The organism is Parapedobacter defluvii (assembly GCF_014642075.1).
Taxonomy (GTDB): Bacteria; Bacteroidota; Bacteroidia; order Sphingobacteriales; family Sphingobacteriaceae; genus Parapedobacter; species Parapedobacter defluvii.
On record NZ_BMIK01000014.1, the window covers coordinates 57,672 to 115,342 of the forward strand.

Genomic DNA, 57,671 nt, shown 5'->3' on the forward strand with positions numbered 1-57,671 from the left:
AGTTGCCATCTCCCACCTGCGTGGCCGTGATGTTCACCGTTCCCAGGCGGTGAATGTGAAGGGTGTAATCACTCAATGTGGCTACCTGGTCATCATCGAGGCTCAGCATCACCGGAAGGCCGCTGCCCGCCGAAACAGCCAACTGGATGCTTCCTACATTGCGGTTCACCTCCGAAGGTGTACTGAACGTGATGGCCTGCTGCGCCTTAGTTACCGTCAGTGTAGCCTCTTGATAGGTAAAGGCATAGTTGGCCGCCTTCCCTCCCGACACCGCAATGGCATAGCTACCTGGTACGCTACCTTCGGTTGCCTCCGTGGATGCCTGCGGCTGCGTTTCCAGGGAAGAAGGATTATCCCCATTCACAAAGCCATTGTACGAGATTACAAATGCTGGATTGCTTTCGCCGTACGCACGTGTGGCATCCGGTATACCGACCGTAAGCGGTGTTTTTGCAATGCGCAGTACCCTAATTACAGGTACTGCTGCCGCGTATTCCAGATCACCCGATTGCGTCGCGATGACCTGGATGTCCCCCGCCCCGTGAATGCGCAAGCGGTTATCGCTCTCTATTTCGGCAATGTCTGTCAGATCACCCTTCATGTCGGTGATCACATAGCGCACCGGCAATCCACTGCTCGCAGTCGCGTCCAGTGTCACTGGTTTATCGCCATAAGTCCGATCAGCAAGCATACCGAAATTAATCCGCTGCGGTTTGTTGTCGACCAATAGCAACCCTACCGACACCGAACGTTCACCTTTACCACCTGCCACAATTCCATTTGCCTGTAAGGTATGACGACCGGGTTCCAAATGCATCGGAACCGTAAGGGTACCCGCAAAACGCCCATCTGTTCCCACTGGAATATGGCCAACCAGCTCAGGTACCGAGAACAGGTAAACCGTTACCACCGTTCCAGGCTCGAAACCACTGCCACTCACGTAAACTGCGGCATCCACACCGCGTATCAGCCGAATCACTGCATCGATTGCTGAAATCGGAATCCGTTCGCCGTCCATGCCGAGTGAAGCCAACTCTATCGCATATCCCTCGCCGTGCAGCCGCAGGTATTCCCCTTCAATCACCTCCAGCGTGATGGCTTCAACGCCTCCCTCTGTAATCACTACCGTCTCACCGGGTTCCGGTTCGGGGAATTCTCCATCTGCATTGGGTACCGGCTTTGTGGGGATAATGCCCGCTAGTTCTGCACTGAACGCGCCCATTCCGGCTACGTTTTCTGCGGCAATGCGGAACCGGTAGGACCGGTTGTTGTCCAAGCCGATTACTACCGCTTGTGTGTCTACCAAAGGAGCGTGTTCGGCAGTCGTCCAAGTTTGCCCATCGTCATATGAATACTGAATGACGTAATTGACAATCGGCTGCACACTACCCTGCGGAGATTGCCACCTCAGCTTTACCTGTCTGTCTCCAGCAATGGCCGAAAGTCCTGTTGGCACGCCCGGAACCTTGACCGGCTCTTCCGGGTATACTGAAATCTTGAATTTTACTACCGTCTCATTTCCTGCTTCGTCAGTTACAACCAAGGTATATTCACCCTCCTCCGTGACGGCTGTACCCGAAGTGAACGGCTGACCATTTAAGGTAGCGGTGCCCTCATTGAAAGCCGGGGTCACCGCCTGGTTGTATACCTCGCCGTCCGATACGCCTGTGACCACAGGAGGGGTCGTATCCGGCGCCAATCTGTCTATCGTGAAACGGACTACCGTCTCGTTTCCTGCTTCGTCCGTTACAACCAGCGTGTACTCACCATCCTCCGTGACAACTGTACCCGAAGTGAACGGCTGACCATTTAAGGTAGCGGTGCCCTCATTGAAAGCCGGGGTCACCGCCTGGTTGTATACCTCGCCGTCCGATACGCCTGTGACCACAGGGGGCACTTTGTAAAAAGTCACGCTACTCTCATCCGTTGTCATCACTACATTTGAGCCGGTATTTCCCACGAAATCCACCAATCCATTCACCATAAAATCGATTGTTCCTGCTTCGTCTCCTTCCGTAAGTTCATATTCCGCTTGCCATTGTAGACCATCGGCACCCAAAGCATTGACAACAGCCGGATTACCTGCTATTTTAACAACAGGCTCTGCAAGGGGTTTACTAGCGGTAAATGTCAGGACAATCTTGTTCCCTATCTTGGCCACAGACGACATCGCATTATCCGATGCGATCGATACAATTTCTAATTTTGGCCGAACGCCGTCGATGTGAATACCCACCGTTGAAACAGGACAATAGGATAAATCTGCATCGACCCCAAGGTCAATACCATCGGCATCTTCGTCACCTTCAGCCACCGTATACCCGAAGCTTATCTCATGACCGTTATCGGACGTTCCTACAACGGATGCAGTTCTGGACTGGCCCCCTACAGTAAGTGGAAGGGCCAACACATCGCTTGCCACCATCGGTTGGTGGAAATTAATAGTAAAAATAAGTTCATCACCTATTTTGTACATACTATCCGCCGGAACAACCAGCCGGGGCGTCGGTACCTCCCCATATTCAAAGGCACCCATATCCACCGTGTCCCAGGCAAGCCTTGGATTGCCTGCCACGTCGCTATGGGTTGTCAACGAATCCAGTCCACCCGGATACCGCGCATTGTCACCCCCATTTATTGCAGGACTGCATCCCACAAGGTGGTAGTTGCCGGCTACAGTAGGAATATCTGCCATAGCAGGCTGATAGTCCACAAAAAGATCTGCAGGGGTACCCGCATACACCTCGCCGTTAAGCAAGTTATGACCTTCCAACCCTCCGATCAAGTTTTTTCCGGATGAAGCCGATATTTCCCCTTTATAGTCAGTTGGTCCGTTGCCCCAAACCAAATTGTTCTGCAACGTAGCGGTACTAGTGCCACTAACCACGATACCCGCATCCCCGGCTACATTACCGCTTATGGTGGTGTTGATAATGTTTAACTCGGAATTATGCACATAGATGGCTCCTCCTCCTCTTGCAACGTTGCCCGTAATTACGGTATTGATTAGTGTAATCGATGCGTTGTCCGTCGCGGTCAATCCGCCACCACCGCCGTCGGAAAAATTGCCCTTGATAATCACGTTGATCAGTAGGGGATGCGAATCTACATCACTGCTTAATCCACCGCCATAACTTCCTGCGCGATTGTTCTGCAAAACGACATTAATCAATGTTGGTGAAGAAGCATGGACATTTGCAATTCCACCTCCTTTATAGGCTCCTTCATTTTTACTGATAATAAGATTTCGCAGCATAGGTGAGGCATAACTGTTCGCGATTCCCGATCCGAATGCCATACTGGTGACGCCATTGGTAAGGGTAAAGCCATCCAAGATCGCCGTTGCGGTCAACGGATTCTCCGCTGTATAGGTATTGTCCATGACCCTCCTTGAACCGCTGCCCGATAATATGGTTGTGTTTGCTGCCCAATCGCGTTCGTCAAGGGAAGCTTCATTCCCTGAAAATCCGCCGTAAATCGCAACCCCGTTTTTCATGCGGAAACTGGTGTCCGGTGCGAAATAAGTACCTGCTGCCACCCACACTTCACCGCCGCCTTTCGCGGCAAGTACGTCAATCATCGCCTGTAGGTCACTGCATGCCGTACCCCAATCTAAGCCCGTTCCGGTGGGTATTCCCCCGCTGTTTTGGGCTTTTACAAAACGGATGTTACTGCCGGTTACCACTGGCCCGACACGGGGACTTTCCACGGCTGTTCCTTCGTCTTCGCCATCACTGGGTAGGACCTCCACACTGATCCATTTATTGAGGTCGGTGGTAGACAATACATATGTCGCCGAAGTAGCCCCTTCAATTCGCGTTTTACCCACATCGCCCGCCGCTGCATCATAACGGTACCACGCAAAGATCGAGGCCTCGGGATCTTCATCGGCATCCGAATACGTATAATTGGCAGATAATCTGTCACCTACTTCCAGCAGCCCATCGACCGTCAGATCGGAAATCACCGGCGGTGTATTGGGTACGGTAGGCGGTGTGCCCGATGTCATCACACTGGGAGCACTCCGGGAGACCGCGACAAACAATCCATTTGAGTTGGTGATCCCCGCCCATATACTTGTCACCGCAGGCGTTTGGACAGTCCAATCGGTTCCATCCGGACTGGTCATCACCTGGTTATCGCCACCCCTGGATACCGCTACGAATTGTCCATCGCCATAGGTAATATCCATCCAGATGCCTGCATGTGCGGTTTGCCCGCTCCAGTTGACGCCATCCGTACTGATCATCACATTGCCGTCACTAGATACTGCCACGAACCGGTCCGCACCGTAGGTTACCGCTGCCCACTGGCCCATGGCCCCCGGATTTTGCACCGTCCAGTTCTCTCCATCGGCACTGGTCATGATGTAATTGGACCCGAAAGTAGATAACGCAACGAACTGACCCGCACCGTACGTAACGGACAGCCAATAGCCTTTATGCCCCAGCACCGAGGTCCAGTCCGTTCCGTTCTCACTGATCATCACGTGATTGCCCTCGCCTCCCTCAAAGGCAACAGCCACAAACTTGCCGTTGCCATAGGTTACCGATCGCCAGCTTCTATCTTCGGCTGCAGCATGAGCCTCCCAATGGATACCATCTGTACTGGTCATCACGCGGTTTGTTCCATCCTGTGCAACCGCAACAAACTTCCCATCCGCAAACGTGATATCTTGCCAAGCGTTGTTCTCCGGAACGACCTGTGCCGTCCAGTTCACCCCATCCGGACTGGTCATGATCCGGTTTGTACCTCCATAAGATGCAGCCACGAACAAACCATTTCCATAAGCTACCGAATTCCATAGGCCTTCCGGGGCCGGTGTTCGCAATGCCCATTCACTGCCGGGAATGGGGCCTGCCTCTCCGATCGGTCCTTGGATATCGCTCTCCACCGAAGGTCCATCAACCGATCCATCGTTCGGGGTTACTTCAAAGCTGATGTATTTACCTTTGTCTTCCGCCTGTAATGCATAGGTCTTTGCTATGGCGCCATCAATGGCAGTTTTATTGGTTCCCGCCGCGTCATCCGAACGGTACCATTTAAATGTCGATTTATCTTCGTCCCCATCGGGGTCATCGAAGGTGTAGCTGCCGGTGAGCATCAATCTTACGTTTAAGGTACCCGTAAAGGACACATCGATGGCCTCAGGGGCACGGTTGATTACCCCGAACTCGCTTTCGTACGCACCTAAGTCAATGATGCCTCCTAACGAGTGGTTATACACCCGGGTGTTCCCGTCCAAATCAAGGTCGTCAGCCAGTTTCCCTCCGGCAGTGGTATACGCCACATTGCTCCCGGCATTGACGGCCTTGCTGGTTTCTGTAAGGCGTAGGTTACCATGTATGGTGGGCAGGTCCGTCAAGTCAACATCTTCCTCAAATAGCGGATCTGCATCCATATTGTTGCCATCGTTGACCCCAATAGTTCCAACCCAGTTATCGCTGTCGTCGAAACTGTTGGCAACAGCGCTGTAGGAAATAGACGGATTGTAAGGATAGCTATTGGTATAGTTATAAATGGATGCCGAAGCTGTTTCAGTACCCCCACCTGCACGGTTATTCCAAACAATTGAATTAGCCAACTTAAAATAGGCATTGTGGCTGTATATCCCGCCACCGTTAGCACCCGCTGAATTACCGCTGATGGTCACATTGGTGAAGTTGGAAGTGCCTGCATTAAATACTCCGCCACCCTGGTTTGCTGCAGTATTACCACTGACGACCACATTGGCAAAGGTCGACGTACCTGAATTATAGATGCCGCCCCCCTGATTTGTAGCTGAATTACCGCTGACGATAACATTCGTAAATACAGCGCTCGGACTTATGTTAGCTATTCCACCACCAATCCCCGACACATTGCCTGTGAAGGATACATCGGTAAAGACCGCGGCAACGTTGCCCGAATTATACAGCCCTCCACCTGACGTGACTGAGGAATTACCGCTGATAACCACATTCGTAAAAACCGGCTTTTGCGTGGCATTGCTAACGGCTATTCCACCGGCTTGGCCCGTGGTTGCCGTGTTGTCACGGATCGTCACATTGTTAAATTCCGCATTGGCATCGCCGAGCATAACTCCTCCGGCGTAAGCCGATGAATTATCACTGATTACCACATCTGTCAACTTTGGCGTACCATTCTGGACATATAGTCCCCCACCTGAGTTAACAGCTGTGTTGTTACGGATAGTGACATCTGTCAATGTTGGACGCGAATTGTCCTGACTATTCATTCCACCCCCATTATTTGCCGCCCAGTTGTTCTCGATGACGACGTGTGTCAACACAGGATGGGAACCGTAACTATAAATGCCTCCCCCCTCACCGTTCGTAGCATTAACCGTATGATTATTGCTGATCGTCACATCGGTCAATGTTGGAGATGCAGATGTAGAACTGTACATTCCCGCTCCAAGGTAAGCTCTGTTGCCCGTAATGGCCAGGTTAGTGAGTACGGGGTTACCACCGATGATGCGGACCCCACCGCCCCATAAGTACGCTGTTCCTTGGTTTGCATTGCCTCCGGTGATAATAAAACCATCCAGAACGGCTGTATTGGTTATACCCACACCGATTACTACGTGAAAACTATTGTTTCCCTTTATCTGCACAGTAGGATCGTTGATGATATCTTCGTCATCATTGGCGTCGATGTCTCCGCTGAGGATTGTAGCATTGGCTTTCCAATCGCGGTCATCCATCGTAGGTGTTCCCTGATCGGGGAAGCCACCGTATATTTCCACGCCCCTGACCAATTGAAAGGAAGCCACACGGTCGGAGGTACTATTCGTAGGCAAATATTTTCCTTTTGCTACCCATATTTGCAGCGTTCCATCTGTTGTTGTGTTCCAGTTTTCGTTTGCCCATTGCAAAGCCTCGGACAATTGGGGAATGGCATTTTCCCAGCTATCCCCGGATCTATTGCCGCCTGCGACATTTTTATTAACATACAGAATCCCGGCTGCATCCGGGCTGATTTCCACGGTGGCGGGTTCGTCACGTAAATAGGGATAAGATAATCCTTCATCAACCGCCCAATCGTTGATAAAATCAAATCCACTAAATGATGCGGCAAGCTTAAATTGACTGTCTGAAAGCCCTGTTGCACCAGCTGATGAACCGCTACCGACAGCGTTGACCCGCCCCGAGGTTGTAGTGTTCCAATAACCATGGGTAATCGTCCCCTGAGCGTTGCCTACCAAACCGCCGACTTCGGTGGAGCCCGATAGACTGCCCATGGCATAACTGGATGTAATGGTAGAACCTATATTGTGCAGACCGGCCAAACCGCCAACGACGCTACCGCCTGAAACACTGCCCGTAGCGTAACAGGAGACGAGAGGGCCAGCATTAAATCCCACTAAACCACCTATCGTCGTACCCGTACCCGAGACACTAGCCGTTGCATAACTGTGGATAATAGAGCCACTGCTGGTAAAACCAACTAAACCACCGACATAAGAACTTCCCGATACACTACCCGTGACGTAACATTCTTCAACCGTACTACCCGGTTGAATACTGCCTGCTAAGCCTCCAACATTATTATATCCGTTAACGTTTACCCCTTCCAATGCCACATTGATAATCTCAGCCGGATCACTGATTGTACCGACCACGCCGAACAGACCGGTATATGAAAACGGATCAGCCGTAGGGCGGTTTATTTTCAAACCTGTTATCTTTTTACCATTTCCATCAAACGAGCCAACAAACTGGGTATTCGTACCCAGCTTGCCCACCGGTTCGAAGCCGGCACCGCTGTTCCATCCGGCCGTAGCCGAAGCATCGATGTCGGCGATAAGGATGAAATAGCTATCCAGATAATCCTTCATTGCCTGGAGCTGATCTACGTTTGCGATCTGGTACGGATCATTCTCGGTACCGGTGCCACCTACGAAGGGCAACGGTACGCGGTATGTCCCTGATACCGAATTAACCGCAAATGCGTTTCCCACCAAACTGGTGGTTACCAACCCCATAAATAATGTGCTAAGCAGCACCTGTCCCCATAACCTCGGACGTCCTGAACGGGTAAAAACATGCATAGATATACGTTCTGAATTAAGCGATGAAAATAAGATTGCTTTTAATCGTTGCGACATGGCTACCCATGTCAAGGTAAGTTCTCATAGTAGTGTAGTAGATGTTTGGCTGCGAAAATAGCTATCCGCCGGATAGATTTCCCCACCCAAAAGGGTGGTTTTATTTTTAGTGAGATGGGGTACAGGATTAATCAGGCATAAGTCAACAAAAAAGGGAAGCCAATTACCTTAGCTTCCCCTTTTGGGTCAAAATGATGTTTGACGGTGCGTTATTTCGCGAACTTGAAGTTTTTACCCAAGAACCGTGCACTGCTGCCCAATTCTTCTTCGATACGGAGCAATTGATTGTATTTCGCGATCCGGTCGGAGCGCGATGCCGATCCGGTTTTAATCTGTCCACAGTTAAGCGCTACGGCCAGATCGGCAATGGTATAGTCTTCTGTTTCACCGCTGCGGTGGCTCATTACCGAGGTATATCCGTTGGTTTGTGCCAGAGATACGGCATTGATCGTTTCGGTAAGCGAACCGATTTGGTTTACTTTCACGAGGATGGAGTTTGCCGTATCTTCGTCGATACCCCGTTGCAGGCGTTTTGTATTGGTCACGAACAGGTCGTCTCCCACCAACTGCACGGATGCCCCGATCTTGTCCGTTAAGAGCTTCCATCCCTCCCAATCGTCTTCAGCCATACCGTCTTCGATGGAAATGATGGGGTATTTTTCCGTAAGCTCTGCCAGGTAAGCTGCCTGCTCTTCGCTGGTACGTACGGCCCCTTTATCACCTTCGAATTTCGTATAATCGTACTTGCCATCCTTGTAAAACTCAGATGACGCACAATCCAATGCCAAGTAGATATCGCTACCCGGTTTGTATCCTGCCTTTTCAATGGCTTTTAAAATCGTTTCAACGGCATCTTCCGTGCCATCAAATGCCGGCGCAAATCCGCCCTCATCCCCTACTGCGGTAGACAAGCCACGGTCATGCAGAATCTTTTTCAAGTTGTGGAATACCTCCGCACCCCAACGCAGTGCCTCGGAAAACGAAGGAGCACCCGCAGGCATGATCATAAACTCCTGAAACGCGATGGGTGCATCGGAATGTGACCCGCCGTTGATGATGTTCATCATCGGAATGGGCAGCGTATTGGCATTCACGCCACCTATGTAGCGATACAGCGGTTGACGGCTTTCCTGTGCCGCAGCTTTAGCCACCGCCAAGGAAACACCCAGAATCGCGTTGGCACCCAAGTTTCCCTTATTTTCGGTACCGTCCAGATCAATCATGACCTTATCGATAGCGTTTTGTTCGAAAACATCAATACCCTGCAGGGCATCTGCAATTTTGGTGTTTACATTTTCCACTGCCTTCAACACCCCTTTACCGAGGTACTTGGCTTTATCTCCGTCCCGCAGTTCCACCGCTTCGTGTACACCTGTGGAAGCACCCGATGGAACGGCCGCACGGCCTACAAAACCATTTTCAGTGGTCACGTCTACCTCGATGGTAGGATTACCGCGCGAATCCAATATCTGCCGCGCATGTACGTCGATGATCAAGCTCATGTATTTCTTCTATTTAATGGTTACTATTTGCAAAAACAATTCAATGGTTAGTGTAATTTATACACATTATTTCTTCCGGTCAAAACTAACGAAAAACTTTCAACGTTCCAAGCTAAGTTCGCCTTCTTCCATCAGCTGCACAAAGTCGTCAAACAAGTAGCGTGAATCGTGCGGGCCGGGTGATGATTCGGGGTGATACTGCACCGAAAAGGCTTTCTTTCCTTTCACCCGGATGCCTTCAATGGATTGATCGTTCAGATTCACGTGCGTGATCTCTACCTTATCTGATTGCTTGATGTCTTCGGCCACAACTCCGAAACCATGGTTTTGGCTGGTAATCTCACAGCGGTCGGCTATGATGTTTTTAACGGGATGATTGATGCCTCGGTGACCATTGAACATTTTGCTTGTACGTATTCCATTGGCCAGCGCCAACAGCTGATGGCCTAAACAGATTCCAAAAAAAGGTTTATCAGCCGCCAGTATTTCTTTTACGGTCTGTATGGCATAATCCATGGCTGCCGGATCACCGGGACCGTTTGAGATGAAATAACCATCTGCACCCCAAGCGTCCATCTCAGCAAACGAAGTTTTTGCCGGAAACACCTTAACATATACTTTCCGCGCATCAAAGTTACGCAGAATGTTTTTCTTAATTCCCAGATCCAGTACCGCTACGCGGAATGGTGCATCCTCATTGCCGTAATAATAAGGGGTTTTGGTGGTTACTACCGACGACAGCTCCAAGCCTTCCATGGAAGGTACCTTCGCCAGCTCTTCCTTCAGTGTGTCGACATCCAGTATTTCGGAGGAAATGATGGCGTTCATGGCTCCTTTGTTGCGGATATGACGCACCAGCGAGCGCGTATCTATATCGGAAATACCTACCAGATTTCCGTCTTCGAAGTACGTTTGGATAGACGAATCGGCCATTTTACGGCTGTAGTTGACACTGTAATTTTTGCACACTAGCCCTGCAATCTGAATCTCATTTGACTCAGACTCTTCTCCGCGTATACCATAATTACCAATGTGGGCGTTGGTCGTAACCATGATCTGCCCGTAGTAAGACGGATCTGTGAAAATCTCCTGGTAACCGGTAGTTCCTGTGTTGAAACAGATCTCGCCCGTCGTCGTGCCAATCTTTCCAGCAGCTTTGCCATGGTAGACGGTTCCGTCTTCCAGTAACAGAATCGCAGGAAGTTTACTGTAGTTAGTCATTCTTTATTCCTATTGTTGATGGTTTGCCGTGTTGATGAAATCCGTACGTATGTTCATAAAAAAAGCCCTCTCGGGGCCAAAAACGGTTAAAAACGTAAGAAATGCCGGAAAGATTTCCGGGCTTGGGGCATTTCGTCATGAAGCAATGTACTCCAAATTTCACGAGGGACAAAGATAGAGATTTTTTGCGGGTTTATAAAAATTTTTTACATCAGGCTACACCGGAAACCTACCCGCTTCCAGACTGCTCCTAGACTGCTGCGCTAAACCCCGCTGTCAGCCCACGGTCCGCCTGCGCTCCGATAGGTGTATCAGTGCGGATAGTAGCTCGCCGACCGCACGTTGATAGCAAGATGAGTGCCGGATAGGTACAAGGTAATGCATAGCGGTCTGGCATCAGATAAAACGCAGGAAGGTCTACAACTAAAAGGAATATGAACAAGATGAACGAAGCTCCCGCATAGCCAAGGCGCTACCTTTGTGGTGCAGATACTGAATACATTTACATGAATTGAAAAACACGACTGACCAATATCCCGATTAACACCGATTCTACTTCTTGTTGCACACTTGCCTATGAATTGATATGTACCCTCCCGTCCTATCCATATGTTTTCGTTCGCTCCGACTTTTTGCGGTGATGGTGCTGCTGTTGGGGGTGGTGAATGAGGGGCGGGGGCAGGATAAAGTACGGCGATATGCAACCAGGCAGCACGATTTTTCCATAGCATTATTAGGTTTTGGGGGTAGCATTGATAATGCTTCCAATGCAGTTAATGGGAATCCCCGTGATGCGTCTACTTTGCGATTTTTGCTTGGAGCCGCAGGGCTTACTTATGCCGAGCAAGTAGTTGATTTTAATCCCAACCCCGCAGCAACTAATGCATCCGGTTCTCCCACGTTTCCGGCCGGCACCCCTGTCTTCATAAAGCTATCCTTGCCCGCCAATTTATTGGGTGTGCTAACGGGCATTGTCATACAGCCCATTACAAATCTCCGCAATGCCGGGGGACTTACCGGATGGACCTACACGAATGTCGGCAGTCAGGTTACGAGTGGAGGATTATTGGCGCTGTTAAATGGTGCCGGAGAATCGGAGATAATCATAACGCCAAACGCTTCTTTCCAAGGCGTCCGTATCCGGTTAACATCTGCATTAGGCGTTTCAGCAACTTCGCAATTTTTTCATGCTTATGTAATGGAAGACGCATCGGTCACATTAAACTGCGAAGAACGAAACGCACCGATTGATGTGTTATCCGGTGTGCGGGCCGGCTCCGTTGAAGGTGGAATTGTCAATGCTACAGGAACGGTAACAAATCCGTGGAATGCTAGGGATGATAATACGACCAGCTATGCATTGATCAGCACCGGAGTTCAGTTACTAAGTGAGGTATTCCATACGACGATTTTTGCCAGCCCCTCGACTCCCAATCAGGTAGTTCGTGTGCTGTTGCAAGATCCTGGAGCGAACTTGCTGGATCTGAATTTATTGTCAACGTTCCAAATACAGCCTTATTTGAGAAACACAGTTGCTGGCAGTCCCATTTCAGGAAATGCCAGTACCGTTTCATTAAGACTATTGCCAAGCTCCTCTAATAAGTATGAATTAACTATTCCGGTTACCAGCTCATTTGATCGAATTGAAATCAAAATGGGAGGTGTTGCAGAAGCTCTTACCCAACTGCGCATATACGAAGTAAGCCGTTTACCCCGTGTACTGGTGATTGATGATCCAACTGAATTAGCTACCGCACTTACCCGTTGCGGTTCCGTAGATTTAATCGGTGCAATTGCTAATTACCAACCAGATTACTACAATTACCAATATTATACCGCTTCGACAGGGGGATCTCCCCTACCGTCATCAGTTGTAACCGCAAACGGCAACTATTACATTGAGGCAATAGATAAAATCACGGGCTGCGTGTCTCCGCGTGTGGTTGTTACAGCTACCGTATTACCCACACCGACCATCACAATTCCCCAATTGACAACTGCATGCCAAGAGGATTCACAGATACATATTGTTTACAGCGCTACAACGGCGGCTCCGATTACATACAGTATTGATTGGAATACCGAAGCGGAATCTATGGGATTTGTGGATATCGAAAATTCATCTCACAATTTCTCACCAACCGGTGGGACTATCTTAATTAACAAGCCTTCGGCGGCCATACCCGGCGACTATCAAGGTATCCTTATTGTAAAAAATGCGAGTGGGTGTGCCAGTGAGAACCTAAATCTAACAATAAAAATCCAACCTAAACCGCCACCACCTCTATTGAATATAAACCCTCATTCTCAATATTAAATTAAATGCAATCAAAAATTACACGTATGAAAAAGACCATCAAACACACCATCGCAGCCAGTTCTCTGTTACTCATGTTAAATGTGTTACAGACCAATGCCCAAGTCGTGCCGACAACCTCTGGCGTCAATCTGTTTTGTCAAGGTTCAGATCTTGATCTCGGTACCCCTCCAGCTAATACGGAATGGATTGTCCGCTACAGTTCGACCGAAACAACAACCCCCACTACAACTTTGGTCTTAACGGATAATTCCATCCCGGCTGCGGACTTAGAAACCGGATATTATTATATATCAACCGTGGGAAATGCAGCTAACCCTGAAATCTGCGAATCGGATATGGCTACAGTTCCTGTCTATGTATTCGCCCCACTAACCGTTGACTTTGACGCCGAAGATTACTGTATCGAAGATGCCGGTGATCAAACTTTTACAGCCGATCTGACAACCACAGATGCTTATACGACTTATGCCTATCAGTGGTTTACGGTTAACGGCGGTGTAGAAACAGCAATCGTTGGAGCAACGTCTGCTACCTATACACCGGACCCGGACATAAATCCAAATACAACAACGACCTATCGATTGAAAGCAGGGTATTCAGTTGGTAGTCTGACCTATTGCTCATCTGCTGAAGATCATGAGGTAACTGTGTTACCAAAACCAAGCACGCCAACGATAACAATTGGCGGGGGTGCAACTGGAGAAACATTGTAATTCATTTCAGTACCTTATTTTGCACGCCATAAAATATGGCGTGCAAAATTGATAAATCTATCATGTTGCCGAGGTCATCTCCGTTGCTATTTTGTCTGTTTTTCCTGTCTATACAGGTTATGGCACAGACACAAACTACGCACATTGTACAAGGTAGCTCTGTTGTGCTCACTGCAAACTCAGAAAATGCCCTTTCCTACCTCTGGTTTCACAACGGTGAGCCAATAAACGGTTTCCACGACCAACAGCTTACTGTAACAGACGCGGGTACTTATACCGTGATGGCACTAGGCAATGAATGCAACTCCGACCTCTCAGATCCTGTGGAAGTCATCATCGATCCCGATTCAAACGGAGGCAACGTAAATGTGGATATGCAAATCCGAAACACGCCCGACCGGCCAACCGTATTGATCGGAGGTCTTTTCACTTACCAGCTTTTTATAACAAACAACGGCACGCATACAGCAGAAAGTGTGACTGTTTCGGCCACCATCCCCCAAAATGTCTCCTATGAGGGTATTTTGGGGAACTATGCCGGGCAAGTCTTCTACAACCCCGCCACGAGGGAACTTACTTGGTTGCCGGGCGATATGACCGCCGGCCAATCGCAATCACTCACCATCAGCGTACGCGCAACCAGTGAAGGACATGCTGACAAATTGGCGATTGTAGCTCATAGCCGAACCGACAGCAACTCGGAAGACAATGAATCCATCGCTTCCATAGAAGTGATCGCAATGAAAATTCCGAATACCTTTACACCCAACGGAGACGGCCTTAATGATTACTTCCGGATTCGCGGGCTGGAATTGTTCCCTGAAAACCGCATGGTCATCTTTAACCGTTGGGGCAACGAAGTATACAGGGCCAGTCCCTATAAGGGCGACTGGAATGGCAGCAATCTCAGTGAAGGTACGTATTACTATGTATTTGAAGTCAGGCTTCCCAATAATCATTGGCAGACTTTCAAAGGGTACATCACGTTAATCCGGAATGTGAATAAGTAAAACACAACAAGGAATGGAAGCGAAATCCATGGGTAGAAATCACTCCGTATAAAAATCAATGAGCGATGCGGCGTATACCGTACGCCAGCCATCCACTATGTCATCGTAATCATCATCCGGAATATGGGTATGTCTCACTTCCATAGAGGTTCCCTGCTTATGCGGATGTAGCTTGATGGTCACGATAGAAGGTTCCGGTTGCTCACCGAAGTACCATTGTTGCTCGATTTTCCTACCGGGTTCAAATGAAAGGTTTTTACCTACGATTGCCCCATCCCACAGAGAAAACTCGGTGTCCGGCTCGGCAATCATTACCACCTCGTCCCCGGTCCAAAGCCGGATGGTTTCGGGAGTGGTTAATGCCAAATAAACGAACTCCGGAGCAGCCGGTACGATGAAATAAGCCTTATAGTCTTTCATACATGCTTGTATTATCATGCAAACTTAGCATTTCCCAAGAATTCACCTCTAATTTTTCACAATATATAAATTAATTATATATCTTTGTTACTAAGATACTTTTAAACAAAAATAATTGTATGGTAAAAAAAACAATCCGTATTGAAAAAATCCTGGAAATGCGGGTACTAAGCAGACGCTATTCGGACACTTCCATACGGATGCATGAAGCTATTGCACGGAAAGCGGGCCTCTCAGGTACTGACCATAAATACCTGGGATTATTAATTGAACGGGGTGCGATGACAGCGGGAGAGCTTTCCAAATTGACAGGCCTTACTACAGGTGCTGTCACAGGTTTAGTGGACCGACTGGAGAAAAAAAAGTTAGCCAAGCGGGAATTCGACAGGTACGACCGGCGTAAGGTAATCATTGTTCCCTGTACGGAAAACACCATGAAACTTCTCCAGCCTTTGTTTTCAGAACTGGATAAAAAAACCACAGCCCTGGTTACGTCCTTTTCGGATCAGGAGCTCGAAGTACTTGAGAAATATTTTCGCTCCGCTGTGCAAATTATGGATGACACGATAAAAGAATTAAATCATGACGATTAAGATGGAACAATTAACAACAAACTATTTAACAAGAGCCGAAATGTGGCTACTGATCACCACGCTGGCATATTTCATGATGAATGGCGCACAATTATTTGAAACAGCAGCCGTTGTACCCAAATGGACCGCCTCGCCACCAGCATCCCTTGCGATGTTGGGAGGAAAATACGGGCTTGACTTCAAAGTATTTTGGATTGTTACGCATTCACTGCACGAGCTTACTTTCTTGCTTGCCCTCGTCTTCTGCTGGAAGATAGATCCGGTTAGAAATTGGTTACTACTGCTGTTTTTGCTTCATGTCGCCGTACGGATTTGGACACTAATCTATTTTGCTCCGAATATCATCGATTTTCAAAAAATTGCAGCATCCGGCACAACAGACACAGATTTGCTCAACCGTACTTCTCAATGGCGAATTCTCAACTACTTCCGTGTGGGAATCTTTGTGGCTATCTCATTCGGACTTATCCCGTTATATGTCATGGTCATGAACCTACGTATCAAACTCCTGTAAAGTCAGGAATGCCCCTTGGACACATTACCTACAGACAATAGGAATACGGTACTGACAATCAGCAATGCCCCTACCCAATCCAGTGCCTGGAAGGATACACCCAACCATAACACCGCGATCAGCGTGGCAGACAAGGGTTCAGCCGAGGTAAGGAGACTGGCTGTCTGCCCACCAATCAATTGTACGGCTTTCAGGTATACGTAAAATGGAATCAATGTACCGAACAGTACCACGAAGACGGTATTTGCATACGTGTACCCATCCCATATAATTTCCTCAACATCCCAGGGTGGTCTGATCAGCGAAATTCCAATACCGCCGATAAACAACCCCCAGCCGATGACACTCAACGCGCTATACTTGGCAAGTAGCCTACCCGGCATCAGGGTATATAATGCTAAACTGACTGCCGATGCCATACCCAGGGCAAAAGCCAAGGGCGATATATTCAACGAACGGATATTTCCGTGGGTTACCAAAAGGAAGGTGCCCAGCACGGCGAGAAAAATAGCCAAATATCCCAACGCATTGAGGCGTTTGCCATATCGGACCGCCAGATAAACGGCGATCAATACCGGCGCCGAAAATTGCAGGATAGTCGCCGTAGCTGCATTGGAATGTTTTATGGCTGCGAAATAGGAATATTGCACGGTAAGCATACCAACGATACCGAAAATGAGTAAACCCCGACGATCACGCCTGTCCTGCCAAATCACCCACACATTACTGTCTTTCCGCAGTAGGGCCACAAGCAATAGCAATACACCTGAAGTTAACATGCGTACCGCCATCAACCATTCCACAGGCATCGCCCGCTCTTGAAATAAAAATTGGCCGCAGGTCCCTGATACGCCCCATAATGTGGCCGCTAGTAGGGCCATGAGTACTCCCTTTAGATGACTATCCATGCCTTAAGTAATGTAGGCAAAGATAAATCGAATATCCTGCATTACCGCGCGGTTAGAAAACTATCGTTTGGCACGCTCATACTGCACGGGCCACGCGACATTATCACCCAGTCCAGCGGCAGCTTTCAACGGGAAATAAGGGTTGCGCAGCAGCTCCCGGGCCATCATCACGGCATCGGCATCACCATTAGCTAATATCGTTTCTGCTTGTACAGCATCCGTAATTAAACCCACAGTGGAAGTTAATATGCCGGTCTCCTTTTTGATCTTCGAAGCAAAAGGTAACTGGTAAGCTGGCCCTATGGGAATTTGCTGGTGGCTTACCAATCCTCCTGTTGATACATCAATCAGGTCGACGCCTGCCATTTTCAGGATTTCGGCCAGCCGTACCGAATCGTCGCCGTTCCATCCCCCCTCAGCCCAATCGGTTGCAGAAATGCGGACCAACAGCGGTAAATCAGCCGGCCAAACCGTCTTTACCCCCTCAATAACTTCCAGCAACAGCCGGATGCGGTTGCCAAAACTTCCACCATAATTATCTACCCGCTGATTGCTCAGCGGGGATAGAAACTGATGCAACAGGTAACCGTGTGCTGCATGAATCTCAACCACCTGAAAACCTGCCCGGAATGCCCGCTCCGCAGCCTTCGCAAAGTCGGTGACAACGTTGTGGATACCTGCTGTATCCAGTTCTGCCGGCATTGGGTAATTGTCGGCGAACGCCATTGCCGACGGCGCCACAGGCGCCCACCCTCCCTCCTCCTCGGCCACCTTGCCCCTTCCCTTCCATGGCACGGCCGTACTGGCTTTTCTACCCGCATGCGCGAGCTGAATACCCGGCACGCACTGCTGGTCTTTGATGAACGCGGTAATTTGCATTAACTTTTCGATGTGTTCATCTTTCCAAATACCCAAATCCCGTGGTGATATCCGGCCTTCCGGAGAAACTGCCGTAGCTTCGGAAATGACCATCGACGCCCCACCAACCGCCCGGCTACCCAAATGCACCAAGTGCCAATCGTTCGCGAATCCATCGGTCGATGAGTATTGGCACATGGGCGATACAATGAGCCGGTTTTTCAACGTGATGCCTTTGATGGTTAAGGGATTGAAAAGCGTAGACATATGCAATGCGATTATGTATTGCAAACTACGATAAAATAGCTTTTATATGCAAGTTGAAAGAAAGGGATTAGACCTTCCGACCGGTCACATAATGGTCGATTGCCTGTTTCAGGAACCGGCCAAAAGCTGCACCACCGATTTCAGTGTAGCGGGGATCGGCCACGTAGAGTTCTCCAAGTCCTTTGTACGCTTCCTCCTGATCACCCGGTTTACCCCAAAACCGCAGAATATAATGATAGTGCCTATCGATTTCCTGCTGAACCTGTTCGGAAGCGGGATCCGCACCCCGGCCACAAAGAGAAGCCAACGTTTCCCAATTTTCTTTAAAGCCGGATTTCAGCATTTCAAATTCTTCCTTGCGCATGCCAGTAAGCACGTTTTCCGATTGCTTCACCTGATCCGGCCATTTCTCCAGGGCTTCTTTTCGCCATGCACTGGCCTGCTCCTTCGGGAGACCTTCATACAATTCTTCGTAATTCATCTTGATTTTTCCTTTGATGTGTAAAATCGTTTTATCCAATGTTTCCATGAGTCGGTCGATACGCTTCCTGCGTTCTTTCAACAGCTGCTTTTGATCCATTAACGCACTTATCCGGTCAAAGTCCGGGCGGTTGATCAAAGCTGCAATCTCTTTTAGTCCAAAATCCAGTTCCTTATAGAAAAGGATTTGCTGCAACCGCAGCAGTTCGCCTTCACCGTATAACCGATACCCTACAGCGGTACGGATCGACGGCTTCAGCAGGCCGATCCGATCGTAGTGATGGAGCGTGCGCACACTCACACCAGCGGCCTTTGCAAGCTTCTTTACCGTGTATTGTGTCATGTTTTTATCCATTGTTCCGACAAAGGTAGGCTATGACGTAAGGTAAGAGTCAAGAACTTTTTTCATTTTTTTTTAAGCAGACCTGGAATAGATCCTAAAGGGGTGCCGAATCAGCCCGCACCCAGGACACGGAAAGGCAGGAAATGGACCGCAAAAACCGGTAGCAAAACAGCCGGTAGATCGGGCTAAAACGATCTGAAATTGGGCCGATTGGTAAACGGCGAAAATATCCACGGGATCGATGTCAATATGATGAGCAAGCCAATCGTAAACCAAACGGCCATGGTTCTGTACTTTTCAATATCCGTTGGCCTGCGTTTTGCCTTAGCCGAACCGATCGTAATAACCACAACCGCCAACAACATCATCAAACTATGCTCCATACCGAAAAAACGGGCATCCCGTTGGTGTACCGCCTCCCTGAAATTATGCAGAAAGTAATCAACCAGGGGGCTGATCGCATACAAAGCGATTCCCAAAAGGAACTGAATATGCACAACCGTAGCAGTCCAATGCCGGATGGAATGATCGAAACGAGAGAATTTCCGGTTAGTAAACCATCCCTGGTAGGCACGGAACACTGCAAAAAGCAAACCCGCCAATACCACCCAGCGAATCAGCGAATGCAAAGCCAACAAGGTTACATACATGCTATAATCAGATACCGTCTTCGTGTACTTGCAAATAAACGAAAAATTCAGTGCGGCAGCAACCCACTACGGGTTAAGAACGGGTCTATTTATATCAAAAAAGACAAAGAATTGTCATTTTTCTTCAAAACTAATTCCGTTGTTATGGTTAGTTTTGCTCGATTTTTTGCCCATTTATATAACCCGATTGAATCACATGCCAGACAAAATCCCGCTTTTACGTGCTACTGCAAGTCTCATTGTTTCTTTTTTTATCGTTGGCATGCCATCGGTGTCCGTCGGTAAACAGGACTCTACACATACCAAACCGTATCTTCCCGACCATCCCGGCATCGCCCCTTATCCGGTAGTATCCGGCGGTGCTTTCACGGGAAAGCCTGTCAGTGCGTCGCCTGACCCATTGGTATCCTATGTTTGGACGCGGGAAAGTGAGGAACTGCAGGTATACCATTTAAAACCTGTGAAAGTCTCTACAGAAACTGCGCCAAGCTTCGCAAACGCGGAATCTGCATTGACCGATGATTGCTTTATAAAAGTCAACGGTGAAGGGTCTATCCGTTTCGATTTTGGCGTGGAGAGCGCAGCATGGATCGAGTTTGACAGTCCGGACCTGAGCGGGGAAGTACAGATGAGTGTCAGTGAGTACAATCAGCCTGCGGTCGTCAATTCGGGACCGCAATCTCCCCATAAAACTGGAGTACCGGTTAAACATGGAAATACCTACCGGTTGGAGCTGAATGCGGAGCTGTATGAAGGTGTGCGGTTCGGATGGATACACGTAACCAGATTTGACAAGCCCTGGCATATTAAAAATATCCGTTTGGTCTGCCAGACAAAACCTGTTAACTACGCCGGGCATTTCGAGAGTTCCGATACGTTACTGAACCGGATATGGTACACGGGAGCTTATGCCGTCAAACTGAACTTGCTGAAAGACCACATGGGAGCGATCTTGGTGGACCGGGGCGACCGGCATTCGTGGACGGGGGATGCACATATCTCTCAGGGAGTCAGCATGGTTGCTTTCGGGAATTATGACATGGTAAAACACAACCTGCAGCGGACATCCGTAGATAATAATTCCATCGAAAGTTACTCGCTCCTGTGGATTCATAGTCTTCTCGACTATTACTATTATTCCGGTGACGAGGCATTCTTACGCTCACACTTGGCCACCCTTAAGCGTAAGATCGATCACGCAGCCCAGGTAACCGTCGACGAGATTAACCTAGGTTTCTATGGCTGGGATGAACGGCTCGGTGCAGGCTTCGAAACCCCAAACAACCCGGAGAACCGGCATGCTTACCGTTTATTGTATGTGCAGACCTGCGTAGCCCTTTCCAAGGCTTTGGCCACGTTGGGCGAAAAAGGGTTAAGTGCCGACTACAGACAATTGGCTGATGCCAAGCTGCAGGAGATCCGGAAAGATCCATCGTGGTTCGGAGCGATTGGATTGCATGCGGCAGCGGAAGCGGTAAACGGCGGTTATTTAACGGAAGATGAGTCGAAAGCACTGGTAAACAAGCATTTTCTTGACACGGCTAACATCATCTCTTTTTCACCATTCAACCAGTATTTTATCATCAGGGCATTGGCCAACAGCGGCTTACATCAGGAAGCACTCGTGGCAATCAACCGGACCTGGGGCGGACAGCTTCGGCTTGGGGCAACCACGTTTTGGGAATGTTTCAGGCCGGAATGGGCAAATGTGATCCAGCCCAATGACCCAGTCCCCAATGGGCAGCACGGCTACACAAGCTTATGTCACCCGTGGAGCAGCGGCGCAACCCGATGGCTTTCCGAAGAAATACTGGGCATCAAACCGGTGTCACCGGGTTTCAAGCGCTTTCAGGTTATCCCCCATCTTTCCAATACGTTGGGTGCCGTACGCGGCGACGTACCAACGCCGTTGGGTACCATCCAATTTGACATCGACGTAAATCAGGGCGTTGCACATCTGCAATCACCTTCGGGTAGCCTGGCTACTGTAGGCATACCGAAAATGGGCAAGCAGATACGCCGTATTTCCGTCAATAAACAGGATGTATACCCCAATCGAGATGGGCAGGACCCGTCCTATGCAAACCCGACGGAAGACGATGGATTTGTATACCTTCCCGATCTTCCGCCGGGCACTTACCGCATTGCCATGGAATATGGGGGCCGCGGAACCAAACATCCATCTCCCGACCTAAAAAAACGCATCGATAATGCGGTCCGACTGGTTTCGGTCGATAGTACGACCACAACCGATTGGATGGCCCATTACGGGCAGGATGGTTACTTGCTGTTTGATCACCCCGATACTGCCGTCAACGTAGGGACACTGCCCGGCTACATCGAAAAAATTGCATGGAAAAGCGAAGGGACAGGTGCTCCGCGTTTGGGTAACTGGCAGATGAAGGATGGCCGCTCACTGGCTATACTGGCCACACAAAATCCCATGGCCTGCTATCAGACTTATTATATCGACATCATGGCCCAACCTGAAAAAGCATACCAGGTGACGCTCCGCACTGCCGAGCTGGGCACAAATGGCAAATTCGTGATCGATCTATTTGACCAACGGACCAAAAATCTGATACACCCTACGGTGTTGGTGAAAACTTCGGGAAAAGCCCGTTACTACACGTTCGCGGCTAAGGGCCCCGTCCGGATACGATTGAGCCACTTGGAAGGTGAGGATGCAGGAATCAGCGGTATTTTCTTCCAGTAACAAACGATTAAAAAGCGTATTTACACAAACTTTTTCAATAGCGTAAGCATCTTCTGATCCAGTTTTTGACCGTACCAATCGACGTATTGGACATCGTTTCTCCGGGAATTCAGGATCCCGAAATCTCCATCAAATTCCCACAGTGCGAACCCGATACCGTGTTCCGTCAAAATGGAAAACATATCGTCCATCCATGCCAGTGCCACAGGATGCGGGGTTTCCCGCCATGCACCGCATTCACCGCAGTGTACGCCCGTCCCCTGTTCCACCAACGCAATCCAGGGTGCGAAATGCTTCCGCAGCCATGACTTATCCTGCAACTGCCCATTGTCCATACTGGGCCAAGACACTTCGGGCAGGTCATCCGGATGTTGGAAAACCCAGGGTGCTTTATAGTGGGATACCAACCCCGGTGCATAACCCCGGCAACTTTGCGCTACATCCAGTTCTGCAATATTATCGATCACCTCGGCACCGATGTTGTTGCCATCGGCAATGACCAGATGTTTGGGATTGACCAACCGTATCGCGTCAAATCCTTTCACAATAAGCGACCGGTACAGTGCCGCGGGTACGGCACTTCGGCGTGAGAACTGGTCGTTCATATCTTCCCGTAAACAGGGCTCGTTTAACAGGTCAAAGCTAATCTGATCCCGGGTTTTATTTCGAAATACCTTCGCCCAATACGCCCAATGGAAGGTAAAAGCTTCCTGCGCTTCGGGATCTTTCCACAGGTTGTAGGGTTCCTCAAATCCGGCATTAATGCAAAAACCAGGGGCACGATGCAGGTTTAAGCTCACATGCAGGCCGTGACGGTTAGCCCGTTCCACCAGTTCCACCACCTCGTGTACCCGCTCTACGTCGATGTGATAAACTTCCTCCTTTGTGATGGGCCTTGTCCGGTCGAAATCCAGGTAATACGGATACGCCATCGGAACGCGGATAAAATCAAACCCCCAATCGGCCATCCAACGGAAGTATTCCTCCGGTGTGCTTTGCCGTTTATTCCCTGAGTCCGGATTGAAAAAGTCCAATACATTGAATCCTTTCCATCGGGGAAGTTTGTTCACCGGCTTTGCCGGCAGCAACCCAGCTTTATGCAATAAAGATAAACCCGGGGCACCCAATGCCAGTGCTCCGGCTTTTTTTATCATTTCCCGTCTTTGCATGGTTCGTCTTTTTATTTATCGGATATTAAATCCCGGTAATTGATCAATCGGATACCACGCCGGTCAATCTGTCCGGAAACGTCTTTATCTGTCAAGGCTTTAAACACCCCATACCGATCCGCTGCTACATTTTCATAGCCGACATGCCCCATCCCCTGTGTCTCCAGGTCGTCGTATGCAGGGTGTTCCACAAGTAGGTAGGTGCCCGGTGTTATCCGCTTGATCCCGCGTTTGAGGTTGGCTGCTTTCTGTTCGGCAGACACCTCATTTCCGCTCCATGAAGGAAACGGTTTCACATCGTCTGTATGGACAGACAGGCGGTATTCTCGTGCAAGCTTTTCAACCAGTTGCTTTGTTTCCTCGGAGAAACGCAGGCACCCCATATGCTCCGATAGATGGCTGATATGGGGTATTTTTTTCAGTGCAAGCTCAATCTGTGCCCGCAACTCGCGTTCAATCTCTTCGATATTCCAATTGCGTTCGGTGATGCTACCTGCATCCGGAAGCTGCTGATTTTTCCACACAAACGGCAGGAAGTAGCCATCCGCATCGGTGATGCTCGGACAGTGTGTGAGTGGCCTCCATTTTACATGTTTCCATTCACTGGTTAATGTTAGGTGGATGCCCACATCCAAATCCGGCCGTTCGTTGAGCAATGCCGCCGCCTCTTCAAACCAGGCACCGGGAACCATCACCTCCACAGATCGTACAATTCCCCGTTCATAGGCTGCTATTGCCGCGGCATTGATCGATCTGGATACCCCCATGTCATCTCCACGCACCAATAATCGGATATCCTCTTGGGCAGTTAAGGGTAAAATGCTCCATACCAACGCACCGGCCGCCAGCAGCAGGCGGTGCGTGCTTTTCCTGAAAAATCGGGGTATACTTTTCACAACCTAACAAACATACATAAATAGCCTATTATATGCAATTTAAGATGAAACCATACGGGATGGAGGTACCGGTCCTATCAACTTCTACGATGCAAGGGGGATGATAATATTTCTCTTGCCGGATAATTAGTTTGCTGAATCCGCGTTTTAATAAATAGTTACACAATTATAGATCGGCTTTTCCGCAACGCATCGGCTATGGCTGGCACAAAAGCTACAGACAAAATAAAATTACTGATTGTCGATGATCAGCAGATCATTATCGACGGCCTTACGTCCCTTTTAGCGAGCAGTAACACCATTGAGGTAGCAGGCGGGTGCTCAAACACGCACGAATTGCTTCAAACGATCGAAGACCTGGTTCCTGATGTGATATTAATGGACCTGAACATGCCCGGGATGGATGGAATCGAATGTGTGAAGAATATACTGGCAAACGATCCCGGACAGAAAATATTGATGCTCACCGGATACGACGACACGGAACTCATCCGTGAGGCACTCGCCCGGGGAGCCATGGGCTATGTGCTCAAAAATGTGGCGAAAGACGAACTGATAACCGCCATTGAGCGCGTGTACGAAGGCAGGCGTTACCTAGATCAACAGGTACAGAACCGGGTGATCGATGTGTTCCTGGAAGGTGCAGGAACCTCCAAGGACCACAACGGTTCAGCAGCCGAATCATTCAACCTTTCCCAGCGCGAAATCGAAGTACTGAAATTGATTGCCGAAGGAAAAACGAGCGGCATGATAGCCGAAACATTGTTTATCAGCACGAACACGGTTGACACACACCGCAAAAACATCATGGCCAAGTGTGCGGTCAGAAACATCGCAGAACTGGTGTCATTTGCCAATAAGAACGGGTTACTATGAAAGATTGGTAATCCAATCTAATGGCAGTGAAACAGTAATAAAGGTGCCGTGTCCCTTGTCCGAGTCGATCGTGAGCTGCCCGCCCATCACCGCTGCGCGCGACCGGATGTTCTGCAACCCGATGCCGTGTTCATCCATCGTCCCATTCGGGTCAAAGCCCTTTCCGTCGTCTTCAATGGATATCACCAGGGTTTTCTCATGGCTGATCAATTGAAGCGTGATCGACGTGGCCGAAGCATGCTTAATCGCATTGCCCAACAGCTCCTGCACAATCCGGTATATATTCACGCGTGCCGTTTCCGAAAACAACTGTTCCTCCAGTTTTTTGAAGAACTTAATGTGTATCGATGGATAGGCTGTTTTTAATTTGTTCACCAGCTCTTCAATGGCCGGAATCAACCCAAGCTTACTGAGGGTAATGGGCATCAGATTATGGGATACGGTACGGATTTCCTGTTGGGTATGGTCCAGGTCCGTCATAATCATTGCCAGCTTTTCCGGCGACTCGGGATGATGGAGCTGCTCGCCCAATAACGTCAGCTTCATGCGGATAGCTGCCAGTTGAACACCGCTGCCGTCATGTAGTTCCTGTGCAATCCGCTGCCGTTCCCGCTCGATACCGGTGAGCAGCACGCGGGTACTGCGCTCGCGTTCATCCGCCAATTCGACCAACATACGGTTGTTATCTTCATAAAGTGCCTTAAAGCGGTAAAGCATCAGCGAGAAAACCACCAACACTTCCCAAAGCATCGCCCAAAACATCATGTTGAGGGTATGGGTTGTCCAGATAAATAGCGGATAGTATTCGGCAAATCCAAAAGCCAAGCCGTTATTATACAGGCCCATCTGCCGGAGGCAGGCGATTACGATACTTACGGCGTGCAAGCTGAATCCGATCAGGAACCAACTGGTTTCTGTTTTCCGCCGGAGGCGGAACAGCAAGATAAGCAATACATAAACAACGGTGGTCCCCGCAAGGGTGAAGAGCAGGGCATTGGCCCCGATTGCCCAGGCGGTAAAACGTGGGGGCAGCCAGCGGTAGCTCAAGGCCACAGCAACAAAAAACACCGCTGCAATCATAAACCACCGGAATATCCGGTCAATGCGCGGTATCAATCGCCACGTCGAGAAATATTCGCGGAAGAAGGAAAGGCCGGCGATCAGGTAGGCGTTGGTCAATAAGAAGCCTGCTATGCGTTGGATGCCCGGGTTATCCGGCCATACGTTTTTAAATCCCAGCCCGATATCACTGTAGATGTAAAGGATACCAATCAATACGTATCCAAAAAAAGACCATTGCCGCCGTTGCCGGGTAATCCAGAGTACAATACCGAGGAAAACAAGGAACGTCGTATTCAGGAAAAAGAAATAGTTGATATACCGCGATTCGTACAGGGAATAATCCATCCGGGCCTGCGCATCCCATAGCAGCAGATTGAAATGCAGGGAATACATGGGAGACGCTACCCGGATGTAACACGTGACTTCACCATTCGGAGGCATGGCTAACGGGTACAGCAGGTTCTGATGCGGGATGCGGCGATGGGAAAAAGAGTAAGCAGTGCCCGATTGCAGGGTGTCAGTGACCCTTCCATCCGTCACGCTATAAAAAGAAACCTCGTGGATATTCGGATTAATGAGTTCGACCAGCAGCGATCTATCGGTACTGTCTGTATGCTGGAAAGGAATTTTTAGCCAGAAAGCGCCCTGTTTGAGTCCAAAGTTGAATCCCGCTTGATCGTGGCGCTCAAAGCCCGCCACATGCCCGTCCAGGATATCGCTTAGCTGAATCCTGCCCGTCCGATCGTGAAACACTTCAGCACGCTGTCCAAGAGGTAGGTGGATAACACTGTCGGGCAACGGGGCCGCCTGCGCGTAGGCAACGGGTAGTAGAGCGAAGTACAAAAGCAGCCGAATCATACCCTAAGTTACAAGAATACACTCGGAAAATACAAATACATCAGATCAATGGGAGAAAAATACCCGATTCAGGGGATCGGGCAGTCACCGGTTTAGGTGACTGCTCACCCCATCCGGTGATTTCCACCAAATACCCGATTCGGGTGTTGGGCGAGCCGGATGCATGTCGTTGTTTTGCATCAGTCATCATCAAATAAGGAGGACAATATGAAAACGTTATTAATAAGCCTGACCCTCGGAGGATGTATTTCTTTACTGTCTTGTAAAGACGATTTTTTTAGTCCGGACGATCGCCAATCCGATGATATCCATTCCCGCATTGAACTGGATATGCCCAAGCCGGATGGCACAGGCAAAAATACGGTTTTGGAAACAGACGAATCGTTAACAGTGGCTTCCAACCGGCCCATCACGTTGCGTGTGGATAATCCGTTTGAAACCGTAAGCCATGTTGAATGGATGGTAAACGGTGAAAAAATCGGTGAAGGAAACAATCTGGAAACCACACTGACCGAAATCGGCGTACATAAACTCACGGTAAATTACCGGATCGGCAAAGGACGTTACCATCGGGAGGTAGACGTATATACTTACGTCACCAAGCGCCTTTCGTTTCACATTACCCCGGAGCAGAATCTATGTGGCCGGGTGGCCATCGGCATCACTCAACACCTGCCTAATGGCGGAAAGATCGGTCCCGGCTATTCCAAAGCGACCGTTCAGGAAATCTGCACTGCCGACGGACGCAAAACCGCAACAGCCGCTAATATCGAGGTCAACTTTTTCAGCCAAACACCCAAGCTCGAAGTAGAGCTGATCGAACCGCGTGAGGTGAAAGATGACAGCCGTACCCGTTTCTGCGTGCTGATTTTTTTCTGCATAGGCGGTTCTCCCGGTTCACAGATTGCAGCTGCCCAATTGTATGAAACCTATACGTATGAAGGAGAAGCGCTGAATCAGCTTAAGGCTGGCACGTATCGCAGCGGTGCCTGCGAAATCACCATCCATTAAACAAATCGTAAAACGCAACGAACACAACCATGAAGAAACTAACAACGGCCAGATTACCCCTCAAGGCGGGGGTTTATGGCATACTCGGCTTATGGCTTACCGTACTTTCGTCGTGCAGCCGGTACTATTACCAAGCCAATCCAGTCAATGCACCCATGCTGAGCAAACAACACGACGCCAACGTCACAGCTTCCGTGGATGATTGGTCGGAATCCAGGGCGTTTAACCTGCAAGCGGCGTATTCTCCGGTAAACTACGTAGGCATTATCGGAGGGTGGTCTAATTTCAACTACCGCACCACCTCTCCCGAACCGGAGAAGGGAGATGTCAACGCACACGCACGCCTGTTAGAAATCGGGGCCGGAGGGTATTATCCCGTTTTTAACAATGGACGCGGATTGGAACTCATTGCCGATACGTATGTAGGCTATGGCGGTGGCGCGTTGAACAGCGATGTCAACATGGATTTTTCGCGCACCTTCATTCAGCCGGGTTTCAATCTTTCCACTCCGTACTTCGATGCGGGCGTCCATGCGCGTTTTTCAGGAATCAAGTACCGGAATTTCGACAGCAACGGCCGTGATGAGGAATACATCCGTCGGCAAGGTCTCGAAGGGATTACCGATACCCGGCATTATTTTTTCGAGCCGACATTGACGCTCCGCGGTGGCTATAAATTTGTCAAACTGCAGGCGCAGTTGGTAGGCGTAGTTCCCTTAGGCCAGGTTGATTGGCATTACAACGAAAGCCAATTTACCTTAGGACTTTATTTCTCCATAGACGACTTAATGGACTTCGTGCGTAGTAGATAAACATTGCGTTTAACCGGTCGTAGCTTAACCCGCGTTGGAATTATTCTCCAGTTCAACGACCCGCTTCTCCACAGATTCCATGATTTCGGTCAAACTGGTGATGGCCTCATCCCTGATGGGGCTATCAGCCATTTTCTGTTCCAGGCGTTTCATCCGCAAGGCTAATTCATCCAGGCGCTCTTGTAACCCGTAGAAATCAGCAGCAGGTTCCTGCTCTTTTTTCTTGAATAGCGGCAGTGCGACAACGACCAGCGCAATGATGGCAAGGGTAATAGCGAGGTAAGCAATCATGGTGTCTTCTTTTTCTGGGTTTTTATTCTCTTCATTTGTTTGTTCTGGATAAATAATAGCTGATTGGGCGGGATGCTGCGGCGGCTCCTCGGCAGAATCTATGGCTATTTGCTCCATCGGTGCTTCATCCACCGATAGGTGTATCAGGTCTTCGGTACGCGCGACGTATGCCTTATAACCTGCAAGTTGCTTTCGGTATCCCTTCCCTGGCCTTTCGAATATATCCGCAAATACCTGTTTACGCAAGGCAGCAAGCCCCGCTTCATCCGTTGCTTTCATAGACCGCCAAGCATTGTACCACCGCTCAATGCCATTTACAGGATTGCTGGATAACTGTTGTTTGAAACAGTCGTAATCCAACGTCTCACAGGATATCCTAAAAGTAGTATCCGGCGAAACCGCCTTATCTGTTGCCAAAAAATTTATGGTTTCCCGGATGATTTCAAATTTCGCACGGTCTGCCTGCCCCTGCGCAAGGGTACTCCAAACCATTGCGGTTGTACATATTAACGTCAACAAACCTCTCCGCATATTTTAAATTAATTACAAAACTTAATTTCCCATACTTTTCTCGTGGGCTAAAATACTCTTTTTTTCAAATATCAATCCAGAAATGCGATAAGCTGCTCCAACAGGGAGATCTGCCGTTCATTGATCAGCTGCTTGGCCTCCGGCAGCGTAAACCAGCCCGATTTGTCTATTTCCGGAAATGAAACCCGCTTGCCCGAACGGGGTGGCCATTCCAATTCGAAGGTATTGCTTACCACTTTTTCCGGATCCAGATCCCCTTCCATGGCCCAGCAAAACACATATTTGCCGCCTTTCTGAACGATGGCATCCAATGGAATAAAAGGACCGGGTAGACATAGCCCTGTTTCCTCTTCAAACTCACGGATAGCTGTATCCAGTGGATTTTCAGGCGGGATAATCTCGCCTTTGGGAATAGTCCAAGCTCCGGCATCTTTTCGTACAAAAAAGGGACCACCGGGATGCACCAGAAAGAATTGGATACCCCGATCGATTCGGCGGAACAGTAAGATGCCGGCACTTTGTTTCATGGTGGTTACTTATGCAATTTTACTAAATTCGTGACATGAAAACAAACTTCACCGCAAGTCTTAAATAACCGATGTTTTACCCATCGTTAGTTGCTGTTTTGGGTATGGCCTGCCTCACCGGAAGGGAGCCGCAATTCTCCGCTGAAACCATTGACGACCGGATCGAGGTGGGACATGACCTGACAATTGGCGACGTAGATGGCGACGGCAAACCGGACATTATACTTGCGGACTCTCATCGGGTGGTCTGGTATCGCAACGGGGACTGGAAACGATTCGTCATGGTGGAGAACCTAACGAATTACGACGGTGCGTGCGTTGCTGCCCGTGATATCGATGGAGATGGAAAAGCCGAGATAGCCGTGGCATCGGATTCGGTATACTATTTGATCCGCCCTGAAAATCCAACCCACTTATGGACACCGATATCGCTCCGCCAAGCCCCTACTGCCCACCGGGTACAATGGGTAAAAGTGAGTGACAGCACCTACCAATTGGTGGTGTTACCGAAACACCGCATGGAAAATCGGGACGGCCAAGCGCAGGCCGCAAACATACGGATGTATGAAAAGCCTGCAGAGCTAACCCTACTGTGGAAGGAGCGCTTTGTCGAGCTTCCTCTTCCTCTAGCACACGATCTGGACGTGTACGACTACGGCGACCGAGAAGTCCTTTATATCAGCGGCGAGGGCGGTATCATGGGATTCTATTTTAAAGATGAACGTTGGGTCCGTAATACAGCCGATTGGCTGGCCAGGGGGCGTCGGCTCGGCAAGGCAAGCATCGGTACCGTGGTCAGCCGGAACGCACATGTTTTTGCGGCTATCGAACCGCATCACGGCAATATGGTATCGATCTATACACCCGGACTCACTGATAGCGCATTGGTGTACGACAAAATCAAAAGGAAGGTACTTGAACGGAAGATGGAAATGGGATATGGACTGGGAATGGCTGATTTTTTGAATTTAGGACGGGATCAGGTGGTCGCCGGATGGAAAAAGCCCAACGAAGATGGTCATTTTGGAATCAAATTGTACGTACCGTTTAACCCATATTGGGAAGCGATTGACGTTTATTGGTTAGATCGTGGAACCATTGCCTGCGAAGATCTCGATATTGAAGACTTGGATGGCGATGGCAAACCCGACATCGTCGCATACGGCAACGCAACCCATAACTTGAAAATCTACTGGAACCGAACGGAATGGCAGCTTTAGCTTCAACGCTTTTCATCATTGATTTCCAGCCAATAACCGTCAGGATCCTGGATATAGAGCTGTTTGACACCATCCACGCGTGTCCCGACTTTACCCGGCTCATTCTGCACGTTGTAGTAGGTAATGCCGAATTTTTCAAGCTGATCCACAAACGCATCGATAGACGCCACACTGAAGCAAATGTGGGTATTCCGGCTATGTTCTTTGCGCTCGGTTGCATCTGCAACAAGATGCAGGGAAAACCCTGGAGCGATCTCCAACCACACATGCTTTCCTATTTTAAAAGGTTCGGGAAGGGTATCCAATTGCAATACTTCCCGGTAAAATGAAGCACTCTTCTTGAGGTCCAACACGGACAATGCCATGTGATTAAAGCTCCCTTTGTTTGCCTGCGAGTAACTTTTCAAGGAAATTCCGAGAAAACACATCCCCAACAAGGTGTATAAAATCAACGATTTTTTCATCTATGTATAATTTGCTTTTTATCGGCGATGAAGCTGTCATGATTTAATTATTTCACTGTGTGATTTTTGAAAATCATGACGGTTTCATAACATTATGGATATAACAGATATTGTTTACGCATTTCTTTGTAGTCGCTCAACCCCGGCTCCCAGGATTTTCGTATTTCTGCTTCACTCAGGCCATCCATCACTTGCTTTTTAAATACATCGTTTCCGATCAGTGCTTCAATCCGGCCCATGGCCGGGCTTTGCGAAGCGTCGAAAAATCGTTCTTTCTCGGGGAAGGCCTTATAAAGCTCAAGCATCCATTGCAGGTTAATGCGCCCCGAGGCATGCAATTCCTTTATATCATAATCCCTCAGATCTATTCCATAGCAGATTTTATCCCGGTGTAACGGTGCCTCAGACATGCCGGGTATGCTTACCGGCTTAAAGGAAAATTCATATTGCCCTTTCAACTCAGGTGCGCCCAAGACCGTAAAGGGCATATACGTGCCCCTCCCTTGGCTGATAATCGTACCTTCAAACAAACACAAGGATGGATAAAGAATAATGGATGCCTGCGAGTTAAGATTTGGGGATGGGTTTACAGGCAATTCATAATATAGGTCGTGGGTATAGTTCTCCATTCGGACGACTTTGATGTCGCATTTGACACCGTTGGCAAGCCATCCCTCCCCGTTCAGCATGTGGGCAAACTCTCCCATGGTCATCCCGTGTGCTATCGGTATCGGAAATTTCCCGATACCCGATTTAAACCGCATATCCAACACCGGTCCATCCACAAATCCATTGGGATTGGGGCGGTCTAAAATGATGAGTTGCTTGCCGTATTCCGCGCAAGCCTCCATGATATCCGCCAAGGTATTAATGTAGGTGTAAAACCTGCAACCCACATCCTGAATATCAAAAATAAGGACATCCAGTGCGTCCATCTGTGCCTTGGATGGCTTTCTGTTTTTGCCGTACAACGAGACGATGGGTATCCCGGTCTGCGGATCGACTTCATCCCTGACGATGGCCCCATTGCTCGCATTTTGGCGGAATCCATGTTCGGGCCCGAAAATCATCTTGATATCAACCCCCAGTGCAAGCAGACTATCCACGCTCAACGTATTCCCGATGATGGACGTTTGGTTAATTACCATTCCCACCCGTTTGCCTTCCAAACCGGGCACGTAGCTTTCTACCTGATCGGCACCGGTAACGATGCCTTCCTGTTCTTCACGTTGCCCCGGGTTTCCGCCCGAGCGCTCGGCCGCCCCGCTGCATGAAGTCAATAATATCAACGCTAGTATCAATTTACATATCATGTCAGGTACTTTGAAAAGTATGGAAGCAAGTCTCTGCTTTAACAATAGCCGCAATCTAAGTAAAAGTTATTTCTAATGCAAAAGAACAGAGAAAGAAGCTGGGTACCGCCACCAACGTCTTCTTGTAGATACTTTGTAGACATGGAACGGATTGTCCGTAGATAATGTGTATGTAGTGAAATATTGGGCAGCCTTTATACACACATTAATTTTGCACGATGTTTTTGCTGGTGAAAGCACGGGTATCAGCAGTCTCTACCAACAGATGCCCCCTATAAGGTGTAACAACGCCAAAGCAGACAAATATTCGATCAAAAATGCAGCATCTTGTATCCGTCCTTTTTTTCTTGTGGCTTGTTACCGGCACGATAGCACAAGCGCAAACGATTTGGCATGTATCGCCGGATGGCAGTGGCGATGGCACGTCATGGGCTGCGGCCAGCAGTTTGACCGATGCGGTGGATAATGCTGTTGCAGGCGACGAACTCTGGTTGAAACAGGGAACTTATCCGATATCATCGACAATCTCGATCGATAAAACACTGGAAATCCTCGGGGGATTTTCAGGATTGGGAAACCAAAGAGATCCCGCCCTTTATCCCAGTATCATCGATGGTCAGCATGCTGTAAGCATCATAAGAACCGGATTGAACTCAAACGATATGCTTTTTGAAGGCATCTCTTTCATTAATGGCTATGCAGACATCGGCACCGACGTTAATGACATAAAGGGGGGAGCATTATACATATCGGGAAATGGTACACGCATTAACAACTGTATTTTCAGGGATAATACATCGGAAAACAGAATAGGTTCTGGCGCCATCTACCTATGGAATACAGATAATATCGTAATTGAAAATTCCCATTTTGAAAACAATCGCGTCATTCAAAATGACGGGTGGGCAGCAGGAAATATCGGCGGCGGTGCCATCCATATACGGTTTGGCACCAACAATCGAATTGAAAACTGCAGGTTTGTAAATAACTTCTCGTACTATAGTGGCGGAGCTATCGACGCTTGGGGGGAGGATGCCCAAATTATAAATTGTCATTTTGAAGACAATCGAAGCGGTGATAACGGGGGTGCAATTCTCGTCCGTTTTGAGCGTGCAATTATTTCCAATTCCGTTTTTAGGAACAATAGCTCAGAAAAAAGCGGTGGGGCTATTTACCTTAATGCGGATCCCTCGACCATAACAAACTCCATTTTTAGCGAAAATTCTTCTTTGGATAACGGCGGCGCTATTTTCAATAGCAGTGAACTTTCCATATTCAATTCATCATTCACTCAAAATACTTCCTCAGACAAAGGTGGTGCGCTATATAATGGCCAAAAACTCTCCGTATCCAATTCGCTGTTTAATCAAAACAAAACAACAACCCTAGGCGGTGCCATTTACAGCAGGGAGGAACTATATGTTACCAATTCAACCTTCGTTTTCAATGAAAAAACAGCGATTGCCCATCCGTATCGGGAAAGTTCAGAATATTACACTTATCAGACCCATATTTTTAATTCCATTTTCTTCGGTAATACAGCCGGAAACCTAGCGGATGTCGATTTATGGCCCGATGTGGATAGAGACGGTGAATACCCCGACCAAAGTGAAAAAGATTTCAGAAGAAATATATTTCAGGAAAACACGTACGGTTCCAATAATTTAATGGGAATAGACCCCTTGTTTCAGGATTTTTCCGGCGACGATTTTAGCTTGCGGAGCAATAGTCCGGCTATTGAATATGGAAGAAACCCGCTTTATACCGCGGTTGCAGGAACCGGACCGGAAACGGATAATGATTTAGGTGGAAACGACAGACTGTTTGGTGATCATGTTGATGCCGGGGCTTACGAACATCAATCGGCTTCGACGTTGACACCTCCGGGTTGTGTAACGAATGTAACACCCACCGATAATGCCACGGACGTCCCTATAGATGCCAACATCACCTGGGATGCCGTGGTCGATGCCACAGGCTACCGCATCTCCATCGGGACGACGTCGGGCGGAACGGACATCGCCGAAAACGTCGAGGTAACAACGGGTACAAGCTTTAATCCACCAGCCGATTTTCCCGAAAACGAGACCGTTTATGTTACCGTGGTTCCATACAACGCTGTGGGCAAAGCCACGGGATGCCCTGAAATCCGTTTTACCACGGAAATTTTACCCACCGTCCCCGGCTGTGCGACTAACATAGCGCCTTCGGACAACGCCATCGATGTTCCGGTGGATGCTACGATCACTTGGGATGCCGTGGTCAATGCAGACGGATATTACCTAACTATCGGCACGACTTCGGGCGGAACAGACATCGCCGATAACGAAGAGGTAACAGGCACAAGCTTTAATCTCGCGATGACCTTTGATGAAAACACGACTTATTACGTTTCCGTCATTCCTTTCAATGCTGTGGGGGAAGCAGAGGGCTGCACCGAAATCAATTTTACGACCGAAACTGTATTAAAGATTCCAGAATGTACGATCATCACAGCCCCTATTGACGACGCTACGGACGTTGCCATCGATGCCAGCATCAGTTGGACTTCTATTGACGACGCGGATGGTTACCGCATCTCCATCGGTACTACTGCGGGCGGTACAGACATTGCGGACAGCGAAGAAGTAACCGGGACATCGTATGCCCTGACCGGCGGTTTTGATGAGAACACAACCTATTATGTATCTGTCATTTCTTTCAACAATGCAGGGGAAGCAGAGGGCTGTACCGAAATTAGCTTTGTGACCGAGACCGTACTAAAGGCTCCAGAATGTACAACCATCACCGCGCCGGAAGATGAAGCGACTGATGTCGGGCTGGGTGCGGGGATTACATGGTCAACGGTGGACAGAGCCGATGGTTACCGTATCTTTATCGGTACCACAGCCGGTGGAACTGACATCCTGGACGGTGAAGAGGTAACCGGAACATCCTATACCCCCGCAACCGATTGGGAAGAAAACACTACCTACCATGTGACCGTTGTACCATTCAACGCAGCCGGGGAAGCCGAAGGGTGCACGGAGATCAGCTTCACCACCACTACGCTTTTGGTTGCACCCGAATGTACAACCATCACCGCGCCGGAAGATGAAGCGACTGATGTCGGGCTGGGTGCGGGGATTACGTGGTCAACGGTGGACAGAGCCGATGGTTACCGTATCTTTATCGGTACCACAGCCGGTGGAACTGACATCCTGGACGGTGAAGAGGTAACCGGAACTTCCTATACCCCCGCAACCGATTGGGAAGAAAACACTACCTACCATGTGACCGTTGTACCATTCAACGCAGCCGGGGAAGCCGAAGGGTGCACGGAGATCAGCTTCACCACCACTACGCTTTTGGTTGCACCCGAATGTACAACCATCACCGCGCCGGAAGATGAAGCGACTGATGTCGGGCTGGGTGCGGGGATTACGTGGTCAACGGTGGACAGAGCCGATGGTTACCGTATCTTTATCGGTACCACAGCCGGTGGAACTGACATCCTGGACGGTGAAGAGGTAACCGGAACTGCCTATACCACGGCAACCGATTGGGAAGGGAACACCACGTACTACGTAACCGTTGTTCCGTACAATGCTGCCGGAGAAGCCGAGGGATGTACGGAGATCAGCTTTACGACTGCTACCCTGCTCCGGGCACCCGAATGCACACCCATTACCTTTCCGGAAAATGAAGCGACCGATATCGGACTGGGTGCGGGGATTACGTGGCCGGTGGCCAACGGAGCCGATGGTTATCGTATTTACGTCGGCACCACCGCAGGCGGTACAGACATCATAGATGGCGAAGAAGTGACTGGAACCACCCATATCCCTACAACCGATTGGGAAGAAAACACTACCTACTATGTGACCGTTGTACCATTCAACGCAGCCGGGGAAGCCGAAGGGTGCACGGAGATCAGCTTTACGACCGCTACCCTGCTTCGGGCACCCGATTGCACAGCCATTACCAGCCCCGAAGACAGCGACACCGATATCGGACTGGGTGCAGGGATCACCTGGTCAGAAGCTGATGGTGCCGATGGCTATCGTATCTATATCGGCACCACCGCAGGCGGGATAGACATCGTGGACGGCGAAGAGATAACCGGAACCACCTATACCCCAACGACTGATTGGGAAGAAAACACTACCTACTATGTGACCGTTGTACCATTCAACGCCGCCGGGGAAGCAGAAGGGTGTGCGGAAATCCGCTTCACCACCACTACCCTGCTCCGGGCACCCGAATGCACACCCATTACCTTTCCGGAAAATGAAGCGACCGATATCGGACTGGGTGCGGGGATTACGTGGCCGGTGGCCAACGGAGCCGATGGTTATCGTATTTACGTCGGCACCACCGCAGGCGGTACAGACATCATAGATGGCGAAGAAGTGACTGGAACCACCCATATCCCTACAACCGATTGGGAAGAAAACACTACCTACTATGTGACCGTTGTACCATTCAACGCAGCCGGGGAAGCCGAAGGGTGCACGGAGATCAGCTTTACGACCGCTACCCTGCTTCGAGCTCCCGATTGTACCACCGTAACGAGTCCGATAGATGGAGCGGGCAGTACTTCGCTGGATGCGGACATTACATGGACACCGGTTGAAGGAGCCGAGGGATACCGCATCTCCATTGGTACCACACCCGGCGGAACGGAAATCGCAGACAACGAAACGGTAATGGGAACCGTGTTCCATCCTGCATTTGATTTTGCAGAAAACACCCCCTATTACCTGTCGGTCGTGCCCTTCAACGCTGCCGGCGAAGCAACCGGATGCTCCCAGACCCGCTTTGTTATCATCCCTGATGAAAACCAAACCGGCAAAGATGTCAGCCGGACCAAATATGGCTTTTCTCCTAATGGCGATGGAATCAACGATTTTTGGGAAATCGATGGAATTGAGCAATATCCCGATAATACGGTATCCATTTACAATCGATGGGGCGATAGGATTTTTGAAATCAGACAGTACGATAATCAATCCCGCGTATTTAAGGGGGTTGCCAACCAATTGACACGGCTGGGTGCAGGCATATTACCTGCCGGTACGTATTTTTTCATCATCCAATATCGCGACAATCAAGAAACGAAAAAAGTCGAAGGCTTTTTGGTACTTAAGCGCTAATGAAAAATAGGAAGAACTATATTGTGGCTATATGGGCAGTTTTATTCAGCCAAGGAATTGCTTTTTCTCAGCAAACTCCGCTGTTTCCGGCGTATAACTACAATCCGTTCATCATCAATCCTGCCTACGCGGGTATGACCCCCGGATCGGTAGTCAGTCTCAGTCATGACCGACATACCCGGAAAGTCGAAGGTACACCCACTAGCTCGTCGTTAAGTTTCCAATCCCCCCTATCGAACGGTCGGATGGGCCTAGGCGCCGCAGTTATCGATGACAGAATCGGTGTAACCTCGGCAACCACTGCCACCGTGGCATATTCCTATCAGCTCCTGTTTGACTTAAAACCCGGCCGACACGTTTGGGGGGATTATGATAAACACGTATTTTCCTTCGGGATGACCGCTGGAATTCAGCGGCTCCATGAAAACTTACTTGAATTGGGTATAGCGGACGATCCGGTGTTTGCGGAAAACCTGTCTGAAACCATTCCGGTCATCGGTGCGGGTATCCTCTACAATAAAGTAGGTTATTATGTTGGGGTATCGGTTCCCAATCTGCTCGGAGGCAAACTCGCTTCCCGACATCATGTGGAAGTTGTCGTACCGGTTTATGTATACCTTGGATATCGCTTCTTCGCCGATTTCTATAAAGAAATCATGGTAACCCCCAATGCATTGGTCAAATACGAGAAAGGTGCACCTCTGCAAGTCGATGTGAACCTTTCGGCAAACCTAAGGGACCGGTTTGAAATCGGTGCGGGTTACCGAAGCAGTTCCTCGCTGAACCTGCTCGTCGGTTTTTACGCCGTCGAACAACTCCGTTTCGTCTATCACTATACGGTCGGATTCCGGAGGCCCACCTTGGGAAACAACCACGGCATCGCCTTGTCTTATGCATTTGGTTACAACTGAACCACAAAACCGTATCTTTGCCCCCACCAATTACCAACACGGATATGAATAGATCGTTCAAGCTAGTTTTTCTTGCGTTTCAGATACTGCTTATATTAACATCCATTCCAATGGAAAGCTGCAGATCACCGCTGATACCGAAACGGAAACGTCTATCTGGTTTGGTGGGTTCAATCCGTTTGCCACATACACACTTGATCTGGCTTCCTGCGAAGGAGAAGGGGCCATCGGATTTGAATTTTCGGATGCTGAAAAAACGGAACGCTTCGTAATCGCCATCGACTATCAGGAAAAATATATCACGGATGTACATCAAACAATAATGAGAGGCAATGAGGTAATCTCGCACGAATCGATTGCCACCGCTACACAGTCAAGTAAATTAGCTGCCGAAGGGAAACTGATCTTGCAAATGTTGGGCAGTGGGCTGACTTTATATAGCCAAAACAGCGGTCTTCCCCTGCCGATTGCTCAGTCGGATTTCAGTCAGCACATGGACCTACGCAAAAAACAGTATCTACACACGTTCCAGTCGAACCTGTTTGCACAGATTAAACAGGGATCTGTTCAGGTAAATAAGGCAACATCAGCACTTAGCAGTGGCATGGGCCTCGCAGACATCCGGACCATCACTTATGAGGATGGCACGCCGATGCTGGACCAGGGCCGGATTTGGTACACCATGACGATCCGGGGACGTGCATTGCCGCATCACGTACAGGGTGTTTTCAGCATGGATCCCGCTGTATTTGATCTCCGATTTGAAGGAGTTATCCTGTTCGACCGGCAGGATGAAATACTTCGGAACGAAGTGGCTTCCCATATTTTCTATGATCGAAACGACAAGATGTGGCGTGGTATTACCACCGGATTCAGCGCGTATGCCGATCCTAACGAGCAAAAGCAGCTATTGGCCGTGCAAAGCGTAAAAGACCCGCGTTTTGGTTTCTCCGTTATGCAGGCCCTTCCTTTCGGAATCGTGGGTGATATCGAAGATCCACACATTTTATACGACGCTGAGGCAGATAAATGGCGGATATTGACCTGCGAAAACAACGATGGCTATAAAGCAATCCTATTGGGATCAAGTACGTGGAACAAAGGCTATCAACGCATCGCCGGCCCGGTAACCCACAATTCCACAGGAACATCGATTCAGCGTATCGGCGGAAAACGCTATTGCTTTTCCGGAAGCCAGGAACGGAAAATATTTATCTACTCATATCCCCAACTTCACGAAGTGGGCACATTGAAAATGGATCTTCCCCCATGGGATGAAAACTCCGGCACCCGGGTTTGGCCCAATGTAGTGGAATTGCCAGACGGCTACCCTTTCCGCTATGTCGCGCTAATGATGGACCGATTCAATTATCCCGGATTGGAGGGACCGAACTGGACGTATGGAGCTTTGTATTTATACCATGGTTACGACGAGCCTTAGCTAGTCGTTTCACAACGCATACCTGTGGCTGATAGGTGCAAAATTCTACATTGGGATTTTTTTCATCCTATTAAATTTGCTTTTTATCGGCGATGAAGCTGTCATGATTTAATTATTTCGCTGTGTGATTTTTGAAAATCATGACGGTTTCATTAATTTGTTCGTTCAGATAGCGAAGTTATATGAAGTTAATCCGTATCGTACCGTTGCTGTTTTTCCTTTTGCAGTGTTCATTGGCATGGGCACAATATATTTCACAAGCGACCCACGCAACGCTTGAAAAAATAGAGCAACTGCAAACACGGAATAAATCACAGGAAGCGTTATCTACGCTGCAAGAAGCCATCGGGGAGACTGATTCACCCGACGATCTCGCGTATTTATATGCCTATCAAAGTGGACTATATACCTCCATGGATAGCCTCTTAGCCGGAAAAAGAACGCTCGACCTCAGCCTGGAGCATGCACAGCATACTTCAAAGAAAACCTCAAAAGCCGTTGCCTACCGGGCCAAAGCATATCTCAACAATCGGTTGAACCTTCCGGATGAAGCAGTGAAAGACGCACTGATCGGACTGCGGTATGTAGACGGAAACGACGAAGATCCCATCACAAAATACCACCTTAATTACCTGCTGTACAGCGTGTATAGTAAATGGAACGATGAGGAAAAGATGGAAAAATATATCCGGACGTGTGGACAATACGCCCTCCGGGCCAACAGCGCCAACCTACAGGCGAATGTAAATAACGGTCTTTCCAGCATGTACCTGGCGCGCTATCGAAAAAAAAATAGAAAAGACCTGTTGGATAGCTCTTACCATTATTTAGGCGAAGCTTTTTCCCTTTATCAAAATTACCCTGAAAAAATAAGCGGGAACACCTTCGTCATTACCTGCATCAATCTCGCCAATTATTACCTGGATTTTTCTTCGGAAGATTTGGCTGTGCGCAAGAATAAAGCGTTTGATTACCTCGGCCTTGCTGAAGAAAAGCTCAATAACAAAGTCGCTTTTGCCTACATGTGGATCAACGTGTTCGGTATCAAAAGCGGCTTCGCCAAATTGGAGGGGAATCTTTCACTGGCGGAGCAGTACCTGTTGCAGGGGCTGGGCCAACTGATGCGTGGCGATGGAAATTATTTCAAACTCGAATATTTAGTTAATAAAGACCTGGCTGAGATTGCCCAAAAGAAAAATGATCTAAAATCAGCGATCACCTATCAGCAGCAAGCAGAAGAACTATTGAAGAAGTCGTTTGATGAACAACAACTGCTGAATGCCCAAAAACTGGAAATACAGTACGAAACCGAAAAGAAAGACCAGCAACTGAAATTGCTGAATGAACGCGCCGAATTCCGTAAACGTAAAAATTACCTGTATGGTGGAATTGCTGTAGCATTGCTTTTCGGACTCGTTTTCATGTTCTCATCGTATCGTTTTAAACTGCGGTATTCCATGGAGCGTGAAAAAAAACTCCAGCAGGAAAAGGAAGACGCTGAACGCACGATGGCCATTCAAATACGGCTGGAGAAAGAAGAACAAGCGCGGTTAAAAGCAGAACAGGAACTACTGGACCTGAAACGCCAGCAACTTGAAAAAGAGGCGCTGACCAACTCGTTGATTATCGAGCATAAAAACGAAACGCTAAAACAAATCCAAAACAGAATACAGGAAGGCGATGCCGGGCATATACAGAAGCTATTGAAAGAAGAAATGCTGCTGCGCGCCGATTTTGAAGATATTAAGATGCAGATACAGGACCTGCATCCTAATTTCTTCAGCCGCCTGTCTGAAAAATCCGTGCAGAAACTGACACCGCTCGACTTGCGGTACTGTGCTTACCTGCACCTGAAGATGACAACGAAGCAAATTGCACAGGTGCTTCATGTGGCTCCTCAGAGTGTACGGATGTTTAAATATCGATTAAAGCAGAAATTCGGGTTGGATAAAGATTCGGATTTCGAAGAATTCCTACAGGAAATCTTTTGACACACGGTCATTCCGATTATCCGGCAACCTCCATTCGGGTACTCACGGCAATCCGGTTCCATGCATTGATGGTAACGACGGTCATGATGATTTCAGCAACCTTATTTTCACCGAAAACAGTTATGGCTTTTTGATACGTCTCATCGCTCAATCCGTTCTTGCTGATATGCGTGATTTCTTCGGTCATAGCCAATGTGATCCGTTCCTCTTCGGTGAAAAATCCGGATACTTCGCGCCATGCATCCAATAAAAAGATGCGTTGATTGGTTTCTCCGTTCTTTAACGCATCTTTGGTATGCATATCGATACAAAAGGCGCAGCCGTTGATTTGGGAAGCCCGGATTTTGATAAGCTCTTTCAGTGTCCTCGAAATTTCGGATTTTGCCAAATACTTCTCTAAGGCAAGCACAGCGTCGTATGCTTGCGGGGCAATGGCATGGATGTTAATGCGTTTTTCCATCATTTTGTTTCGTAAGCTTTGAGAACACAAAATTAAGGAACAGCAACCAGCAAAAACTTAAACGGGTTTAAGAAACGCTTTTCTTGCGGATTTCACTCAAATATTCCGGGGTAAAACCCAAATAAGAGGCAATCAGATATTGCGGGACACGTTGCAGAAACTCCGGCTGGCTTTTCCGGAAATGATGATACAGCTCTTCCCGGGAAAAATCGTACAGAAATTTCATCCGCATTTGGGCAGCTCCATATGCTTTCTGATAAACGCATCGGAAATATTTTTCCATCAGCGGATGCCGCTGCAGCATTTCTTCCTGCTTATCACGGCTAATGGCAAGCAATTCCGTTGGTTCCACCGCCTGGATATAAAAAGGAGATACCGACCGGGCTTCGAAAGCCAAATGGTCGGTCATCCACCAGTTTTCAATGGCAAATTCAGTAGTGCGCTCTGACCCTTTGTCAGTGATAAAAAATTTACGAAGGATTCCCTTGTTTACGAAATAATGCCACCCACAAATCTGCCCCCCGGTTAGCAGATTTTCCTTCTTTCCCGCTCGCCGGTGCTCGAAATAGGATAATATTTCAGCAAACTCATCGTCATTAATGGTAATAAATCTTGCTAAATGGGCTTTTAATACGTCTGACATGGTACGCTGCAAATTAATGGAACAACAAACTTAGCTATTTTAACGAGTGTGACAAAACGACCTGCCATTGTCTGACTGCGGTAAAATTAAATGACGTCGAGATGGAAGCAGACAGCTCTATACGATGATACGCAAAAAATGGCCGCATAATTGCCGAGGCCTCTCCACATTCATTGTGCCGCTAATTATTTTCGAATGAAACTGCTCTTATCTTATCTCAGTAAATACAAGGGATTGATTCTGCTAGCGCTTCTGCTAGCGGCCATCAATCAGATATTTTCCCTGTTGAACCCTTATATCCTTGGTAACCTGATCATCGATCCCTACGCCAATAAAGCGGCCGGCTTCCGCGCAGAAGGTGCCGATACAGCCTTTTTCAGGGGGATAACCATAGGCCTATTGCTCATCATCGGCGTAGCTATGGTGTCTCGGATTGCCAAGGCTTTCCAGGATTATGTCGTCAATGTGGTGATTCAGAAGTTCGGTGCCAAACTCTATACCGATGGCCTTCGGCATGCATTGCAATTGCCCTACCAGGACTTCGAAGACCAACGAAGCGGTGAAACATTGTCTGTGCTGGTAAAAGCGCGGGCGGATTGTGAGAAGTTTATCACCAATTTCGTAAACGTGTTGTTTGCCACATTGGTGGGTATTGTTTTCGTAGTGATTGTGTCATTCCGATTAAGTCCTTCATTGCCGCTGATCTATCTGGCCGGAGCGGTCACACTGGCCTTTCTCACGAGCTACCTGAGCCGGAAAATTAAGCTTATCCAAAAAAATATCCTAAATGAAACCAATGCCTTATCCGGTTCCACTACCGAATCACTGCGCAATATCGAACTCGTCAAGAGCCTGGGGTTAACCCAACAGGAGATCGGGCGGTTGAACAGCACAACCTTAAAAATCCTCAAGCTGGAACTGCGTAAAGTAAAAAGCATCCGGGCGGTAAGTTTTGTTCAGGGAACATTCGTTAACTTCCTGCAGCAGTGTATTATGTTTGCCCTGCTGTTTTTTGTATATAAAGATCAGATTACCGTGGGACAATTGATGATGATGCAATTCTATTCGTTTTTCATCTTCGGCCCGTTACAGGAACTGGGCAACATTATCCTCTCCTACCGTGAAGCAGAAGCTTCACTGAATAACCTGCAGGAACTATTCAGACGGAAACCCGAATTTCAACCTGCCAATCCGGAAAAACTAAATGCCATAACGAGCCTGCGATTTGAAAATGTGCATTTTCAGCATCAGTCGGCTGTCCGGCCTGCACTGGAAGGTATCTCTTTCGAAGTAAAGCGTGGAGAAACCATCGCCTTTGTGGGGCCCTCCGGTGCTGGTAAAACCACACTTGTGAAGCTGTTGGTTGGCTTGTATCGCCCCAGCAAGGGGCAGATTTTCTACAATGACTTTCGCGGCGACCGCATAGACTTTGATGAATTCCGTCATCAGATCGGTTTCGTGACCCAGGATACGCAGCTGTTTTCAGGTACAATCAGGGAAAATTTGTTGTTTGTAAATCCCGGTGCAACCGACGAACAGATCATGGATGTGCTGCAGAAAGCAGCCGGACAAAACATCCTTGCGCGGGCAGATAACGGATTGGATACCGTGATCGGTGAAGGTGGGCTGAAGTTGTCGGGAGGTGAAAGGCAGCGGCTTTCCATCGCACGCGCCCTGCTACGGCAACCGCACCTGATAATTTTTGATGAGGCAACCTCCGCATTGGATTCGATTACCGAAGAAGAAATCTCCAATACGATCCGCCGTATCACAGCCGAACGGCAGCACATCACGATCATGATTGCCCACCGTCTGTCGACCATCATGCATGCCGACCGTATCTTTGTGTTGGAAAAGGGAAAAATTGCAGAAACTGGAGATCACACAGCACTGCTTACTATGAAAGGACTTTACTATGCCATGTGGCGGCAACAGATCGGCGAACGCAAAGAAGTACCTATACCGGTGTAAAGAACACGGTTAATCTAAGATCTCTGCCACACGGCCGATCTGCCCGTCCTCCAAACGCACCTTGATTCCCCTGGAATGAAAGGGTGCAGACGTGAGGATGTCTTTTACGACACCCTCCGTTAGCTTCCCTGTACGTTGGTCCTTTTTGAGAATAATAGCTACCGCCAGCCCCGGATAAATATCCTTGCGATGTTGTCCATCCATATTCAGCTTTCGGTTAATCCTTGTTCCTTCTATCCTTACTCAACTCAAACCACTGCTTGCTTCACGACGGAATCATGCACAACCACTTTATTCCAAAATTTGGAATATTTGTCGATAGCAGCTAAATGGACAGGATGGGTTTCATACGCATTGATTTCGTCCATGCCATCAAAAAACACCAAAAGATTGTAAGTGAAGCTATTGTCGACTACATCCCGGGGATGTGTAGCTGCGGCACGGCCATAATGAAGCGATTTGATACCAGGAATACCTTTTAATTCTTCAAAAAAACCGGAAAAATCATTAATTTCCTGTTCAGATAGCCCATCGTTGAGCCAAAAAAGCACATAGTGTGCAATTACTTCGTTGTCTTCCATCGTTGTATTGGTTTCTTGATTTTCAGTAGTTTGATCCTTTTCTTGCTTGGAAGTCGGTGAGGCACAGGCAGCCAACAAACCGCTTCCCACTCCCGCCACAGCAACCGCGGCTCCAGCTTGTTTGATGAAACGTCTTCTTTCCATATTTATTAGTTTATTTACTTATAATCTTCATAATGTCATTACCGAAAACAAACACCATCAATGCCAAGAGAATAAAGAACCCTGCGATTTGGGCTTTTTCCAGAAATTTATCACTCAAAGGTTTACCCTGGATCATTTCCACCAACAGAAACAATACATGCCCGCCGTCAAGTGCGGGAATGGGCAGGAAATTCATCAACGCCAACGCCATTGACAGCAATCCCACCAACGTCCAGAATTTCACCCAGTTTACTTCTGAACCAAACATGGTAGCAATGCGCACCGGGCCGGAAATTGCTTTATCTGCCCGCAGCTCACCCTTGGCTATCTTTCCCAATCCCTTGGCATTGTCAATCAACGTACCCCAAGCCTTGGCCGAGCCAATGGGTAATGATTCGAAAAAGCCGTAATGCGTAGTTACATAAGGGAAATCCGTATCGGCATGGATGTTGAAGCCAAGTGTACCTTCTTCCGGTACAGTAGCCTGCACGATGGCCGTATCCCCACCACGCAGCACGCTCAGCGTTATCTCTTTGCCTGCACTTTTACCGATCATCCCTCTTACCTGATCCCAAAATGGGACCGGCGTATTATTAATCATCAGAATGCTATCACCCGCACGTATTCCCGCCTTCTCGGCCGCACTTCCCGCGACCACGGAATCAACTGACATTGTGCGGGAGCGGAGTCCCACAAATTCATTGCGATCGTGATCAGCTACATCGTTAAGAATGTCTCCGGGCACATCGATACTGAGGGCTTTGCCACCCCGTTCTACGGTAAGGGTTGTATTGCCCATCAGCACTTTTGAGCTGAGCAGCTCATCAAACCGCAATACCGGCCGCCCGTCGATTTCGGTAATGCGGTCACCTGCCTGCAATCCAATTTTCTGGCCAATAACACCTGGAGCAATCCCATTTTCCAGTTTCGTATTATCTACGTAAGTCTCTCCATATTTATACGTCAGCATCCAGAAGATAAACATTCCTAAAATAACGTTGACGATAATCCCGCCCATCATCACGATAAGGCGCTGCCAAGCCGGCTTAGAACGGAACTCCCACGGTTGGGGCTCACCCTTGAGCTGCTCCGTATCCATGGACTCGTCTATCATTCCGGCAATCTTTACGTATCCACCAAGCGGGAGCCACCCGATGCCGTATTCACATCCCTTGAAATTGAATTTGAATAACTTAACTCCCCAGGCATCAAAAAATAAATAAAACTTTTCAACCTTAATCCCGAATGCACGGGCCGCCAAAAAGTGGCCGAACTCGTGCAGTACAACTAAAATGGACAAGCCCAATAACACTTGCCCAATCATGATCAATACACCCATTTAATTTATTTTGCTATTTGATATACTTTTTTGCTTTTTGTAATCAGTGTCCTTGCAATTTCGCGACTGCTCCGATCGGTTTCGGTATAATCGTCTAACGATGGTGCCGCATGGTATTGCACAGTCTGCATCGTTTCTTCGATAATATCACTCATCTGCAGGAATCCAACTTCACTTTTCAAAAATGCTGCCACGACTTCCTCATTGGCAGCGTTTAAGATACAGGGCATGTTACCTTTCGCATCCAATGCATCGTAAGCCAACGCCAGATTCCGGAATGTTTCCCGATCGGGCTGTTCAAACGTCAATGTGGGAAAATCCATGAAATTGAAGCGTTTTAAGCTGTTTTGTACCCGAAGCGGATGCGTGAGTGCATATTGGATGGGTAGCTTCATATCGGGTAATCCGAGTTGTGCTTTGATGCTGCCATCTTTAAACTGTACCAGGGAGTGTATAATGGATTGCGGATGAACCACCACGTCAATTTGTCGCGTTTCTAACCCGAACAGCCATTTTGCCTCAATGACCTCCAGGCCCTTGTTCATCAACGTGGCAGAATCAACTGTGATTTTGGCGCCCATCACCCAGTTGGGATGACGCAGCGCCTGTTCCGGCCTTACGGAAGCTAAATGCTCCCTATTTTTTCCACGGAAGGGACCGCCCGACGCCGTGAGGTAAATCTTTTCAATTGGATTCTCGGTTTCCCCCATCAAACATTGGAAAATGGCCGAATGTTCCGAATCAACGGGCAACAAGTTAATGTTGTGTTTCCGTACCAAATCCATCACCAGCTCACCAGCCACCACGAGGGTCTCCTTGTTGGCCAAAGCCACATCTTTTCCAGCCATGATGGCCGCCACCGTTGGTCGTAATCCCACGGATCCAACCAACGCATTAATCACCAGATCGACCGAGGAAAATCCAACGACATCATCGAGCGCCTCTCTTCCTGTCAACACGGTGGTAGATACACCCGAAAGCGCATCCTTTACCTGGCGATACCTGCCCTCGTCTGCGATAACTACCATTTTCGGGCGGAACTCCAACGCCTGCTGAATCAATAATTCAGCATTCGTTGCAGCGGTAATCACTTGAATATCGAACCTTTCGGGGTATGCACGAACCACCTCCAACGCCTGCGTGCCTATGCTCCCTGTGGACCCCAGCAGGGCTATTTCTTTCTTTTTTATCAAAATGTGTTTCCGTCTTTCTGTCTTCCGTTTTCCGGACTTCCGACTCAAATAATATTTTTCATCAACTCGGGATCGTCACCGCCCCGGTAATCCGCCATCATACTGCGATAAGCTACGGCAACCACTACACTGGATAACGGCCCGACCAAAAATGAATTAACCAAACTTAACGCTGTTGACACCATCGGATAGCCCGCGTAGTTGAAATATAAATATAAAAGGTGCAAAATGGCAAAAAATGCTAAGATGAGCAATAGTTTGGTCACATTTCCCTTTGTGAGTGCAAAACTAAGCCGTATGGCCCGGAAGGGTTCCGCATGCCGATCAATGATAAAAAATGGGTAAAAAGCCACACGGAGTAAAAAAGCAAAGATAACGACAGCCGAAACGACCCGCGCAATGCTGACCATCAGCGAAACCTCTATGTTTGCGTAGACCAATGGAAATGCAATGACAGAGATCACAAGGTAAAACACCAACGCGAGCAACGCGATACTGAACATTGCTGTAAAAAAATACAACAGTTCCTTGGTGCTTGGAATGGTTTCGGTAAACTGTATTTTTTCCCGACGGTCAATCAGGGTAAAAATATATTTGAAGAGCGTAAGTTGCGTACCGAAATATAAGATGGCAAAAAGAAAGGCCATGAACACACTCAGGAAGGTGTTGACCTCACTGAAATAAAAAGCCAAAATACCCGACGTATTGGATGTGACAAAAAGCAAGAAGCACAGGCCGGCGATCGAAAAATAACGTTGCCTCAGCAGATCCCATGACCTACTAATCACTTCATTTACCGCAAATGTACTGTCCTTTAAAAATTGAATCATCGGATTGGCCAATTATCAGCACAAAGGTGGGATAAAGTTTGACAAAATTAAAATATCATCACAAAAAAGCAATAAACAACCTCAATAACGCAGCCATGTTGCGTTATATTTTTTTACTGATTTCAAATACATTATATTTGTTGCAACTCAGATGCATCTTAACAATAAAGTATTATCAAAATCAACAATATGGCAACAAATAAAGAATTCGATGTAATCGTTATCGGTGGCAGCTACGCCGGCCTTTCAGCGGCGATGGCATTGGGACGCTCCCTGCGCAGCGTGCTGGTCCTTGACAGCGGCCGGCCATGCAACCTCCAAACGCCGCATTCGCATAACTTTATCACGCAGGACGGCGAGAAACCTGCGACGATCGCTGAAAAAGCAAAAAAACAGGTATTGGAGTACCGAACCGTACACTTCCTGAACGGCCTCGCCCTTTCCGGGAAAAAAACAGGGGACGGCTTTGTCATCGCAACGCAGGCCGACGGCCAATTTTATGCAAGAAAACTCATTTTTGCAACGGGAATAAGCGATATATTTCCGGATATCAAAGGTTTCGCGGAATGCTGGGGGATATCCGTCATCCACTGCCCCTACTGCCACGGGTATGAGTTCCGCGGTAAACAAACCGGGATCCTGGCCAACGGTGAACGGGCATTTCACATAACCTCCCTGGTTAATAATCTGACAGACCGAATTACGGTACTGACCTCGGGCAAAGCAGCATTCAACACGGAACAGGTGGCAAAACTGAATAACCGTGGCATCGGGATTATCGAAACACCGGTTTCGGAAATCATACACGAAAACGGACACCTTAAAAAGGTGGTACTCGGTGATGGACAGCAGCTGGATTTCGATGCAGTTTATGCAGCCATCCCGTTTACGCAGCATTCAGATATCCCGGTTTCGCTGGGCTGCGAACTGACTGAAAACGGGCACCTTAAAGTGGATACGATGCAGAAAACGACAGTTAACGGTGTCTTTGCATGCGGGGATAATGCCGGTATGATGCGCTCGGTAGCCTACGCCGTTGCCACAGGAAACCTCGCGGGTGCCATGGCAAACCATGAACTAACCGCGGAAACATTCTGAGTGCTTCGGTTATTGATCGGCTTCAATCAGCTCATTCAAGGCGTCCATGATCCGCGGATCGGTATAATCCCTTCCGCCCTCCATACGGCCGACCATTTCGCCCTTCTTATCCAAAACGACCGTGGTCGGGATGGCGCCTCCCAAATAATCAGACGGGATGTCGCTGGCAGGAACGTACACCGGCAAATCGTATTTATTCTCTTTCATAAATGCAGTGGATTGGGCGATCTTGTTGTCCACATCCACCATCAGAAACACGATGTCCTCATTGCCCTTAAAAGACTGCTTCAGCTGGTTGATGGACGGCATTTCGTGGATACACGGAGGACACCACGTTGCCCAAAAGTTGATGAATACGACCTTGCCCTTTAAGGATGGCAACGATACAATTTTTCCACTTTCATCTTTAAAGGAAATACCGGAAGCTTCGGGAGCTTCCACGGCTGTAACTTCTTCTGTCGCTGTACTTTTGCTTTCTACGTTGTTCTGCTTGTTTTTATCCGTGTTTCCACAGGCAGCCAATGTCATGACTGTCATCATGAAAAGACCGGAACGGATTGCCAAATTTTTGAATTGCATGTTCATGATATGTTCTCAATTAGTTGCTATATACTAAAATCTTTTTATTAATCCATATTTCCCAGACTACCGCTAATTTTTGAGCGGCCCTTCCGGAATCTCTTCCGATGGTTTCAGCATAACCTGATCCTTCGGTGAGAGTGCGCCGAATACTTCCGTCAGGGTATCCAAGCGGATACCTTCCTTAATGGGAATGCGCTTGATCTCGTGATCGTTCAGCGTGAGGACATACGTTCCTGACTGGGTATTCAGAACACTTTTTCCCGGCACCCAATGCGAGGGATTGCTGCGCTGCAATTTCAATTTGACCTGGGCATAGTCGCCCCCCTGCAATTCGCCGGATGAATTGGTTACGTCAAACTCCAGCGTCAGGGATCGGTCCTGCGGATCGAGCAAACCCGATGTACGCGAAAGCACCGCGTCAAACGTTTTGCCGGGCTGTGAACCTACGGTAAATGTGGCACGCATACCCTGTTTTACAGATGCCGCGTGTTTTTCGGGCAGGGATAACGTTAAACGCAGTTTATTACCCTGCGCCATCCTAAACAAAGGCGTATTGGTTGCTGTTCCGGCCAATGCGCCGACCGACACGTTGCGTTCGGTGATCACGCCGTCAAAGGGCGCGGTAATGCGAAGGTATTGCTGCAACTGCGCGGTCCCGGCCGTGCCCGCTTTCGCGGCATCGTATGCGGATTTTGCACTTTCCATAGCGCTCCGGGCGCGCTCCAGTTCGATGTCTGCCACGGCTCCTGCTGTCTTGGAAGCATCCACCAGCCGCTCATACGCCTGCTTGGCATAGCGGTAGTCGCTGTATACCTTTTGCTCGGCGGATTTATCGGAAAGGTACTGCTGTTCCATTTCCGGGGCTTCCAACACCGCCAGAAGCTGCCCTTTGCGAACGTGGTCACCCCTGTCTACATGCAGCTGCCTGACAAACCCGATGACCTTGGCGTGCACGGCCACCTGTTCATAGGGTTTCAGTTCTGCCGGAACGGCGATCTCGTATTCGGGATTCAGGACCTGCACCGGAGCCGTGGGATAGGTGATCGGCTTCTCTTCCTTTTTCTGCGCCTGCTCCTGCTTGTTTTGGGAGCATGCCGTGAAAATCACAGCCAGCGTTGCCACCAGGGCCAGCCGGATGGTTGATGTCCTATTTCTTGAAATGCGTTGATACATGGTTGGATTGTGTTACGTGTTATGATATTGTTTGTTTTGCGGATTCTTCGGTATAATACCTGCTGTCGTGATCATCCGGATCCAATGACGGGCTGACCAGGGTTGTCCGTGACATGAGTGACGAAAAGAAATGCGGAATCAGCAGCAAAATGGTTACCGTGGAGGCGATCAGTCCGCCGATAACGGCCCTGCCCAAGGGCGCAACCTGCTCGGCTCCGTCACCCAGGCCCATCGCCATCGGCAGCATGCCGGCGAACATGGCTGCGGCGGTCATCAATACCGGCCGCAACCGGGATGACGCAGCCAACCGGGCCGCATTGACGGGTTTCAGCGCCAGGTGCCTGCGGTAATACTCGGCTTGGTTGACCAGCAGGACTGCATTCGACACCGATACTCCCAGCGACATGATGATTCCCATGTACGACTGGAGATTGAGCGTGCTGCCTGTCAGGAAAAGCAGGATCAGACTACCGGCAATGACCGCGGGTAAAACCGACAGGATGATCAGCGGTACTTTGAAAGACTGGTAGTATGCGGATAGCATTAGGAATATTGCCATAATGGCGACACCCAGGCCCGCCAGCAAGCTGTCCAGCGTGTCGTCCAGCAGCTGCAACGTGCCCTCGGTCCATACCGTGGTTCCGCGGGGCGGTTCCCCCACCGCTTTAATGGCCTGTTTCACTGCCCGGGATGCCGTACCCAGGTCCTTTCCGTAGACGTTGGCGACCACCGTTACATAGCGGTTGGGGCCTTTCCGATTTACCTGCGCGGGGGCGGTCACCCTGCGTATCGTCGCAACGTCTTCCAGGACGGGGCGCAGGCTTCCTCTTTTTAAGGGCAGTGACCGCAGTTTTTCCTCAGACGACATGATACCCTCCGGTATCTGCACCTGTACCTGGAATACCAGGCCCGACCGCGGGTCGATCCAAAGGTTCTTGTCCGTGAAGCGGGTAGATGACGTGGCGGTGACCAGGCTCCGGGTGATGTCCTGCATGGTCAGTCCGAACTGCCCGGCCAGGTCGCGGTCAACCTCAATCTCCAGGTTGGGGGAGGCAATGGGTTCGGCGATACGGACATCCCTCAGATAAGGGACTGCTTTCAGGTTGGCTGCAATCTTTGATGCGTGGGCAAAGGCGCCTTTCACTTGGTTTGCACCTACTTTTACTTCAATCGGGGTCATTGCCCCCTGTCCCATGATCTTCTCGGTCAGCTCCATCGGTTCAAAATTGAAGGCAATTTCGGGATGCTTTTCGGCGATCGCTTTCCGGACCTTTTCTTTCAAATCTTCCATGGACCCATCATATACATCCTGATTGACGGATACCTGCAACACCGCCTCATGGGAGGAATTGGTAAAAAGGAAGATGGGATTGATGGGCGACCCGGCGGGGTGCATCCCCACAAATGCCGAAGTGATGTGAATGCCCTTTTCGGGAACTAGCGTCCGGATATCGTCGGTGATGCTCCGAACGATCTGCTCCGTTTTTTCGAGCCTGCTCCCCTGTGTGGCCTGGATGCGGATCTGGAAATCCCCGTTGTTGGAAACCGGCATCACATCGGTGCCGACCACCGTTAGCAGCAGGGCAGCTATACCGCCGGCAACCAGCACATATACGGCGAAAAGCGGGAGCGACTTCGTGGACCATCTGCGCATCCGGTAGGAATAATTGACCCGGAACTTTTCAAAGAAAGCCCGCTTTCGCGGCAAATGGGCCGCTTGGTGAGGCTTGTTTTTCATCATCCAGTTGGCCAGTATCGGCACAAAGGTCTGGGAGGCCAAAAAGGAGGCAACCATGGCGAATGCCACCGCCATCGACAGGGGCATGAACATGTCTTTCGGAATGCCGGTCATGATAAAGGCGGGCGTCAGTACGGCGAGGATACAGAGCAATATCAAGAGTTTGGGAATGGATATCTCCAACAGGGCGTCCACGATGGCCCGCTGTTTGGATTTGCCCATTTCCATGTGCTGGTGGATATTCTCGATTGTTACCGTGGCCTCGTCCACGAGGATGCCGATGGACAGGGCGAGGCCGCTCAACGTCATGATGTTGATGGTCTGTCCGAACAGGTGCAGCGCCGTAACGGCCGAAAGAATGGCGATGGGGATGGTCAGGACAACAATGATGGCACCGCGGGTATCACCCAGAAACAGCAAGATCATCAATCCCGTAAAGACGGCCCCCAGTATTCCCTCGTGGATCAGGTTGGATAGGGAGCGTGAGATATAGGTGGACTGGTCAAATTCATACCGAATGTCCACATCCTCGGGCAGCTGGTTTTTCAGCATCGGAATGGCCGCTTTCAGGTTCTCGACGGCATCCAATGTGGATGCATCGGCCTTTTTGATGATCGGCAGGTACACCGACCGTTTGCCGTTGACGAGTGCATACCCGACGGTCTGATCGGCAGCGTCCTCCACACGTGCCACATCCCCGATGTATACCGTACGGTTGTCACCTGTTTTGACCGGGGTTTTCAGAAACTCTTCCGGACTTTTGGCGATGGAGTTGATGGGAGCCATCAGGTTTTCTTGCCCGATTCGGATGTTTCCGGCGGGTGACGGAAGACTGTTTTGGGTCATGGCCACCGTGATGTCTTCGGGGCTCAGCCCATTGGCCTGCATCGCTTCAGGATCAACATTAATGACGATGGAACGGATGTTGCCGCCAAAGGGTGCGGGTGACGTGATACCGGGAATCTCTGTAAACATGGGCCGTATGCGGGTGATCGCGAGTGTCTGCAGTTCGTTGACCGACCGCTGGTCGCTCTCAAAAACGAGTTGTCCGACGGGAAGCGAACTGCCGTCAAACCGCACCACCATCGGGGGGACGGCTCCTGGCGGCAGGAATCCCATCGCCCTGGAGACCGAAGTGGATACCTCACCGGCGGCCTGTGCCATGTCGGTTCCCGGATAAAAGGTCAGCTTCATGAGGGTCAGGCCCTGCACACTTTTGAAGTCGATGTTCTTCACCCCGCTGACAAACAGCAGCACCTTTTGGAACTCGTTGGCCATAAATCCGTCCATGTAGGCCGGAGAAAGCCCCCCGTAGGGCATGGCGATGTACATGGCCGGTAATTCCACTTCGGGAAAAATATCGACGTTTATCTTTTTTATCGTGTTGTAGGAAAAGAAGGCGATCGCCAGCACCACGACGAGGATGGCAATCGGCTTCCGTAACGCGAATCTGATCAGGTTCATGCGCAAGAATTAAAGATTGTTAAACAGAAAATCGAAATCGGCAGTCAGTTCTGCCTCATACACGAGCAGCATCCAATAGTCGCGCGACGCCTCAATGTGGGCATTCTCCGCCTGTTCCAGCAACGTGCGGATCTGCAGCAGTTCGCTCAGCGCAATCAGGCCGCTTTTGTACCTGGCCAGGTACATGCCGTAAGCCGCCTGGGATTGCCTGACGGCAAGTCTGGTTTTCTGGAGCTGTTCGTATTGCCGATGAATTTTCGCCTGCGATGCGGAAAGGTCGGCCTGCATCTCCTGCTCGTATTGTGCATGGAGCCGTGCCGTACGTTCCGCTTCTTTGTAAAGCGCTTCGCCCCTCAACCGACTGATGTGCAGGCTGCTGATATTCCAGGTGATGCCGATGCCCGCCAGCATATTGTTGGCGCTGTTCTTGAAGCCGTCTTTCCATGCACCCGATACCGTTCCGTTAGGACCAATGCCCGTACCACGATGGGCATAACCGCCCAGCAGGCGGATGGAGGGCCATGCCGACCTTTTTTCTGCTTCACCGCTCAGCCCGTAATACTGGGATTGCTGGTCCAATGCATGCAATATGGGGTGAGCGGAGGAGATCGTATTCTCCCCGGTTGGATAGCCTTCCGCCGGACTACTGAAACGACTGGCGGAAGCGGTATAATCGACGGTATCACCGCCATATAACTCCAACAGTTGAATGAGTGAGGCGATTTTGAAGCCCTGCCATTTATCGTGTTCGCCCATCGCCTGCACGTAGGACGAAGATGCCAGTAGACTGTCTGCTGCCGGGCGTAAACCGGATGCCGCCAGGCCGGACGTGATTTTGCGGATGTCATCGAGGCGTTTGGCATTCTTCGCTGTCCAGTTCAATTTGGCATCGGTATACAACAGGGTAATGTACCGTTCGGATACCGCTTTTTTGAGGTGGAGAACGTAGGCATCTTTTTCGCTGACCGCTTTATGGTACAGGGCACCCGCAGCTTCGCTTTCCTTACGGAGTTTCCCGAACGAAAACAGCTCCCATTCGGCCGTGGCGGAGCCGAAGGTATTGGCCGCCACGGTGCTGCCATCTAAAGGTACGGTCGATCCACTTACGTTAAAGAACCCCGCCTGGGGAAAAAATGCACCGGCGCTCCCCTCGTACGTGCCGTAGGTATGCTGGGCCTGCGCTTTTACCTGCGGGAGCCGGTTGCCTTTTACGGCCTGTTCATGGAGTTTCGCCGCGTCGATTGCCGACAGTTTTGCGCCAACGCCCGGATAGTTCTCTTCGATTTTGGGCCATAAACTGCCCAGTGTATGTGCTTGTTGCT

Annotated in this window: 44 protein-coding genes (2 of these 44 cut by a window edge); 16 read left to right on the forward strand and 28 right to left on the reverse strand. The window is 49.2% G+C overall.

Annotated elements, in window-relative coordinates:
• The 3 genes from IEX60_RS17485 to carA all read right to left on the reverse strand — a co-directional run.
• Positions 1 to 8,053: the 5' portion of an MBG domain-containing protein gene (locus IEX60_RS17485; protein ID WP_188752701.1), read on the reverse strand. It extends 341 nt beyond the left edge of the window; only the first 8,053 of its 8,394 coding nucleotides appear in the window; its start codon is at positions 8,051 to 8,053; its stop codon lies off the left edge, out of view.
• Positions 8,054 to 8,319: 266 nt separating this feature from the next.
• The gene (gene eno / locus IEX60_RS17490) at positions 8,320 to 9,612 is read right to left on the reverse strand and encodes a phosphopyruvate hydratase (protein ID WP_188752702.1); all 1,293 of its coding nucleotides are present in this window, start codon (positions 9,610 to 9,612) and stop codon (positions 8,320 to 8,322) included.
• Between the two features lie 99 nt (positions 9,613 to 9,711).
• Positions 9,712 to 10,833 carry a glutamine-hydrolyzing carbamoyl-phosphate synthase small subunit gene (gene carA, locus IEX60_RS17495; protein ID WP_188752703.1) on the reverse strand — a complete coding sequence of 374 codons (1,122 nt, stop codon included), beginning with the start codon at positions 10,831 to 10,833 and terminating at the stop codon, positions 9,712 to 9,714.
• Between the two features lie 586 nt (positions 10,834 to 11,419).
• Here carA and IEX60_RS17500 point away from each other — a divergent pair.
• The 3 genes from IEX60_RS17500 (at position 11,420) to IEX60_RS17510 (ending at position 14,876) form a co-directional block, all read left to right on the forward strand.
• Entirely contained in the window at positions 11,420 to 13,150 is a 1,731-nt protein-coding gene (locus tag IEX60_RS17500) for an immunoglobulin domain-containing protein (RefSeq protein ID WP_188752704.1), read from the forward strand.
• Positions 13,151 to 13,176: 26 nt separating this feature from the next.
• Positions 13,177 to 13,866, forward strand: a complete 690-nt coding sequence (locus IEX60_RS17505) for a hypothetical protein (RefSeq protein ID WP_188752705.1) — start codon at positions 13,177 to 13,179, stop codon at positions 13,864 to 13,866.
• A 119-nt stretch (positions 13,867 to 13,985) separates the two neighbouring features.
• Positions 13,986 to 14,876 carry a T9SS type B sorting domain-containing protein gene (locus IEX60_RS17510; protein WP_188752706.1) on the forward strand — a complete coding sequence of 297 codons (891 nt, stop codon included), beginning with the start codon at positions 13,986 to 13,988 and terminating at the stop codon, positions 14,874 to 14,876.
• Positions 14,877 to 14,915: 39 nt separating this feature from the next.
• On the opposite strand, the gene IEX60_RS17515 is transcribed toward IEX60_RS17510, so the two are convergent.
• Complete coding sequence (locus IEX60_RS17515; protein WP_188752707.1) at positions 14,916 to 15,296, reverse strand: SRPBCC domain-containing protein; 381 nt, start codon at positions 15,294 to 15,296, stop codon at positions 14,916 to 14,918.
• Between the two features lie 119 nt (positions 15,297 to 15,415).
• On the opposite strand from IEX60_RS17515, the gene IEX60_RS17520 reads away from it, so the two are divergent.
• Both IEX60_RS17520 and IEX60_RS17525 read left to right on the forward strand, forming a co-directional pair.
• On the forward strand, positions 15,416 to 15,889 hold the full coding sequence (locus tag IEX60_RS17520) for a MarR family winged helix-turn-helix transcriptional regulator (protein ID WP_188752708.1): 474 nt from the start codon (positions 15,416 to 15,418) through the stop codon (positions 15,887 to 15,889).
• Positions 15,879 to 16,403, forward strand: a complete 525-nt coding sequence (locus IEX60_RS17525) for a transposase (protein WP_229717624.1) — start codon at positions 15,879 to 15,881, stop codon at positions 16,401 to 16,403. Before IEX60_RS17520 ends, IEX60_RS17525 begins: the two co-directional genes overlap by 11 nt.
• A 2-nt stretch (positions 16,404 to 16,405) precedes the next feature.
• Here the strand turns inward: IEX60_RS17525 and IEX60_RS17530 are convergent, their stop codons facing one another.
• The 4 genes from IEX60_RS17530 to IEX60_RS17545 form a co-directional block, all read right to left on the reverse strand.
• Positions 16,406 to 17,311 carry a DMT family transporter gene (locus IEX60_RS17530; RefSeq protein WP_188752709.1) on the reverse strand — a complete coding sequence of 302 codons (906 nt, stop codon included), beginning with the start codon at positions 17,309 to 17,311 and terminating at the stop codon, positions 16,406 to 16,408.
• Between the two features lie 60 nt (positions 17,312 to 17,371).
• On the reverse strand, positions 17,372 to 18,436 hold the full coding sequence (locus IEX60_RS17535; RefSeq protein ID WP_188752710.1) for an NADH:flavin oxidoreductase/NADH oxidase: 1,065 nt from the start codon (positions 18,434 to 18,436) through the stop codon (positions 17,372 to 17,374).
• 67 nt (positions 18,437 to 18,503) lie between these two features.
• Entirely contained in the window at positions 18,504 to 19,259 is a 756-nt protein-coding gene (locus tag IEX60_RS17540) for a MerR family transcriptional regulator (RefSeq protein ID WP_188752711.1), read from the reverse strand.
• A 185-nt stretch (positions 19,260 to 19,444) separates the two neighbouring features.
• Positions 19,445 to 19,909 carry a hypothetical protein gene (locus tag IEX60_RS17545; RefSeq protein ID WP_188752712.1) on the reverse strand — a complete coding sequence of 155 codons (465 nt, stop codon included), beginning with the start codon at positions 19,907 to 19,909 and terminating at the stop codon, positions 19,445 to 19,447.
• Between the two features lie 196 nt (positions 19,910 to 20,105).
• Between IEX60_RS17545 and IEX60_RS17550 the strand changes: the two genes are divergently transcribed.
• On the forward strand, positions 20,106 to 22,625 hold the full coding sequence (locus IEX60_RS17550) for an alpha-L-rhamnosidase C-terminal domain-containing protein (RefSeq protein ID WP_188752713.1): 2,520 nt from the start codon (positions 20,106 to 20,108) through the stop codon (positions 22,623 to 22,625).
• A gap of 20 nt (positions 22,626 to 22,645) precedes the next feature.
• Here IEX60_RS17550 and IEX60_RS17555 read toward each other — a convergent pair whose 3' ends face one another.
• Both IEX60_RS17555 and IEX60_RS17560 read right to left on the reverse strand, forming a co-directional pair.
• A complete protein-coding gene (locus tag IEX60_RS17555) occupies positions 22,646 to 23,794 on the reverse strand; it encodes a glycoside hydrolase family 5 protein (RefSeq protein WP_188752714.1) in 1,149 nt (382 codons plus the stop codon).
• Between the two features lie 11 nt (positions 23,795 to 23,805).
• Entirely contained in the window at positions 23,806 to 24,690 is an 885-nt protein-coding gene (locus tag IEX60_RS17560) for a polysaccharide deacetylase family protein (RefSeq protein ID WP_188752715.1), read from the reverse strand.
• Between the two features lie 198 nt (positions 24,691 to 24,888).
• On the opposite strand from IEX60_RS17560, the gene IEX60_RS17565 reads away from it, so the two are divergent.
• Positions 24,889 to 25,566 carry a response regulator gene (locus IEX60_RS17565; RefSeq protein WP_188752716.1) on the forward strand — a complete coding sequence of 226 codons (678 nt, stop codon included), beginning with the start codon at positions 24,889 to 24,891 and terminating at the stop codon, positions 25,564 to 25,566.
• Here the strand turns inward: IEX60_RS17565 and IEX60_RS17570 are convergent.
• The gene (locus tag IEX60_RS17570) at positions 25,561 to 27,486 is read right to left on the reverse strand and encodes a sensor histidine kinase (protein WP_188752717.1); all 1,926 of its coding nucleotides are present in this window, start codon (positions 27,484 to 27,486) and stop codon (positions 25,561 to 25,563) included. The genes IEX60_RS17565 and IEX60_RS17570 overlap by 6 nt on opposite strands.
• Before the next feature lie 40 nt (positions 27,487 to 27,526).
• Positions 27,527 to 27,676: a hypothetical protein gene (locus tag IEX60_RS17575; protein ID WP_188752718.1), complete on the reverse strand. Its 150-nt coding sequence runs from the start codon at positions 27,674 to 27,676 to the stop codon at positions 27,527 to 27,529.
• 17 nt (positions 27,677 to 27,693) lie between these two features.
• Between IEX60_RS17575 and IEX60_RS17580 the strand changes: the two genes are divergently transcribed.
• Positions 27,694 to 28,497 (forward strand): hypothetical protein, encoded by an 804-nt coding sequence (locus IEX60_RS17580; protein WP_188752719.1) that lies wholly within the window; start codon positions 27,694 to 27,696, stop codon positions 28,495 to 28,497.
• 29 nt (positions 28,498 to 28,526) lie between these two features.
• On the forward strand, positions 28,527 to 29,309 hold the full coding sequence (locus IEX60_RS17585; protein ID WP_188752720.1) for a hypothetical protein: 783 nt from the start codon (positions 28,527 to 28,529) through the stop codon (positions 29,307 to 29,309).
• Positions 29,310 to 29,333: 24 nt separating this feature from the next.
• On the opposite strand, the gene IEX60_RS17590 is transcribed toward IEX60_RS17585, so the two are convergent.
• Both IEX60_RS17590 and IEX60_RS17595 read right to left on the reverse strand, forming a co-directional pair.
• The gene (locus tag IEX60_RS17590; protein ID WP_188752721.1) at positions 29,334 to 30,092 is read right to left on the reverse strand and encodes a hypothetical protein; all 759 of its coding nucleotides are present in this window, start codon (positions 30,090 to 30,092) and stop codon (positions 29,334 to 29,336) included.
• Between the two features lie 110 nt (positions 30,093 to 30,202).
• Positions 30,203 to 30,658, reverse strand: a complete 456-nt coding sequence (locus IEX60_RS17595) for an NUDIX hydrolase (RefSeq protein WP_188752722.1) — start codon at positions 30,656 to 30,658, stop codon at positions 30,203 to 30,205.
• A 71-nt stretch (positions 30,659 to 30,729) separates the two neighbouring features.
• Here IEX60_RS17595 and IEX60_RS17600 point away from each other — a divergent pair, with 71 nt between their 5' ends.
• A complete protein-coding gene (locus IEX60_RS17600) occupies positions 30,730 to 31,878 on the forward strand; it encodes an FG-GAP repeat domain-containing protein (protein WP_188752723.1) in 1,149 nt (382 codons plus the stop codon).
• 2 nt (positions 31,879 to 31,880) lie between these two features.
• On the opposite strand, the gene IEX60_RS17605 is transcribed toward IEX60_RS17600, so the two are convergent.
• Together IEX60_RS17605 and IEX60_RS17610 are read right to left on the reverse strand one after the other, a co-directional pair.
• Positions 31,881 to 32,342 (reverse strand): VOC family protein, encoded by a 462-nt coding sequence (locus IEX60_RS17605; RefSeq protein ID WP_188752724.1) that lies wholly within the window; start codon positions 32,340 to 32,342, stop codon positions 31,881 to 31,883.
• Positions 32,343 to 32,434: 92 nt separating this feature from the next.
• The gene (locus tag IEX60_RS17610) at positions 32,435 to 33,655 is read right to left on the reverse strand and encodes an exo-beta-N-acetylmuramidase NamZ family protein (protein WP_188752725.1); all 1,221 of its coding nucleotides are present in this window, start codon (positions 33,653 to 33,655) and stop codon (positions 32,435 to 32,437) included.
• A gap of 317 nt (positions 33,656 to 33,972) precedes the next feature.
• Between IEX60_RS17610 and IEX60_RS17615 the strand changes: the two genes are divergently transcribed.
• Both IEX60_RS17615 and IEX60_RS17620 read left to right on the forward strand, forming a co-directional pair.
• A complete protein-coding gene (locus IEX60_RS17615) occupies positions 33,973 to 38,790 on the forward strand; it encodes a T9SS type B sorting domain-containing protein (RefSeq protein ID WP_188752726.1) in 4,818 nt (1,605 codons plus the stop codon).
• Positions 38,790 to 39,701 carry a PorP/SprF family type IX secretion system membrane protein gene (locus tag IEX60_RS17620; protein ID WP_188752727.1) on the forward strand — a complete coding sequence of 304 codons (912 nt, stop codon included), beginning with the start codon at positions 38,790 to 38,792 and terminating at the stop codon, positions 39,699 to 39,701. The genes IEX60_RS17615 and IEX60_RS17620 overlap by 1 nt, the downstream gene beginning before the upstream one ends.
• 79 nt (positions 39,702 to 39,780) lie before the next feature.
• Here the strand turns inward: IEX60_RS17620 and IEX60_RS17625 are convergent, their stop codons facing one another.
• Positions 39,781 to 40,014, reverse strand: a complete 234-nt coding sequence (locus IEX60_RS17625; protein WP_188752728.1) for a hypothetical protein — start codon at positions 40,012 to 40,014, stop codon at positions 39,781 to 39,783.
• A gap of 9 nt (positions 40,015 to 40,023) precedes the next feature.
• Here IEX60_RS17625 and IEX60_RS17630 point away from each other — a divergent pair, with 9 nt between their 5' ends.
• Positions 40,024 to 41,142, forward strand: a complete 1,119-nt coding sequence (locus IEX60_RS17630) for a glycoside hydrolase family protein (protein WP_188752729.1) — start codon at positions 40,024 to 40,026, stop codon at positions 41,140 to 41,142.
• A 182-nt stretch (positions 41,143 to 41,324) separates the two neighbouring features.
• A complete protein-coding gene (locus tag IEX60_RS17635) occupies positions 41,325 to 43,133 on the forward strand; it encodes a helix-turn-helix transcriptional regulator (protein WP_188752730.1) in 1,809 nt (602 codons plus the stop codon).
• A gap of 16 nt (positions 43,134 to 43,149) precedes the next feature.
• Here the strand turns inward: IEX60_RS17635 and IEX60_RS17640 are convergent, their stop codons facing one another.
• Together IEX60_RS17640 and IEX60_RS17645 are read right to left on the reverse strand one after the other, a co-directional pair.
• Positions 43,150 to 43,596, reverse strand: a complete 447-nt coding sequence (locus IEX60_RS17640; RefSeq protein ID WP_444543945.1) for a carboxymuconolactone decarboxylase family protein — start codon at positions 43,594 to 43,596, stop codon at positions 43,150 to 43,152.
• A 64-nt stretch (positions 43,597 to 43,660) separates the two neighbouring features.
• A complete protein-coding gene (locus tag IEX60_RS17645; protein ID WP_188752731.1) occupies positions 43,661 to 44,236 on the reverse strand; it encodes a Crp/Fnr family transcriptional regulator in 576 nt (191 codons plus the stop codon).
• 195 nt (positions 44,237 to 44,431) lie between these two features.
• Between IEX60_RS17645 and IEX60_RS17650 the strand changes: the two genes are divergently transcribed.
• Complete coding sequence (locus IEX60_RS17650; RefSeq protein WP_188752732.1) at positions 44,432 to 46,207, forward strand: ABC transporter ATP-binding protein; 1,776 nt, start codon at positions 44,432 to 44,434, stop codon at positions 46,205 to 46,207.
• A gap of 9 nt (positions 46,208 to 46,216) precedes the next feature.
• Here IEX60_RS17650 and IEX60_RS17655 read toward each other — a convergent pair whose 3' ends face one another.
• The 5 genes from IEX60_RS17655 to IEX60_RS17675 are packed head-to-tail and all read right to left on the reverse strand — an operon-like array spanning position 46,217 to position 50,294.
• Positions 46,217 to 46,411 (reverse strand): YwbE family protein, encoded by a 195-nt coding sequence (locus tag IEX60_RS17655; protein WP_188752733.1) that lies wholly within the window; start codon positions 46,409 to 46,411, stop codon positions 46,217 to 46,219.
• Positions 46,412 to 46,455: 44 nt separating this feature from the next.
• A complete protein-coding gene (locus tag IEX60_RS17660) occupies positions 46,456 to 46,932 on the reverse strand; it encodes a Dabb family protein (RefSeq protein WP_188752734.1) in 477 nt (158 codons plus the stop codon).
• 10 nt (positions 46,933 to 46,942) lie between these two features.
• Positions 46,943 to 48,271 (reverse strand): RIP metalloprotease RseP, encoded by a 1,329-nt coding sequence (gene rseP / locus IEX60_RS17665; RefSeq protein WP_188752735.1) that lies wholly within the window; start codon positions 48,269 to 48,271, stop codon positions 46,943 to 46,945.
• A gap of 5 nt (positions 48,272 to 48,276) precedes the next feature.
• A complete protein-coding gene (locus IEX60_RS17670) occupies positions 48,277 to 49,461 on the reverse strand; it encodes a 1-deoxy-D-xylulose-5-phosphate reductoisomerase (RefSeq protein WP_229717627.1) in 1,185 nt (394 codons plus the stop codon).
• 47 nt (positions 49,462 to 49,508) lie between these two features.
• Positions 49,509 to 50,294, reverse strand: a complete 786-nt coding sequence (locus tag IEX60_RS17675; RefSeq protein ID WP_188752737.1) for a beta-carotene 15,15'-monooxygenase — start codon at positions 50,292 to 50,294, stop codon at positions 49,509 to 49,511.
• A 189-nt stretch (positions 50,295 to 50,483) separates the two neighbouring features.
• Between IEX60_RS17675 and IEX60_RS17680 the strand changes: the two genes are divergently transcribed.
• Positions 50,484 to 51,392: an NAD(P)/FAD-dependent oxidoreductase gene (locus tag IEX60_RS17680; RefSeq protein WP_188752738.1), complete on the forward strand. Its 909-nt coding sequence runs from the start codon at positions 50,484 to 50,486 to the stop codon at positions 51,390 to 51,392.
• A gap of 9 nt (positions 51,393 to 51,401) precedes the next feature.
• Here IEX60_RS17680 and IEX60_RS17685 read toward each other — a convergent pair whose 3' ends face one another.
• The 4 genes from IEX60_RS17685 to IEX60_RS17700 form a co-directional block, all read right to left on the reverse strand.
• Positions 51,402 to 51,971 (reverse strand): TlpA family protein disulfide reductase, encoded by a 570-nt coding sequence (locus IEX60_RS17685; RefSeq protein WP_229717625.1) that lies wholly within the window; start codon positions 51,969 to 51,971, stop codon positions 51,402 to 51,404.
• Between the two features lie 72 nt (positions 51,972 to 52,043).
• Positions 52,044 to 53,147, reverse strand: a complete 1,104-nt coding sequence (locus IEX60_RS17690; RefSeq protein ID WP_188752740.1) for an efflux RND transporter periplasmic adaptor subunit — start codon at positions 53,145 to 53,147, stop codon at positions 52,044 to 52,046.
• Between the two features lie 19 nt (positions 53,148 to 53,166).
• Positions 53,167 to 56,349: an efflux RND transporter permease subunit gene (locus IEX60_RS17695; RefSeq protein ID WP_188752741.1), complete on the reverse strand. Its 3,183-nt coding sequence runs from the start codon at positions 56,347 to 56,349 to the stop codon at positions 53,167 to 53,169.
• Between the two features lie 9 nt (positions 56,350 to 56,358).
• Positions 56,359 to 57,671: the 3' portion of a TolC family protein gene (locus tag IEX60_RS17700; RefSeq protein ID WP_188752742.1), read on the reverse strand. It continues 73 nt past the right edge of the window; only the last 1,313 of its 1,386 coding nucleotides appear in the window; the start codon falls outside the window, past its right edge — the gene reads right to left on this strand; the stop codon is at positions 56,359 to 56,361.

Excerpts from the sequence above, each read along its gene's own strand:
- IEX60_RS17545 (WP_188752712.1), bottom strand. The coding sequence starts at position 19,909 with ATGTATGTAACCTTGTTGGCTTTGCATTCGCTGATTCGCTGGGTGGTA.
- IEX60_RS17570 (WP_188752717.1), bottom strand. The coding sequence starts at position 27,486 with ATGATTCGGCTGCTTTTGTACTTCGCTCTACTACCCGTTGCCTACGCG.
- IEX60_RS17635 (WP_188752730.1), top strand. The coding sequence starts at position 41,325 with ATGAAGTTAATCCGTATCGTACCGTTGCTGTTTTTCCTTTTGCAGTGT.
- IEX60_RS17580 (WP_188752719.1), top strand. The coding sequence starts at position 27,694 with ATGAAAACGTTATTAATAAGCCTGACCCTCGGAGGATGTATTTCTTTA.
- IEX60_RS17655 (WP_188752733.1), bottom strand. The coding sequence starts at position 46,411 with ATGGATGGACAACATCGCAAGGATATTTATCCGGGGCTGGCGGTAGCT.
- IEX60_RS17595 (WP_188752722.1), bottom strand. The coding sequence starts at position 30,658 with ATGAAACAAAGTGCCGGCATCTTACTGTTCCGCCGAATCGATCGGGGT.
- IEX60_RS17650 (WP_188752732.1), top strand. The coding sequence starts at position 44,432 with ATGAAACTGCTCTTATCTTATCTCAGTAAATACAAGGGATTGATTCTG.
- IEX60_RS17500 (WP_188752704.1), top strand. The coding sequence starts at position 11,420 with ATGTACCCTCCCGTCCTATCCATATGTTTTCGTTCGCTCCGACTTTTT.
- IEX60_RS17530 (WP_188752709.1), bottom strand. The coding sequence starts at position 17,311 with ATGGATAGTCATCTAAAGGGAGTACTCATGGCCCTACTAGCGGCCACA.
- IEX60_RS17505 (WP_188752705.1), top strand. The coding sequence starts at position 13,177 with ATGAAAAAGACCATCAAACACACCATCGCAGCCAGTTCTCTGTTACTC.
- IEX60_RS17615 (WP_188752726.1), top strand. The coding sequence starts at position 33,973 with ATGCAGCATCTTGTATCCGTCCTTTTTTTCTTGTGGCTTGTTACCGGC.
- IEX60_RS17520 (WP_188752708.1), top strand. The coding sequence starts at position 15,416 with ATGGTAAAAAAAACAATCCGTATTGAAAAAATCCTGGAAATGCGGGTA.
- IEX60_RS17540 (WP_188752711.1), bottom strand. The coding sequence starts at position 19,259 with ATGACACAATACACGGTAAAGAAGCTTGCAAAGGCCGCTGGTGTGAGT.
- IEX60_RS17585 (WP_188752720.1), top strand. The coding sequence starts at position 28,527 with ATGAAGAAACTAACAACGGCCAGATTACCCCTCAAGGCGGGGGTTTAT.
- IEX60_RS17610 (WP_188752725.1), bottom strand. The coding sequence starts at position 33,655 with ATGATATGTAAATTGATACTAGCGTTGATATTATTGACTTCATGCAGC.
- IEX60_RS17600 (WP_188752723.1), top strand. The coding sequence starts at position 30,730 with ATGTTTTACCCATCGTTAGTTGCTGTTTTGGGTATGGCCTGCCTCACC.
- IEX60_RS17555 (WP_188752714.1), bottom strand. The coding sequence starts at position 23,794 with ATGCAAAGACGGGAAATGATAAAAAAAGCCGGAGCACTGGCATTGGGT.
- rseP (WP_188752735.1), bottom strand. The coding sequence starts at position 48,271 with ATGGGTGTATTGATCATGATTGGGCAAGTGTTATTGGGCTTGTCCATT.
- carA (WP_188752703.1), bottom strand. The coding sequence starts at position 10,833 with ATGACTAACTACAGTAAACTTCCTGCGATTCTGTTACTGGAAGACGGA.
- IEX60_RS17645 (WP_188752731.1), bottom strand. The coding sequence starts at position 44,236 with ATGTCAGACGTATTAAAAGCCCATTTAGCAAGATTTATTACCATTAAT.
- IEX60_RS17680 (WP_188752738.1), top strand. The coding sequence starts at position 50,484 with ATGGCAACAAATAAAGAATTCGATGTAATCGTTATCGGTGGCAGCTAC.
- eno (WP_188752702.1), bottom strand. The coding sequence starts at position 9,612 with ATGAGCTTGATCATCGACGTACATGCGCGGCAGATATTGGATTCGCGC.
- IEX60_RS17660 (WP_188752734.1), bottom strand. The coding sequence starts at position 46,932 with ATGGAAAGAAGACGTTTCATCAAACAAGCTGGAGCCGCGGTTGCTGTG.
- IEX60_RS17525 (WP_229717624.1), top strand. The coding sequence starts at position 15,879 with ATGACGATTAAGATGGAACAATTAACAACAAACTATTTAACAAGAGCC.
- IEX60_RS17515 (WP_188752707.1), bottom strand. The coding sequence starts at position 15,296 with ATGAAAGACTATAAGGCTTATTTCATCGTACCGGCTGCTCCGGAGTTC.
- IEX60_RS17605 (WP_188752724.1), bottom strand. The coding sequence starts at position 32,342 with ATGAAAAAATCGTTGATTTTATACACCTTGTTGGGGATGTGTTTTCTC.
- IEX60_RS17535 (WP_188752710.1), bottom strand. The coding sequence starts at position 18,436 with ATGTCTACGCTTTTCAATCCCTTAACCATCAAAGGCATCACGTTGAAA.
- IEX60_RS17590 (WP_188752721.1), bottom strand. The coding sequence starts at position 30,092 with ATGGTTTGGAGTACCCTTGCGCAGGGGCAGGCAGACCGTGCGAAATTT.
- IEX60_RS17625 (WP_188752728.1), bottom strand. The coding sequence starts at position 40,014 with ATGTACATCCGTGATATATTTTTCCTGATAGTCGATGGCGATTACGAA.
- IEX60_RS17640 (WP_444543945.1), bottom strand. The coding sequence starts at position 43,596 with ATGATGGAAAAACGCATTAACATCCATGCCATTGCCCCGCAAGCATAC.
- IEX60_RS17550 (WP_188752713.1), top strand. The coding sequence starts at position 20,106 with ATGCCAGACAAAATCCCGCTTTTACGTGCTACTGCAAGTCTCATTGTT.
- IEX60_RS17565 (WP_188752716.1), top strand. The coding sequence starts at position 24,889 with ATGGCTGGCACAAAAGCTACAGACAAAATAAAATTACTGATTGTCGAT.
- IEX60_RS17575 (WP_188752718.1), bottom strand. The coding sequence starts at position 27,676 with ATGATGACTGATGCAAAACAACGACATGCATCCGGCTCGCCCAACACC.
- IEX60_RS17620 (WP_188752727.1), top strand. The coding sequence starts at position 38,790 with ATGAAAAATAGGAAGAACTATATTGTGGCTATATGGGCAGTTTTATTC.
- IEX60_RS17510 (WP_188752706.1), top strand. The coding sequence starts at position 13,986 with ATGGCACAGACACAAACTACGCACATTGTACAAGGTAGCTCTGTTGTG.
- IEX60_RS17690 (WP_188752740.1), bottom strand. The coding sequence starts at position 53,147 with ATGTATCAACGCATTTCAAGAAATAGGACATCAACCATCCGGCTGGCC.
- IEX60_RS17675 (WP_188752737.1), bottom strand. The coding sequence starts at position 50,294 with ATGATTCAATTTTTAAAGGACAGTACATTTGCGGTAAATGAAGTGATT.
- IEX60_RS17630 (WP_188752729.1), top strand. The coding sequence starts at position 40,024 with ATGAGAGGCAATGAGGTAATCTCGCACGAATCGATTGCCACCGCTACA.
- IEX60_RS17695 (WP_188752741.1), bottom strand. The coding sequence starts at position 56,349 with ATGAACCTGATCAGATTCGCGTTACGGAAGCCGATTGCCATCCTCGTC.
- IEX60_RS17685 (WP_229717625.1), bottom strand. The coding sequence starts at position 51,971 with ATGCAATTCAAAAATTTGGCAATCCGTTCCGGTCTTTTCATGATGACA.